This is a genomic window from Paenibacillus sp. LjRoot56 (assembly GCF_964253335.1).
Lineage (GTDB): Bacteria > Bacillota > Bacilli > Paenibacillales > NBRC-103111 > Paenibacillus_E > Paenibacillus_E allorhizoplanae.
On record NZ_CAXURV020000001.1, the window covers coordinates 740,001 to 796,476 of the forward strand.

The 56,476-nt window shown below is 44.4% G+C and carries 68 protein-coding genes, 2 tRNA genes, 2 rRNA genes and 1 other annotated feature (2 of these 73 only partly in view); of the genes, 71 read left to right on the forward strand and 1 reads right to left on the reverse strand.

Annotation, left to right across the window (positions count from 1 at the left end; all coding sequences use genetic code 11):
• From ACSQ8O_RS03280 to pssA, 11 genes are all read left to right on the forward strand, one after another.
• Window positions 1-11 (forward strand) — tRNA-Ile (locus ACSQ8O_RS03280) (it extends 66 nt beyond the left edge of the window).
• 93 nt (window positions 12-104) lie between these two features.
• A tRNA-Ala gene (locus ACSQ8O_RS03285) sits at window positions 105-180 on the forward strand.
• 212 nt (window positions 181-392) lie between these two features.
• Window positions 393-3,309: ribosomal RNA gene (locus tag ACSQ8O_RS03290) — 23S ribosomal RNA — on the forward strand.
• Between the two features lie 71 nt (window positions 3,310-3,380).
• Window positions 3,381-3,497, forward strand: a 5S ribosomal RNA gene (gene rrf, locus ACSQ8O_RS03295).
• Window positions 3,498-3,780: 283 nt separating this feature from the next.
• A complete protein-coding gene (locus ACSQ8O_RS03300; protein ID WP_056618373.1) occupies window positions 3,781-4,242 on the forward strand; it encodes a CtsR family transcriptional regulator in 462 nt (153 codons plus the stop codon).
• Window positions 4,243-4,255: 13 nt separating this feature from the next.
• Window positions 4,256-4,762, forward strand: coding sequence for a UvrB/UvrC motif-containing protein (locus ACSQ8O_RS03305; RefSeq protein ID WP_056618372.1), 507 nt, complete (start codon window positions 4,256-4,258; stop codon window positions 4,760-4,762).
• Window positions 4,763-4,785: 23 nt separating this feature from the next.
• On the forward strand, window positions 4,786-5,847 hold the full coding sequence (locus tag ACSQ8O_RS03310) for a protein arginine kinase (protein WP_082595604.1): 1,062 nt from the start codon (window positions 4,786-4,788) through the stop codon (window positions 5,845-5,847).
• A 70-nt stretch (window positions 5,848-5,917) separates the two neighbouring features.
• Entirely contained in the window at window positions 5,918-8,362 is a 2,445-nt protein-coding gene (gene clpC, locus ACSQ8O_RS03315; RefSeq protein ID WP_056618369.1) for an ATP-dependent protease ATP-binding subunit ClpC, read from the forward strand.
• 217 nt (window positions 8,363-8,579) lie between these two features.
• Window positions 8,580-9,947, forward strand: coding sequence for a DNA repair protein RadA (gene radA / locus ACSQ8O_RS03320; protein WP_056618365.1), 1,368 nt, complete (start codon window positions 8,580-8,582; stop codon window positions 9,945-9,947).
• A gap of 39 nt (window positions 9,948-9,986) precedes the next feature.
• Window positions 9,987-11,066 carry a DNA integrity scanning diadenylate cyclase DisA gene (gene disA, locus ACSQ8O_RS03325; protein ID WP_082595602.1) on the forward strand — a complete coding sequence of 360 codons (1,080 nt, stop codon included), beginning with the start codon at window positions 9,987-9,989 and terminating at the stop codon, window positions 11,064-11,066.
• Window positions 11,067-11,151: 85 nt separating this feature from the next.
• A complete protein-coding gene (pssA, locus tag ACSQ8O_RS03330) occupies window positions 11,152-11,910 on the forward strand; it encodes a CDP-diacylglycerol--serine O-phosphatidyltransferase (protein WP_056618353.1) in 759 nt (252 codons plus the stop codon).
• A gap of 80 nt (window positions 11,911-11,990) precedes the next feature.
• Here the strand turns inward: pssA and ACSQ8O_RS03335 are convergent, their stop codons facing one another.
• Window positions 11,991-12,386, reverse strand: coding sequence for a hypothetical protein (locus tag ACSQ8O_RS03335; protein ID WP_056618352.1), 396 nt, complete (start codon window positions 12,384-12,386; stop codon window positions 11,991-11,993).
• A 153-nt stretch (window positions 12,387-12,539) separates the two neighbouring features.
• On the opposite strand from ACSQ8O_RS03335, the gene ACSQ8O_RS03340 reads away from it, so the two are divergent.
• From ACSQ8O_RS03340 to ACSQ8O_RS03635, 60 genes are all read left to right on the forward strand, one after another.
• Window positions 12,540-13,607: a PIN/TRAM domain-containing protein gene (locus tag ACSQ8O_RS03340; RefSeq protein WP_056618349.1), complete on the forward strand. Its 1,068-nt coding sequence runs from the start codon at window positions 12,540-12,542 to the stop codon at window positions 13,605-13,607.
• A gap of 100 nt (window positions 13,608-13,707) precedes the next feature.
• Entirely contained in the window at window positions 13,708-14,415 is a 708-nt protein-coding gene (gene ispD / locus ACSQ8O_RS03345; protein ID WP_436240458.1) for a 2-C-methyl-D-erythritol 4-phosphate cytidylyltransferase, read from the forward strand.
• A complete protein-coding gene (gene ispF, locus ACSQ8O_RS03350; protein WP_436240459.1) occupies window positions 14,412-14,897 on the forward strand; it encodes a 2-C-methyl-D-erythritol 2,4-cyclodiphosphate synthase in 486 nt (161 codons plus the stop codon). The genes ispD and ispF overlap by 4 nt, the downstream gene beginning before the upstream one ends.
• 39 nt (window positions 14,898-14,936) lie before the next feature.
• Window positions 14,937-16,394 carry a glutamate--tRNA ligase gene (gene gltX, locus ACSQ8O_RS03355; RefSeq protein WP_436240460.1) on the forward strand — a complete coding sequence of 486 codons (1,458 nt, stop codon included), beginning with the start codon at window positions 14,937-14,939 and terminating at the stop codon, window positions 16,392-16,394.
• A 343-nt stretch (window positions 16,395-16,737) separates the two neighbouring features.
• The gene (gene cysE / locus ACSQ8O_RS03360; protein ID WP_056618342.1) at window positions 16,738-17,394 is read left to right on the forward strand and encodes a serine O-acetyltransferase; all 657 of its coding nucleotides are present in this window, start codon (window positions 16,738-16,740) and stop codon (window positions 17,392-17,394) included.
• Window positions 17,391-18,791 (forward strand): cysteine--tRNA ligase, encoded by a 1,401-nt coding sequence (gene cysS / locus ACSQ8O_RS03365; protein ID WP_436240461.1) that lies wholly within the window; start codon window positions 17,391-17,393, stop codon window positions 18,789-18,791. Before cysE ends, cysS begins: the two co-directional genes overlap by 4 nt.
• Entirely contained in the window at window positions 18,788-19,219 is a 432-nt protein-coding gene (locus ACSQ8O_RS03370; RefSeq protein ID WP_436240462.1) for a Mini-ribonuclease 3, read from the forward strand. Before cysS ends, ACSQ8O_RS03370 begins: the two co-directional genes overlap by 4 nt.
• Before the next feature lie 35 nt (window positions 19,220-19,254).
• Window positions 19,255-19,995, forward strand: a complete 741-nt coding sequence (rlmB, locus tag ACSQ8O_RS03375; RefSeq protein ID WP_436240463.1) for a 23S rRNA (guanosine(2251)-2'-O)-methyltransferase RlmB — start codon at window positions 19,255-19,257, stop codon at window positions 19,993-19,995.
• Between the two features lie 5 nt (window positions 19,996-20,000).
• Window positions 20,001-20,513, forward strand: a complete 513-nt coding sequence (locus ACSQ8O_RS03380; RefSeq protein WP_436240464.1) for an NYN domain-containing protein — start codon at window positions 20,001-20,003, stop codon at window positions 20,511-20,513.
• Window positions 20,514-20,632: 119 nt separating this feature from the next.
• Window positions 20,633-21,277, forward strand: a complete 645-nt coding sequence (gene sigH / locus ACSQ8O_RS03385; RefSeq protein ID WP_028557511.1) for an RNA polymerase sporulation sigma factor SigH — start codon at window positions 20,633-20,635, stop codon at window positions 21,275-21,277.
• 223 nt (window positions 21,278-21,500) lie between these two features.
• Window positions 21,501-21,650 (forward strand): 50S ribosomal protein L33, encoded by a 150-nt coding sequence (gene rpmG / locus ACSQ8O_RS03390; RefSeq protein WP_079418041.1) that lies wholly within the window; start codon window positions 21,501-21,503, stop codon window positions 21,648-21,650.
• Between the two features lie 19 nt (window positions 21,651-21,669).
• Complete coding sequence (gene secE / locus ACSQ8O_RS03395) at window positions 21,670-21,882, forward strand: preprotein translocase subunit SecE (protein ID WP_047683213.1); 213 nt, start codon at window positions 21,670-21,672, stop codon at window positions 21,880-21,882.
• A 24-nt stretch (window positions 21,883-21,906) separates the two neighbouring features.
• Window positions 21,907-22,440 (forward strand): transcription termination/antitermination protein NusG, encoded by a 534-nt coding sequence (gene nusG / locus ACSQ8O_RS03400; protein ID WP_028557509.1) that lies wholly within the window; start codon window positions 21,907-21,909, stop codon window positions 22,438-22,440.
• Between the two features lie 135 nt (window positions 22,441-22,575).
• Window positions 22,576-23,001 (forward strand): 50S ribosomal protein L11, encoded by a 426-nt coding sequence (gene rplK, locus ACSQ8O_RS03405; protein ID WP_028557508.1) that lies wholly within the window; start codon window positions 22,576-22,578, stop codon window positions 22,999-23,001.
• 116 nt (window positions 23,002-23,117) lie between these two features.
• On the forward strand, window positions 23,118-23,810 hold the full coding sequence (gene rplA, locus ACSQ8O_RS03410) for a 50S ribosomal protein L1 (protein WP_028557507.1): 693 nt from the start codon (window positions 23,118-23,120) through the stop codon (window positions 23,808-23,810).
• Window positions 23,811-23,864: 54 nt separating this feature from the next.
• Window positions 23,865-24,018, forward strand: a sequence feature (ribosomal protein L10 leader region).
• A 68-nt stretch (window positions 24,019-24,086) separates the two neighbouring features.
• On the forward strand, window positions 24,087-24,596 hold the full coding sequence (rplJ, locus tag ACSQ8O_RS03415) for a 50S ribosomal protein L10 (RefSeq protein WP_236292821.1): 510 nt from the start codon (window positions 24,087-24,089) through the stop codon (window positions 24,594-24,596).
• A gap of 64 nt (window positions 24,597-24,660) precedes the next feature.
• Entirely contained in the window at window positions 24,661-25,026 is a 366-nt protein-coding gene (gene rplL / locus ACSQ8O_RS03420; protein WP_057313458.1) for a 50S ribosomal protein L7/L12, read from the forward strand.
• A gap of 188 nt (window positions 25,027-25,214) precedes the next feature.
• Window positions 25,215-25,811 carry a class I SAM-dependent methyltransferase gene (locus ACSQ8O_RS03425; RefSeq protein WP_436240465.1) on the forward strand — a complete coding sequence of 199 codons (597 nt, stop codon included), beginning with the start codon at window positions 25,215-25,217 and terminating at the stop codon, window positions 25,809-25,811.
• Between the two features lie 356 nt (window positions 25,812-26,167).
• Window positions 26,168-29,707, forward strand: a complete 3,540-nt coding sequence (rpoB, locus tag ACSQ8O_RS03430) for a DNA-directed RNA polymerase subunit beta (protein ID WP_436240466.1) — start codon at window positions 26,168-26,170, stop codon at window positions 29,705-29,707.
• Between the two features lie 69 nt (window positions 29,708-29,776).
• Entirely contained in the window at window positions 29,777-33,397 is a 3,621-nt protein-coding gene (gene rpoC / locus ACSQ8O_RS03435) for a DNA-directed RNA polymerase subunit beta' (RefSeq protein WP_056618310.1), read from the forward strand.
• Window positions 33,398-33,579: 182 nt separating this feature from the next.
• Window positions 33,580-33,831 carry a ribosomal L7Ae/L30e/S12e/Gadd45 family protein gene (locus ACSQ8O_RS03440; protein ID WP_056618306.1) on the forward strand — a complete coding sequence of 84 codons (252 nt, stop codon included), beginning with the start codon at window positions 33,580-33,582 and terminating at the stop codon, window positions 33,829-33,831.
• Window positions 33,832-33,993: 162 nt separating this feature from the next.
• Window positions 33,994-34,413 carry a 30S ribosomal protein S12 gene (gene rpsL, locus ACSQ8O_RS03445; protein WP_028557500.1) on the forward strand — a complete coding sequence of 140 codons (420 nt, stop codon included), beginning with the start codon at window positions 33,994-33,996 and terminating at the stop codon, window positions 34,411-34,413.
• Window positions 34,414-34,457: 44 nt separating this feature from the next.
• Window positions 34,458-34,928 (forward strand): 30S ribosomal protein S7, encoded by a 471-nt coding sequence (gene rpsG / locus ACSQ8O_RS03450; protein ID WP_028557499.1) that lies wholly within the window; start codon window positions 34,458-34,460, stop codon window positions 34,926-34,928.
• A gap of 39 nt (window positions 34,929-34,967) precedes the next feature.
• Window positions 34,968-37,043, forward strand: a complete 2,076-nt coding sequence (fusA, locus tag ACSQ8O_RS03455; protein ID WP_056618302.1) for an elongation factor G — start codon at window positions 34,968-34,970, stop codon at window positions 37,041-37,043.
• Between the two features lie 39 nt (window positions 37,044-37,082).
• Entirely contained in the window at window positions 37,083-38,273 is a 1,191-nt protein-coding gene (gene tuf, locus ACSQ8O_RS03460) for an elongation factor Tu (protein WP_028557497.1), read from the forward strand.
• Window positions 38,274-38,685: 412 nt separating this feature from the next.
• On the forward strand, window positions 38,686-38,994 hold the full coding sequence (rpsJ, locus tag ACSQ8O_RS03465) for a 30S ribosomal protein S10 (RefSeq protein ID WP_028557496.1): 309 nt from the start codon (window positions 38,686-38,688) through the stop codon (window positions 38,992-38,994).
• 43 nt (window positions 38,995-39,037) lie between these two features.
• The gene (gene rplC, locus ACSQ8O_RS03470; RefSeq protein ID WP_056618299.1) at window positions 39,038-39,661 is read left to right on the forward strand and encodes a 50S ribosomal protein L3; all 624 of its coding nucleotides are present in this window, start codon (window positions 39,038-39,040) and stop codon (window positions 39,659-39,661) included.
• 16 nt (window positions 39,662-39,677) lie between these two features.
• Window positions 39,678-40,304: a 50S ribosomal protein L4 gene (rplD, locus tag ACSQ8O_RS03475; protein ID WP_056618294.1), complete on the forward strand. Its 627-nt coding sequence runs from the start codon at window positions 39,678-39,680 to the stop codon at window positions 40,302-40,304.
• Entirely contained in the window at window positions 40,301-40,591 is a 291-nt protein-coding gene (gene rplW, locus ACSQ8O_RS03480; RefSeq protein ID WP_056618288.1) for a 50S ribosomal protein L23, read from the forward strand. Before rplD ends, rplW begins: the two co-directional genes overlap by 4 nt.
• 29 nt (window positions 40,592-40,620) lie before the next feature.
• The gene (rplB, locus tag ACSQ8O_RS03485; RefSeq protein WP_056618285.1) at window positions 40,621-41,451 is read left to right on the forward strand and encodes a 50S ribosomal protein L2; all 831 of its coding nucleotides are present in this window, start codon (window positions 40,621-40,623) and stop codon (window positions 41,449-41,451) included.
• A gap of 48 nt (window positions 41,452-41,499) precedes the next feature.
• Window positions 41,500-41,778 (forward strand): 30S ribosomal protein S19, encoded by a 279-nt coding sequence (gene rpsS / locus ACSQ8O_RS03490; protein ID WP_028557491.1) that lies wholly within the window; start codon window positions 41,500-41,502, stop codon window positions 41,776-41,778.
• 29 nt (window positions 41,779-41,807) lie between these two features.
• A complete protein-coding gene (gene rplV / locus ACSQ8O_RS03495) occupies window positions 41,808-42,140 on the forward strand; it encodes a 50S ribosomal protein L22 (RefSeq protein ID WP_028557490.1) in 333 nt (110 codons plus the stop codon).
• Window positions 42,141-42,153: 13 nt separating this feature from the next.
• A complete protein-coding gene (gene rpsC, locus ACSQ8O_RS03500; RefSeq protein ID WP_028557489.1) occupies window positions 42,154-42,816 on the forward strand; it encodes a 30S ribosomal protein S3 in 663 nt (220 codons plus the stop codon).
• 3 nt (window positions 42,817-42,819) lie between these two features.
• Window positions 42,820-43,254: a 50S ribosomal protein L16 gene (gene rplP, locus ACSQ8O_RS03505; RefSeq protein ID WP_028557488.1), complete on the forward strand. Its 435-nt coding sequence runs from the start codon at window positions 42,820-42,822 to the stop codon at window positions 43,252-43,254.
• Window positions 43,244-43,441, forward strand: a complete 198-nt coding sequence (rpmC, locus tag ACSQ8O_RS03510) for a 50S ribosomal protein L29 (RefSeq protein ID WP_028557487.1) — start codon at window positions 43,244-43,246, stop codon at window positions 43,439-43,441. Before rplP ends, rpmC begins: the two co-directional genes overlap by 11 nt.
• Before the next feature lie 27 nt (window positions 43,442-43,468).
• A complete protein-coding gene (rpsQ, locus tag ACSQ8O_RS03515; protein WP_028557486.1) occupies window positions 43,469-43,732 on the forward strand; it encodes a 30S ribosomal protein S17 in 264 nt (87 codons plus the stop codon).
• Between the two features lie 35 nt (window positions 43,733-43,767).
• Window positions 43,768-44,136, forward strand: a complete 369-nt coding sequence (gene rplN, locus ACSQ8O_RS03520) for a 50S ribosomal protein L14 (protein WP_028557485.1) — start codon at window positions 43,768-43,770, stop codon at window positions 44,134-44,136.
• Window positions 44,137-44,191: 55 nt separating this feature from the next.
• Entirely contained in the window at window positions 44,192-44,545 is a 354-nt protein-coding gene (gene rplX / locus ACSQ8O_RS03525; RefSeq protein ID WP_081787661.1) for a 50S ribosomal protein L24, read from the forward strand.
• Window positions 44,546-44,578: 33 nt separating this feature from the next.
• A complete protein-coding gene (gene rplE / locus ACSQ8O_RS03530) occupies window positions 44,579-45,121 on the forward strand; it encodes a 50S ribosomal protein L5 (RefSeq protein ID WP_056618284.1) in 543 nt (180 codons plus the stop codon).
• Window positions 45,122-45,157: 36 nt separating this feature from the next.
• Window positions 45,158-45,343, forward strand: coding sequence for a type Z 30S ribosomal protein S14 (locus ACSQ8O_RS03535; RefSeq protein WP_028557482.1), 186 nt, complete (start codon window positions 45,158-45,160; stop codon window positions 45,341-45,343).
• 33 nt (window positions 45,344-45,376) lie between these two features.
• A complete protein-coding gene (gene rpsH / locus ACSQ8O_RS03540; protein WP_028557481.1) occupies window positions 45,377-45,775 on the forward strand; it encodes a 30S ribosomal protein S8 in 399 nt (132 codons plus the stop codon).
• Window positions 45,776-45,804: 29 nt separating this feature from the next.
• Window positions 45,805-46,347 carry a 50S ribosomal protein L6 gene (gene rplF / locus ACSQ8O_RS03545; RefSeq protein ID WP_028557480.1) on the forward strand — a complete coding sequence of 181 codons (543 nt, stop codon included), beginning with the start codon at window positions 45,805-45,807 and terminating at the stop codon, window positions 46,345-46,347.
• A 101-nt stretch (window positions 46,348-46,448) separates the two neighbouring features.
• Window positions 46,449-46,817, forward strand: a complete 369-nt coding sequence (rplR, locus tag ACSQ8O_RS03550) for a 50S ribosomal protein L18 (protein WP_056618280.1) — start codon at window positions 46,449-46,451, stop codon at window positions 46,815-46,817.
• 27 nt (window positions 46,818-46,844) lie between these two features.
• On the forward strand, window positions 46,845-47,342 hold the full coding sequence (rpsE, locus tag ACSQ8O_RS03555) for a 30S ribosomal protein S5 (RefSeq protein ID WP_056618277.1): 498 nt from the start codon (window positions 46,845-46,847) through the stop codon (window positions 47,340-47,342).
• Window positions 47,343-47,353: 11 nt separating this feature from the next.
• Window positions 47,354-47,542, forward strand: coding sequence for a 50S ribosomal protein L30 (gene rpmD / locus ACSQ8O_RS03560; protein WP_056618272.1), 189 nt, complete (start codon window positions 47,354-47,356; stop codon window positions 47,540-47,542).
• A 36-nt stretch (window positions 47,543-47,578) separates the two neighbouring features.
• Window positions 47,579-48,019 (forward strand): 50S ribosomal protein L15, encoded by a 441-nt coding sequence (gene rplO, locus ACSQ8O_RS03565; protein WP_056618269.1) that lies wholly within the window; start codon window positions 47,579-47,581, stop codon window positions 48,017-48,019.
• A complete protein-coding gene (gene secY, locus ACSQ8O_RS03570) occupies window positions 48,019-49,323 on the forward strand; it encodes a preprotein translocase subunit SecY (protein WP_436240467.1) in 1,305 nt (434 codons plus the stop codon). Before rplO ends, secY begins: the two co-directional genes overlap by 1 nt.
• An 87-nt stretch (window positions 49,324-49,410) precedes the next feature.
• Window positions 49,411-50,061 (forward strand): adenylate kinase, encoded by a 651-nt coding sequence (locus tag ACSQ8O_RS03575; RefSeq protein ID WP_056618263.1) that lies wholly within the window; start codon window positions 49,411-49,413, stop codon window positions 50,059-50,061.
• Entirely contained in the window at window positions 50,061-50,813 is a 753-nt protein-coding gene (map, locus tag ACSQ8O_RS03580; RefSeq protein WP_056618260.1) for a type I methionyl aminopeptidase, read from the forward strand. Before ACSQ8O_RS03575 ends, map begins: the two co-directional genes overlap by 1 nt.
• 9 nt (window positions 50,814-50,822) lie before the next feature.
• Entirely contained in the window at window positions 50,823-51,128 is a 306-nt protein-coding gene (locus ACSQ8O_RS03585; protein ID WP_436240468.1) for a KOW motif-containing protein, read from the forward strand.
• A 2-nt stretch (window positions 51,129-51,130) separates the two neighbouring features.
• Complete coding sequence (gene infA, locus ACSQ8O_RS03590; RefSeq protein WP_009676800.1) at window positions 51,131-51,349, forward strand: translation initiation factor IF-1; 219 nt, start codon at window positions 51,131-51,133, stop codon at window positions 51,347-51,349.
• A 103-nt stretch (window positions 51,350-51,452) separates the two neighbouring features.
• Complete coding sequence (rpmJ, locus tag ACSQ8O_RS03595) at window positions 51,453-51,566, forward strand: 50S ribosomal protein L36 (protein ID WP_003333770.1); 114 nt, start codon at window positions 51,453-51,455, stop codon at window positions 51,564-51,566.
• 19 nt (window positions 51,567-51,585) lie between these two features.
• Complete coding sequence (rpsM, locus tag ACSQ8O_RS03600) at window positions 51,586-51,954, forward strand: 30S ribosomal protein S13 (protein WP_028557471.1); 369 nt, start codon at window positions 51,586-51,588, stop codon at window positions 51,952-51,954.
• Between the two features lie 18 nt (window positions 51,955-51,972).
• Window positions 51,973-52,368 (forward strand): 30S ribosomal protein S11, encoded by a 396-nt coding sequence (gene rpsK / locus ACSQ8O_RS03605; protein WP_028557470.1) that lies wholly within the window; start codon window positions 51,973-51,975, stop codon window positions 52,366-52,368.
• Between the two features lie 125 nt (window positions 52,369-52,493).
• Entirely contained in the window at window positions 52,494-53,438 is a 945-nt protein-coding gene (locus tag ACSQ8O_RS03610) for a DNA-directed RNA polymerase subunit alpha (RefSeq protein ID WP_056618255.1), read from the forward strand.
• A gap of 24 nt (window positions 53,439-53,462) precedes the next feature.
• Window positions 53,463-53,828 carry a 50S ribosomal protein L17 gene (gene rplQ, locus ACSQ8O_RS03615; RefSeq protein WP_056618253.1) on the forward strand — a complete coding sequence of 122 codons (366 nt, stop codon included), beginning with the start codon at window positions 53,463-53,465 and terminating at the stop codon, window positions 53,826-53,828.
• A 140-nt stretch (window positions 53,829-53,968) separates the two neighbouring features.
• Complete coding sequence (truA, locus tag ACSQ8O_RS03620; protein WP_436240469.1) at window positions 53,969-54,730, forward strand: tRNA pseudouridine(38-40) synthase TruA; 762 nt, start codon at window positions 53,969-53,971, stop codon at window positions 54,728-54,730.
• Window positions 54,731-54,904: 174 nt separating this feature from the next.
• Window positions 54,905-55,342, forward strand: coding sequence for a 50S ribosomal protein L13 (gene rplM / locus ACSQ8O_RS03625; protein WP_029196440.1), 438 nt, complete (start codon window positions 54,905-54,907; stop codon window positions 55,340-55,342).
• Between the two features lie 18 nt (window positions 55,343-55,360).
• Window positions 55,361-55,753, forward strand: coding sequence for a 30S ribosomal protein S9 (gene rpsI / locus ACSQ8O_RS03630; RefSeq protein ID WP_028557465.1), 393 nt, complete (start codon window positions 55,361-55,363; stop codon window positions 55,751-55,753).
• Window positions 55,754-55,967: 214 nt separating this feature from the next.
• Window positions 55,968-56,476: the 5' portion of a phosphoadenylyl-sulfate reductase gene (locus ACSQ8O_RS03635; RefSeq protein WP_436240470.1), read on the forward strand. 184 nt of this gene lie beyond the right edge of the window; only the first 509 of its 693 coding nucleotides appear in the window; the start codon lies at window positions 55,968-55,970; its stop codon lies off the right edge, out of view.

The window sequence follows — 56,476 nt, forward strand, 5'->3', positions numbered from 1 at the left end:
AGGGCCCACCATTTAACTTCATATTGAAGTATCCAGAATCGGGGTCCCCGGAAAGTAATCGGAATTCACCTCGAAGCTTCACTTCACTTTTTGGGGTAAAGTTTGGGGCCATAGCTCAGCTGGGAGAGCGCCTGCCTTGCAAGCAGGAGGTCAGCGGTTCGATCCCGCTTGGCTCCACCAAAACAACATTTTAAGACAGGAATTTCCAAGAAATTTCGACTTGAAATGCAGCAATGAGATGTGATAAGATAACTTTCGCCGCTGAAATAGGGCAAAGGATATTGAATCAACAAGTTGTTCCTTGAAAACTAGATAACGAAACAAAAACGTAAAGTAAGAACTTAGGTTGTGTGACCTTAGGGTTTACACAAAAATCTTTAAAGTTTTTTCTAGGTTAAGCTAGAAAGAGCACACGGAGGATGCCTAGGCACTAGGAGCCGAAGAAGGACGTGGCGAACGACGAAATGCCTCGGGGAGCCGTAAGCAGGCTTTGATCCGGGGATGTCCGAATGGGGGAACCCAGCTGTGGTAATGCGCAGTTACTCTAAAGTGAATACATAGCTTTAGTAGAGGCAGACCCAGGGAACTGAAACATCTAAGTACCTGGAGGAAAAGAAAACAAAAGTGATTCCGTCAGTAGCGGCGAGCGAAAGCGGAATAGCCCAAACCAAGGAGCTTGCTCCTTGGGGTTGTAGGACCTCGATATGGGGTTAGTTTGGTAGGCGAAGTGATCTGGAAAGGTCCGGCATAGAAGGTAAAAGCCCTGTAGCCCAAACCGAACGAAACTCCTAGAGGTATCCTGAGTACGGCGGGTCACGTGAAACCCCGTCGGAATCCGGCAGGACCATCTGCCAAGGCTAAATACTCCCTAGTGACCGATAGTGAAGCAGTACCGTGAGGGAAAGGTGAAAAGCACCGCGGAAGCGGAGTGAAAAAGAACCTGAAACCGTGTGCTTACAAAAAGTCAGAGCCCTCTATATGGGTGATGGCGTGCCTTTTGTAGAATGAACCGGCGAGTTACGTTCCCGTGCGAGGTTAAGTTGAAAAGACGGAGCCGCAGCGAAAGCGAGTCTGAATAGGGCGCTTTAGTACGTGGACGTAGACCCGAAACCGTGTGATCTACCCCTGTCCAGGGTGAAGGTGAGGTAACACTCACTGGAGGCCCGAACCCACGAATGTTGAAAAATTCGGGGATGAGGTGGGGGTAGCGGAGAAATTCCAATCGAACTCGGAGATAGCTGGTTCTCCCCGAAATAGCTTTAGGGCTAGCCTCGGATGTTGAGTTGTGGAGGTAAAGCACTGATTGGGTGCGGGGCCCGCCAAGGGTTACCAAGTCCAGTCAAACTCTGAATGCCACAAACTTAAATCCGGGAGTCAGACAGTGAGTGCTAAGATCCATTGTCAAAAGGGAAACAGCCCAGACCATCAGCTAAGGTCCCCAAGTGTGTGTTAAGTGGGAAAGGATGTGGAGTTGCACAGACAACCAGGATGTTGGCTTAGAAGCAGCCACCATTGAAAGAGTGCGTAATAGCTCACTGGTCGAGTGACTCTGCGCCGAAAATGTAACGGGGCTAAACACGCCACCGAAGCTATGGCTTGCACGTATGTGCATGGGTAGGGGAGCGTTGTATGTACGTTGAATTCTGACCGTAAGGACAGGTGGAGCGCATACAAGTGAGAATGCCGGTATAAGTAACGAAAAGATCAGTGAGAATCTGATCCGCCGAAAACCTAAGGGTTCCTGAGGAAGGCTCGTCCGCTCAGGGTAAGTCGGGACCTAAGGCGAGGCCGAAAGGCGTAGTCGATGGACAACAGGTGGAAATTCCTGTACCACCGTAGCCGTTATGAGCAATGGAGTGACGCAGAAGGATAGTGACGCGAGCTGATGGATGCTCGTCCAAGCAGTGAGGCTGGTGTGTAGGCAAATCCGCACATCGTAAGGCTGGGCTGTGATGGGGAGGGAAATTTAAGTACCGAAGGTCATGAGTTCACACTGCCAAGAAAAGCTTCTAGCCAGGCGAAGGTGCCCGTACCGCAAACCGACACAGGTGGGTGAGAAGAGAATTCTAAGGCGCGCGGAAGAACTCTCGTTAAGGAACTCGGCAAAATGACCCCGTAACTTCGGGAGAAGGGGTGCCTCGGTAGGGTGAATAGCCCGAGGGGGCCGCAGTGAAAAGGCCCAAGCGACTGTTTAGCAAAAACACAGGTCTGTGCGAAGCCGCAAGGCGAAGTATACGGGCTGACGCCTGCCCGGTGCTGGAAGGTTAAGAGGAGTGGTTAGGGGGCAACCCCGAAGCTATGAATTGAAGCCCCAGTAAACGGCGGCCGTAACTATAACGGTCCTAAGGTAGCGAAATTCCTTGTCAGGTAAATTCTGACCCGCACGAATGGCGTAACGACTTGGGCGCTGTCTCAACGAGAGATCCGGTGAAATTTTAATACCTGTGAAGATGCAGGTTACCCGCGACAAGACGGAAAGACCCCATGGAGCTTTACTGCAGCTTGATATTGGACTTTGGTACGATCTGTACAGGATAGGTGGGAGCCTTTGAAGCCTGAGCGCCAGCTTGGGTGGAGGCATCGTTGGGATACCACCCTGATCGTATCGGAGTTCTAACCTAGTACCGTGATCCGGTATGGGGACAGTGTCAGGTGGGCAGTTTGACTGGGGCGGTCGCCTCCTAAAATGTAACGGAGGCGTTTAAAGGTTCCCTCAGAATGGTTGGAAATCATTCGCAGAGTGCAAAGGCATAAGGGAGCTTGACTGCGAGACCTACAAGTCGAGCAGGGACGAAAGTCGGACTTAGTGATCCGGTGGTACCGAATGGAAGGGCCATCGCTCAACGGATAAAAGCTACCCTGGGGATAACAGGCTTATCTCCCCCAAGAGTCCACATCGACGGGGAGGTTTGGCACCTCGATGTCGGCTCATCGCATCCTGGGGCTGAAGTAGGTCCCAAGGGTTGGGCTGTTCGCCCATTAAAGCGGTACGCGAGCTGGGTTCAGAACGTCGTGAGACAGTTCGGTCCCTATCTGTCGCGGGCGTAGGAAATTTGAGAGGAGCTGTCCTTAGTACGAGAGGACCGGGATGGACGTACCGCTGGTGTACCAGTTGTCTCGCCAGAGGCATCGCTGGGTAGCTATGTACGGAGGGGATAAGCGCTGAAAGCATCTAAGCGCGAAGCCCCCCTCAAGATGAGATTTCCCAGTATGTAAGACCCCTTGTAGACGACGAGGTTGATAGGTTCGAGGTGGAAGTGCGGCAACGTATGCAGCTGACGAATACTAATCGGTCGAGGGCTTAACCAAAATTCCTAAGTAAGTACTTTACGTTGAAGTTTCGTATCTAGTTTTCAAGGCGCAAACAAACGCTTTGACTGTTTGGTGATGATGGCGGAAGGGATCCACGCGTTCCCATCTCGAACACGACCGTTAAGCCTTCCAGCGTCGATGGTACTTGAACCGCAGGGTTCTGGGAGAGTAGAACGTTGCCAAGCAGAAGATGAAACCTTTTTGAGAGAAATCTCAGGAAGGTTTTTTTGTGTTTATATGTGCTCCTAATTCTGTTAAAAGAAAGGAAATAGCCGCTTTTCTTATTTATACATCGAATAAATCCCTAGGTAAGGTCAACAATAGTAAGGTTCACATATGGCTATCGGATTTGTAGGGAGAGACTTTTTAGAGCAGTACTTGTCAAAAAGAAAGGAAATGATTATAATTTAGTTAAGGTCAAAGAAAGTCAAAGTCAATTTACTTCTAGAAATCTGGGAGGCCGAATTGATGCGCAATGTATCAGAAATTATTGAACAGTATTTGAAGCATGTCTTGCAACAAAGTACGGAAGGGGCTATCGAGATTCAACGGAACGATTTGGCGGACCAGTTTCAATGCGTGCCCTCTCAAATCAATTATGTCATTAGTACAAGGTTCACCTTGGAAAAAGGCTATGTGGTGGAGAGCAAACGCGGTGGTGGCGGTTATATTCGGATTCAGAAGATCGAGCTCAAGAGTCATGGATCTATTCTAGATCACATTTTCCGTACGATTCATACCCACATTGATCAAGTCACCTCAGAGGGGCTCATTTATCAATTGCAAGAGGGGCATTATATTTCCACCAGAGAAGCTAACCTGATTCGGGCAGCGATATCCAGAGATGTATTGACCTTTAAACTCCCGCTGCGCGATGAAATTCGGGCTAAGATTCTCAAAGCAATGCTGATATCCTTGCTTAGCAGATAAGGAGGCAGATGGAATGGTTTGTCAGGAATGCGGGAAACGACCGGCGACTCTTCACTTCACGAAGATTGTGAATGGAGACAAGAACGAGTTCCACATTTGTGAGAATTGTGCCCGCGAGAAGGGCGAGATGATTCCAGGAACGTCGAACGGCTTTTCGATTCACAATTTACTTTCAGGTTTACTTGATTTTGAACCATTGTCCGCGGCGAAGTCTCAGGCTATCCGCTGTGATAACTGCGGTCTTACGTACTCGCAATTCAGTAAATTAGGTCGGTTTGGTTGTGGGTCCTGTTATCAAAGCTTTTCGGTCAAACTTGATCCTCTTTTCAAGCGAGTTCATGGGAATATCGTGCATGTAGGGAAAGTTCCCAAGCGAAGTGGCGGTATTATTCAAAGCAAACGTGAAATCGATCTTTTGAAGAAAGATATGATGACCTGTATCGAGAGCGAAGAGTTCGAGCAGGCTGCCCAGATACGTGACCAAATTCGTGAGATTGAGAAGAAAATTGCGGGTATGTAAGTTTGTAAGGGAGTGTGAATCCAGTGACATTACAGCGGTTTACAGGAGATGCTTTGAGTGAATGGATGAAAGGTGAGGGACCAGAGTCGGATATTGTCATAAGCAGTCGGATCCGTATTGCTCGTAACCTGAGAGATTATCCATATCCTATGCTCGCGACCAATCAACAATCACAGGAAGTGCTGGAACAGTTATCTGGTGTTCTTGAGAATGAAGAGTTGGAGACGATAAGCAACTTCTCGCTCATTCCACTCGCGGAGCTGAATGAGCTCGAGCGAATGGTGCTAGTGGAGAAACATTTAATAAGTCCTAATCTAGCTAACGAATCCAGGAATGGGGCCGTTATTTTAAGCGATAATGAATCAATCAGTATCATGATCAATGAAGAGGATCATCTTCGCATACAATGTTTATGTCCTGGTTTCCAGATTAAAGAGGTTTGGGATCTGGCCAACCAGATTGATGATATTTTTGAAACACAGATGGATTACGGATACGATGAAAAAAGAGGCTACCTCACGAGCTGCCCGACTAATGTGGGCACAGGGATTCGTGCTTCGGTTATGATGCACCTTCCTGCGCTAGTGCTTAGTCAGCAAATTAATCGTATTTTATCCGCAGTTACACAAGTTGGGTTGACGGTTAGAGGATTATATGGGGAAGGTAGCGAAGCTTTAGGTAATCTATTCCAAATCTCTAATCAAATTACGTTAGGTCAATCGGAAGAAGAGATCATTGATAATTTATATAGTGTGGCCAGGCAAATTATAGAGCATGAACGCGCCGCCAGACATAAGCTATTACAAGAGTCTAGAATGCGGATTATTGATCGTGTGAATCGGTCCCTTGGTATTCTATCCTATGCGGGGATTATGGACTCTAAGGAAGCGGCACAGCGGTTGTCAGATGTAAGACTGGGTATTGACGTGGGTATCATCAACAATGTATCCTCTCATGTTCTCAATGAACTACTGGTCATGACGCAACCTGGTTTTCTTCAGCAATATGCGGGCGAGAAGCTAAATGCGGAAGAGCGAGATATGAGACGGGCGGAACTGATTCGCGAGAAGTTTGGCAGGGTATAAGAAAAAAGAAGTGAGATAAGATTCATCCTTTAGGAATTCCATAGATATACTACTTTTGGAGGTGTTCGCTATGATGTTTGGCAGATTTACGGAACGTGCGCAGAAGGTGCTTTCTCTTGCTCAAGAGGAGGCTGTTCGATTAGGACATAACAATATTGGAACAGAGCACATTTTACTAGGACTTATTCGTGAAGGTGAAGGCATTGCTGCTAAAGCACTCGTTGCGCTCGGCCTAGGTCTTGAGAAAATTCAAGATGAAGTCGAATCTCTAATTGGCAGAGGACAAGAACAGCCGACCAACATTGCATACACACCTAGAGCTAAGAAAGTGATCGAGCTTTCGATGGATGAAGCGAGAAAATTAGGTCACACGTATGTGGGGACTGAACATATTTTGCTCGGACTTATCCGTGAGGGTGAGGGCGTAGCAGCAAGAGTTCTTAATAATCTTGGTGTTTCCTTGAATAAGGCACGTCAACAAGTTCTTCAGCTGCTAGGCAGCAGCGAAACAGTGTCACCTAGTCATGGTACCAATCCAAATGTGAACACGCCTACATTGGATGGTCTGGCAAGAGATCTGACTGCGTATGCCAAAGAAGGACATTTGGACCCAGTTATCGGCCGTAGCAAAGAGATTGAGCGTGTAATTCAAGTATTGAGTCGCAGAACCAAAAACAACCCTGTACTCATCGGCGAACCTGGGGTTGGTAAAACAGCGATTGCGGAAGGCCTTGCACAGAAAATCATTAACAATGAAATTCCGGAAACGTTAAAAGATAAACGCGTTATGACGCTGGATATGGGTTCTGTTGTTGCAGGAACGAAGTATCGCGGTGAATTCGAAGATCGTCTCAAAAAAATCATGGACGAAATTCGTCAAGCGGGCAATATCGTCTTGTTCATTGATGAGCTTCACACCTTGATTGGCGCTGGCGGAGCAGAAGGGGCAATTGATGCTTCTAACATCCTGAAACCGGCACTTGCTAGGGGAGAGCTTCAATGTATTGGTGCTACAACGCTAGATGAGTACCGCAAATACATTGAGAAAGATGCTGCACTTGAGCGTCGTTTCCAACCGATTACGGTAGATCAACCATCACCTGAAGAAGCTGTTCAGATTCTGTATGGCTTGCGTGATCGCTATGAAGCGCATCACCGTGTGAAAATCACCGATGCTGCGATTCAAGAAGCTGTTAAGCTGTCGGATCGTTACATCACGGATCGTTTCTTACCGGATAAAGCGATCGATTTGATCGATGAAGCGAGTTCCAAAGTAAGATTGCGTTCTTACACGACACCACCTTCCTTGAAGCAGCTTGAAAGCAAGCTAGAAAACATCCGTAAAGAGAAAGATGCAGCGGTTCAGAGCCAAGAGTTCGAGAAAGCTGCAGGCCTTCGTGATACGGAGCAAAAGCTTCGCGAAGAGCTAGACTCGACGAAGAATGAGTGGAAAGAGAAACAAGGTCGTCTGGATACAGAAGTAACACCAGATGATATCGCACAAATCGTAGCGAGTTGGACGGGAATCCCGGTCAGCAAGCTTGCTGAGGAAGAAACCGACCGTTTGCTCAAAATGGAAGATATCCTTCATGAGCGCGTCATTGGACAAGAAGAAGCAGTTAAAGCTGTGAGTCGTGCGATCCGCCGCGCAAGAGCAGGTCTGAAAGATCCGAAGCGTCCGATGGGTTCCTTCATTTTCTTAGGACCAACGGGTGTTGGTAAAACCGAGCTTGCACGTGCGCTAGCAGAATCCCTCTTCGGAGATGACAACGCCGTTGTTCGTATCGATATGTCCGAGTACATGGAGAAGCATTCGACTTCCCGTTTGGTAGGGGCGCCTCCAGGTTATGTGGGTTATGAAGAAGGCGGTCAGCTAACTGAGAAAGTTCGCCGCAAACCATACTCCGTTGTCCTGCTCGATGAAATCGAGAAAGCACATCCTGAGGTGTTCAACATCCTGTTGCAAGTGTTAGAGGATGGTCGTTTAACGGATTCCAAAGGGCGTACCGTTGATTTCCGTAATACGCTAATCATTATGACTTCCAACGTCGGCGCGGACATGATTAAGAAAAACTCCTCGCTTGGCTTCACAGCTGCACTTGATGCTGGAAGAGACTATACGAATATGAAAGACAAGGTTATGGGTGAGTTGAAGAAAAGCTTCCGTCCTGAGTTCCTTAACCGGATTGATGAAATCATCGTGTTCCACTCTTTGGATGAAGCACACATTGCTCAAATCGTTAGCTTAATGGCTGATGATCTGCGCAAGCGTCTGAAAGAGCAAGAGGTTGATTTCTTGTTAACGGATAAAGCGAAGATGTTCCTGGCCAAGGAAGGATTTGATCCAACCTACGGTGCGCGTCCATTACGCAGAGCGATCCAGAAGCATATCGAAGATCGCCTATCGGAAGAATTGCTGAGAGGTAATATTTCCAAAGGTGATTCACTCACGATTGATGAGAATGAAGGGGAGCTGGTTGTCCTTAAGGGCGAAGGCGTCTCATTAACGAAATAAGAGAAAGTGAAGAAGCATTTCACTTCATCCGATGAGGGTGGGGTGAGATGCTTTTTATTTAAGCCAGCAATATTTCTAGATAAACGCTCCTGTCCTAACTGGACGGTGTAGTCGTTTATTTTGTTTCAGCACTTTCATGAGAAACATAAAAATGGTAAACTTTATTGGTAAGGATAGCCAAAAAGGATATCCCCCATGTTAAGGAGCAACTTCTTCTATGAGTAAACAAAAAACCAAATTTAGCTGTCAAGAATGCGGCTATGATTCACCGAAATGGATGGGTAAATGTCCAGGTTGTCAGTCATGGAATACGATGGTGGAAGAAATTGAAACAGTCGTTCGTACGCAGGGTATGACATCTTCGATCCCCAAAACGAAAGAAAAAGCGATCCCCATCATACATATAGAAAGCAGCTCTGAACCGAGAGTTGTCACAAGCAATAAAGAATTAAATCGGGTCCTAGGTGGAGGTATCGTCCCTGGATCACTTATCCTCGTTGGTGGAGATCCCGGTATCGGGAAATCAACCTTGCTTCTGCAAACGTCCTTCGAACTCACACAAGCCCAGCAAAAAGTCCTTTATATATCAGGAGAAGAGTCCATTAAGCAGACCAAGCTTCGCGCCGATCGTTTAAATGCGTCATCTCCGCTGCTATACGTATTATGTGAGACGAACCTCGAACTTATCGAGGAAGCTATACAAGAAACGAATCCTGACTTTCTCGTCATTGACTCGATCCAAACGGTATTTCACCCGGCGATCACTTCGGCGCCTGGAACCGTATCGCAGGTTCGAGAATGCACAGGCCATTTTATGAGAATAGCTAAGGGTAAGGGAATTGCAACGGTCCTTGTCGGGCACGTGACGAAGGAAGGGGCAATAGCGGGGCCTAGAATGCTAGAGCATATGGTCGATTGTGTTCTCTACTTTGAAGGGGAGCGGCACCATTCCTATCGTGTGTTAAGAGCGGTAAAGAACCGTTTTGGCTCAACAAATGAAATTGGTATCTTTGAAATGCAAGAGGTTGGTCTCGTAGAAGTTAACAACCCATCGGAGTTATTTCTATCGGAAAGGCCACTTGGTGTGGCTGGTTCTGCTGTTGTTGCAAGTATGGAGGGGACTCGTCCCGTTTTAGTGGAGATTCAAGCACTCGTCTCCTCGACGAATTTTCCATCTCCGAGAAGGATGGCGACGGGGGTTGATCACAATCGTCTCTCCTTAATTATCGCAGTGTTAGAGAAACGTATGGGCATGTTCTTGCAAAATCAAGATGCTTATCTCAACGTGGCAGGTGGAATCAAGCTGGATGAACCAGCCGTGGATTTGGCGATCGCCATTAGTATCGCATCCAGTTTCCGAGATCAACCGACGCAACCATTTGATGTTGTGTTCGGTGAAATCGGTTTAACAGGAGAAGTCCGCGGCGTATCTCGGATTGATCAACGTGTGAAGGAAGCAGAGAAGCTTGGTTTCCGTAGAGTGATTATGCCTGAGAAAAGTTTGAAGGGGTGGACACATCCGAAAGGCATGGAGATTATTGGGGTAAACACGGTGGCTGAGGCATTGAAAGCAGCGCTGGGTTAGCGTGAGTTCTGCAAGCTATAAGCCTTCAGGAGGAAAATGATGAGTAAAGAAGAGATGAAACGAGATGTGATGAGCCAATTGCTCCAACTGGTAGCACCTGGTACACCATTTCGTGATGGTTTGGAGAATGTCTTACGCGCCAAAACAGGTGGGCTGATCGTTGTAGGTTTCAGTTCTGAGGTAACTGAAATTGTAGATGGAGGGTTCTCCATCAATTGCGATTTCTCGCCTAACTATTTGTATGAGCTTGCCAAAATGGATGGTGCGATTATCCTCAGCGAGGACATTAAGCGCATCCTTTATGCGAACACCCAGTTGATCCCGGATTCCTCTATATCTTCGTCAGAAACGGGGATTAGACACCGGACAGCTGAGCGTGTGGCGAAGCAAACGAATAAATTAGTTGTGTCCATTTCACAGCGGCGGAATGTCATTACACTTTATCAAGGTAATTTAAGGTATGCGTTGAAGGATATCGGTGTCATCCTCACCAAAGCGAATCAAGCAATCCAAACGTTGGAGCGGTACAAGGTTGTTTTGGATCAGTCTTTAACGAATCTGAGTGCCTCGGAGTTTGAGGAACTAGTAACCCTGCATGATATTACCAATGTCATTGCCAGATTTGAGATGGTTTTACGCATTAAAGCGGAAATTAATCGATATATTAATGAACTTGGCAATGAGGGACGCTTAATTAGCATGCAATTAGAAGAACTTGTTGGCAATGCGGAACTTGAGGCGCGTTTGCTCGTAAAAGATTATGTAAGAGAATTATCCGAAGAAAGAGTCAAGGAGATGCAGGCTGGTTTGAAGCGTCTGTCATCTGATGAGCTGCTAGAGCCCCAGCAAATTATTCGCTTGCTAGGGTATTCTCATACCAATTCGATTGCTGAAGAGCCAGTTTCCCCACGTGGCTTCCGCATTTTAGGCAAAATCCCGCGGTTACCATCCATCATTATTGGTAATCTAGTGGAGAAGTTTGGCTACTTGCCACACATGATGATGGCGACGATCGAGGAATTGGATGAAGTTGACGGAATCGGAGAAGTGAGAGCCCGCGCCATTAAGGAAGGTCTCAAAAGAATTCAGGAACAAGTGTTCATTGACAGACATATTTAAAGTGGATACAATCATAAAGTATCATTGTTAAGGTTTCATGTAGTCAAGTTTAGGGTATAGTAAATCCAGAGGTGGACAAAAACATATGTTAACAAAGTCAATTCCCAGTCTCTTTACAGTAGGGAACTTATTCCTAGGCGTACTATCGATTATCCTAGCCTTCAGTGGAGAACATGGCATCGCTGCCGTTCTTGTCATTGTCGCTATGCTATTGGATGGACTCGATGGACGTGTTGCGAGAGCGTTGAACGCTCAAAGTGAGTTCGGTAAAGAATTAGACTCCTTATCCGATGTGATCTCTTTCGGTGTCGCTCCTGCTTTCATCATGTATGTAGTTGCATTTAATGATCCTACCGTCATTAGCCCAGCTTTTGCTTGGATTGTCACAGCGATCTTCCCGATCTGTGGAGCGCTGCGGTTAGCTAGATTCAATGTTGTTGCCGGTACGCCTGGCTATTTCATCGGTTTACCGATTCCAGCAGCAGGCGGTGTTCTTTGTACGTTAGCTCTTTTCGTGAACGATATTAACGTCTATGTGCTTCTTGTAAGTACAGTTCTATTGTCATACTTAATGGTCAGCACAGTGAAATATCCGAACTTCAAAAAGGCGGGTATTCCTAAAGCAGCGATTTGGATTACGCCAATTATCGTTGCAGCAGCGATTTTGATTGCAATTAAATGGCCTGAGTCCATTTCCAAAATGATTTTCGTGCCGCTTTTGATGTACGCTCTTTACGGCCTAAAAAAAAACGTTGATGGATACTTCATCCGTCTCCGTAATCTTCGCAGAAAGAACAAAAGACGTGGCGTGGATGACACGAATTCAGTGAAATCTGACGTGTAAGCGCATTGTTCGGAAATAAAAAGCATTTATTTTCTCCTGATTTTCAGGAAGAAAATAAATGCTTTTTTTTGTTTTCATCATCATGACATGTTGAATAGGCCCAGTGTTGTACATTTCTTTGATTCATTCTCAACGACTTGCTCCAAATTAATATCAAGAATGTTACTTAGCGCAGACATGTAGAAGAGATTCCTACCTAGTTCGCTACTAACGACCTCAATGCATTGTTCACATAAGTGACCAGATACATGGGTGCCGAGAACATCCTTAGCCTCATCCAGGGTCATCTCTGGATGATACTCTTGCTTAGCTGCATGAACCTGAATACATCCACATTCAGTAATGGATTTCACCACGGAACGGTTGGCAGCTGCGCCTGACTGTTGAAATTTGGATAAGACATCAAGCAGACTACGGTGACGGAGTAACAATTCAGACACTTGATCTTGAAACTGCTTTAAAGTCAAGGAGCTCATTCCATCCACCTCGGGTAGGTTGGTAACTTCCATTTCATTATAATGGATGCCCTCTAATATTTCAATTTTCCCACTAAAGAAGTGATTAACGTTGCATAAATTGGAACATAATTGTAATAAGGCTCAAAAAAAGTTGATGCAGGAGGTGAATCTGTGATGAAGAAATGGGTACAAATCATTTTAGCTATCATGGGTGGCAGTTTAGGTTATAGGTGGAGCGATTCGTTCCTACAAACGACGGATGTGACAAGTCAAGCAGGACAAGTATTTTGGATTAATAGCTTATGTGCAGTAGGGATGTTTTTGATTTCAGCGTGGGTAGCTAACATTGGCATGAACTTGCTGATGAGAGGCGAGCGCAATGTCACGGATATTCCCGTGTCGGATTTGCTATCTGGTACATTAGGACTCGTGATTGGGCTATTGGTTTCAGTCATGTTATTTCCTGTGCTTGAGCAAGCTAAATGGGCAGGGCCATTCTTGCCTTTCCTTGTATCGGCTGTATTGGGCGTTATGGGCTTCCGTATCGGTTACAGCAAGCGGGAAGAACTTGTGCAGGTCATTGCGAAGAGCAGATCTGGAGGTCCTGAGAAGCAGACCCATCGTCCGTACGAGGAACATAAGATTTTGGATACGAGTGTCATCATCGATGGCCGGATCGCAGATATTTGCAAAACTGGATTTATCGAAGGAACCTTGGTTATTCCAGAGTTCGTATTGGAAGAGCTGCAGCATATTGCAGACTCATCAGATTTACTGAAGCGAAACCGTGGGCGTCGCGGACTGGACATTTTGAACAAAATCCAAAAAGAACTTGAAGTCAAGGTCCTCATTTACGAAGGGGATTTCGAAGAAATCGCCGAAGTGGACAGCAAGCTGGTGCGCTTAGCCAAGGTGCTTCAAGGGAAAGTAATTACGAACGATTTTAACCTGAACAAAGTATGTGAACTTCAAGGTGTATCGGTGCTCAATATCAACGATCTTGCGAATGCGGTGAAGCCAGTTGTCCTACCGGGAGAAGAAATTATTGTTCAAGTCATTAAAGACGGCAAGGAACATGGACAAGGTGTAGCTTATCTCGATGATGGTACGATGATCGTTGTTGAAGGCGGACGTGATTTCATCGGTATGACGCTGGAAGTGATGGTAACGAGTGTGCTTCAGACTTCGGCGGGTCGAATGATTTTTGCGAAACCAAAACTATTGGAAAAAGCACAGTAAAACCAGTATGATAAGGAGATGTAACATAGCTCTTTCAAGTTGACTTGGGCTTATGATTACGAAGAAAGCTTTCGTTTGGAAGCGCCAAGTTGGAGGACTAATGGGGAAGCTAGGAGTTATCATCGTAGCAGCGGGCAAAGGTTCGCGCATGGGTACAGCAGAAAGCAAACAATACCTGCAACTGGGAAAGAAGCCAATTCTGGTACATACCTTGCAATTATTTCAAAACATACATGAAGTGGATGAAATTATTCTCGTTGTGGGTGCAGATGATGTGGCTCGCTGTAGCGGCTATGTCACGAGTTATGCACTTACGAAGGTAACATGTGTGCTGGCGGGTGGCGCAGAGCGGCAAGATTCCGTTAGACAAGGTCTCCATGCCTTGCAAGAGGGTACGCAATGGGTGCTTGTGCATGACGGTGTTCGCCCTTTCGTAAAAAAAGAACATATGTTCGATTGCCTGAAAAAGGCACAAGAAATAGGGGCAGCTGTCTTAGCCGTTCCCGTCAAGGATACAATTAAAGTTGTGGATGCAGCAGATAAGCGCATTCAATCAACACCGGATAGACGAAGCTTGTGGGCCATCCAAACGCCGCAGGCTTTTCGTCTTTCTCTCCTACAGGAGGCGCACGAGAAGGCCCAACAGGATAAGTTCATGGGGACAGATGACGCGAGTTTAGTGGAGCGTTTGGGCGCAGCGGTGCATGTAGTAGAAGGGGACTATTATAATATCAAAATAACGACCCCAGAAGATTTACCTTGGGCAGAATGGATTTTACATAACGTAAGGGGAGAGGAACGCACATGATTCGTGTAGGAAATGGATTCGATGTTCATCAACTGGTAGAAGGACGTAAGTGCATCATTGGAGGTGTAACGATTCCTTATGAGAAAGGGTTGCTGGGACACTCCGATGCGGACGTGCTGTTGCACGCGATTAGTGATGCGATCTTAGGCGCACTCGGTCTTGGCGATATCGGAAAGCATTTCCCGGATACAGCTGCCGAGTACAAAGATGCGGATAGTTTAGTCTTGTTGAAGCGGGTATGGCAACTGGCAAAAGAGAAGGGCTATAAGCTGGGGAACGCGGATTCCACCATCATTGCACAGAAGCCTAAGATGCTGCCTTACATCCCGCAAATGGCTGAAATTATCGCAGCGGCGCTAGAAGCCGAGATCGACCAAGTCAATGTCAAAGCGACGACGACAGAATGGCTTGGATTTACGGGCCGTGGTGAGGGAATTGCCGCACAATCGGTTGTTTGTTTAATTCGCGATGTGATAAAATAGCAGGTATTCATGCATGGAAGAAGAAAAGGGGATACAACGATGAGTCAGCCTTTACGCGTGCGTTATGCACCTAGTCCGACTGGACATTTACATATTGGAGGTGCCCGTACGGCACTTTTTGATTATCTATTAGCTCGTAAGAACGGCGGCGCATTTGTTGTGCGTTTTGAAGATACGGATCAAACGCGTCATAAGGAGTCAGGTATCGAAGACCAGTTGAATGGTCTGAGATGGCTTGGCCTAGAATGGGATGAAAGTGTGGATATCGGAGGCCCTTATGGTCCTTACCGTCAGATGGAGAGACTTGATATCTACAAGACCTACCTTGATAAACTGTTACAGAGCGGTCACGCCTACGGTTGCTATTGCTCAGAAGCAGATCTAGAGCAAGAGCGCGCTGAGCAAGAGGCAAGCGGAGAAATGGGCGGCTACTCCGGCAAATGCCGTAATTTGACGCCTGAGCAAATCGCGGCGTATCAAGCGGAAGGCCGTGTGCCTTCAACGCGTTTCCGTGTGCCAGCAGATCGTATCATTTCCATCGAAGACAAAGTTCGCGAACATGTGGAATTCGATTCCAATGGGATTGGCGATTTCATTATTGCGCGCCCAGATGGGATCCCGACCTACAACTTTGCCGTTATTGTGGATGATCACTTGATGAAAATCAACTTGGTTATTCGTGGGGAAGAACATCTATCCAATACGCCAAGACAAGTTCTGATGTACGAAGCGTTGGATATGCCGATTCCTGACTTCGCGCATTTAGCTTTGATTTTGAATCCGGATCGTAAAAAGATGAGCAAACGAGATGAGTCCATCATCCAGTTTATCGAGCAGTACAAAGAGCTTGGTTATTTGCCAGAAGCGGTGCTTAACTTTATCGCATTGCTAGGTTGGTCACCAGGCGGGGAAGAAGAGATGTTCACGAAGGAAGAATTAATCGAACTGTTTGATCTGGATCGTGTATCCAAGAGCCCGGCTGTGTTTGATATGGATAAATTAAATTGGATGAACAATGCGTATCTAAAAAAAGCTCCGCTATCCCGCATTGTTGACCTATGCGTACCGCATTTGCGCAAAGTCGGCTACCTGCAACAAGGTGACTTGGATGCTGCTACTGGGGCATGGGTAGAGGCACTCGTTAGCCTTAATCAAGAAAGAATGCGCTACGCGGCTGAAATCGTGGAATTGTCTGCGATCTTCTTCAAAGAGGAGCTGGTCATCGATGATGAAGCGGCTGCTGTATTGAAAGAAGAGCATGTCCCTGTTGTGCTGACTAGTTTCTTAGCTCAAGTCGAGCAAGCAGAAGCTTTCACAGTTGAAGCCATGCCGGCGTTGCTTAAAGCAGTACAGAAGGAAACAGGCTTCAAAGGGAAGCAGCTGTTCATGTCTGTTCGCTCCGCGTTGACGGGTCAAGTCCATGGACCGGATCTGAATGTGTCCCTTTTCCTACTTGGGAAAGAAAAAGTCGTTTCACGTCTTCAGAGCTTATTGTAAAGCGAGGTTCTTTTCGCTATACTTAACGTAAATAGAATACGAAATGCCATGATCAGGAGAGTATGGTTAAGTGAGGATTTGTCAGAGAGGATAATCAAGGCCGTAAGGCTTTGGCTGTGAGTTATCCAATCCTTGTAATCAGAAATGCACCTGGGAGCAGCCGCGCCGAATACTCACCGAGTAGGGTAGGCGCAGCCGGAACACCCACGTTACGGGTTTGAGTTGGGAGACTTCCGAGTCACCAAGCAGAGTGGAACCGCGATAACCACGCCTCTGCAGCCTTAGGGCTGCAGGGGCTTTTTTTATTTTATTCCAACATCATTCTAGGCAAGAAGGTGAGCATATGTGGTCAACGATCAAATCTGATATATCCGCCGTATTCGATAATGACCCCGCAGCGCGCAGTTGGTTTGAGGTTGTTTTTACGTATTCGGGACTTCATGCGATTTGGTCGCATCGGATTGGACATTGGTTTTATACAAGAAGGATGTTTACCCTGGCACGTATCGTTTCTCAAATAAGCCGATTCATGACAGGCATTGAAATCCATCCAGGAGCAACAATTGGCAGAAGGTTGTTTATTGACCATGGGATGGGTGTTGTCATCGGGGAAACCTGCGAGATCGGGGATGATGTGATCTTGTACCAAGGTGTAACTTTAGGTGGAACGGGGAAAGAGAAAGGTAAGAGACATCCAACAATTGGCAATAATGTAGTTATTGGTTCTGGTGCCAAAATTCTCGGTTCCTTCCTCGTAGGTGAAAACTCACGTATTGGCTCTAATGCAGTAGTGATTCAGGAGGTTCCATCCAATAGCACGGTCGTCACGATACCTGCTAAACTTGTGAAGCGAGACGGTGTCCGTGTGAATAGATTAGATCATGGTAATTTGCCCGATCCGATCGTCGATATTTTCCAAGAATTACAGAATCAAATTAATGAGTTGAAATTCCAATTGGAAGAAGAACGGAAGCAGAATGGAGAATTGAGGAGAACATGACACTCAAAGTATATAATACCTTAACGCGCAAGAAGGAAGAGTTTGTTCCGATTGAACCTGGCAAAGTGAAGATGTACGTATGTGGTCCAACCGTATACAACTATATTCATATTGGCAACGGACGGCCTGTAATATTTTTCGACGTGGTTCGCCGTTATTTGGAATCGCAGCAGTATGAAGTCAACTATATTACGAACTTTACCGATGTGGATGATAAAATGATTCGCAAAGCCGAAGAGATGGCAGTTTCTGTACCAGAACTTGCTGAAACGTTCATCGCGGCATTCTTAGAAGATATCCAATCTCTGGGTGTTCATGATGCCACGCAGAATCCGCGTGTAACGGAGAACATTCAAGAAATCATCGAATTCATTGCTGCGCTTGTAGAGAAGGATTTCGCTTATGAAGCTCGCGGCGATGTCTATTATCGGACTTCTAAATTCACGGATTACGGCAAGCTCTCTAAACAAAATCTGGAAGAGCTTCAGCACGGAATTCGTATTGAGGTGGATGAACGCAAAGAAAATCCACAGGACTTTGTCCTATGGAAAGCGGCGAAACCAGGTGAGATTTATTGGGATAGCCCTTGGGGCCAAGGTCGCCCAGGCTGGCATATTGAGTGCTCCGCGATGGTGCGCAAATATTTGGGTGAAACGATTGATATTCACGGAGGCGGGCAAGATTTAACGTTCCCTCACCATGAATGTGAGATTGCTCAAACCGAGGCGGTAACCGGTCATCCAATGGCCAATTATTGGTTGCACAATGCTTTTCTAAATATCGATAATGAGAAAATGTCGAAATCACTCGGAAATGGTATTTTAATTCGCGATCTAGTTAAACAGATTAAACCGCAAGTATTCCGTTTCTTCATGTTATCGGCTCATTATCGAAATCCACTTAATTTCAGTGATGAGAGTTTGAAGCAAGCGGCGAATGCGTTGGAACGGATTCAGAACGCTTATGATAATATGAAGCACCGACTAGCTACAGCATCTGCTACTGGCGAAGTTGAAGCGGGAATTACAGATAAACTGCAGGCAATTTCGAAACAATTCGTGGATAAAATGAATGATGATTTCAATACGCCGGATGCAATTACCGCGGTGTTCGATCTTGTTGCGGAAGCGAATTTGTACTTGCAACAGGAGCGGGTACATGCGAATGCAGTAAAATTGTACATGGAACAGCTAGAAGCATTCGATGCAACGCTGGGCATTCTTTCACAACAAGCAGATGAATTGCTGGATGAAGAGATCGAGCAGTTGATCGTTGAACGTACGGAGTCACGGAAATCGAAGAATTGGGCACGCGCGGATGAAATCCGTGATTTGCTGACGGAGAAAGGGATATTCCTTGAAGATACACCACAGGGTATCCGCTGGCGCCGCAAATGACCGAAATGAATCTGAATGCTAACTTATTTTCGTTCCCGCCATCGAAAAGTCCGCATTTATTAAATCCGCTAGTGCTTGCGTATATTGGGGATGCGGTATATGAAGTCTACATCCGACAATACGTTATCTCGGGGGCGAATCATCGCCCTAATCATTTGCATAAGGCTTCAACAGGTTTTGTGTCTGCCAAAGCGCAGTCCAGATTATTGACGGCCTTGATGCCCACACTGACGGAAGAAGAAGTAGACATCGTGAAGCGGGGGCGTAATGCCAAGTCAGGAACAACAGCCAAAAACGCGGATGTGCTGGAATACCGGCACAGCACCGCGTTTGAGTGCTTAATCGGATATTTATATTACAAACAATCCTTTGAGCGATTGAAAGAGATATTAGACTTCGCAATCTCGTTTAATGATAAACAGAAATAGACAAGCGTTCGCACGTACTTTTAGGAGGAATTAGGATGGATGAAGATATTATCGGCGGGAAGCACTCCGTATTGGAGGCGCTTCGTGCCGGACGGACGATTAATAAAATATGGATTGCCGAAGGTGCTCAGAAGCAATTCGCAGGACCGATTGTGGCAGAAGCCAAGAATCTAGGCATTATTGTCCAGTTTACGGACAAGCGTAAGCTGGATCAAATGGCGGAGGGGCTCCAGCATCAAGGCGTCGTTGCACAAGTTGCAGCGTATGCCTATGTAGAAGTGGAGGATATCTTAGCCAAAGCGAAAGCGCTGGGGCAAGAGCCGTTCATTTTGATACTCGATGAAATTGAAGATCCGCATAATCTAGGTTCTATTCTGCGTACAGCCGATTGTACGGGGGTTCACGGAGTGATTATACCGAAGCGCCGGTCCGTAGGGTTAACGGCAACAGTTTCCAAAACATCTGCGGGCGCAGTTGAGTATGTGCCAGTGGCACGTGTGACGAATATTTCGCAAACGATTGAGCAATTAAAGGAACAAGGTGTTTGGGTTGCAGGTACGGATGTCACGGCTGCTCAAGACGTCTATAAAGCCAACTTTTCGATTCCGATTGCCTTAGTTATTGGAAACGAAGGTAAAGGTGTGGGTCGACTCATTAAAGAAAGATGCGACTTCTTAGTCAAGCTGCCAATGGCGGGACATGTTAATTCATTGAATGCCTCTGTTGCCGCGGGTGTATTGATGTATGAAGTGGTAAGACAGCGCAATAAGAGCTAAATGGGATGGAACAGATCCTAATTGTAGATGGCTACAACATTATCGGTGCTTGGCCTGAGTTGAGTAAATTAAAGGATACCGATCTTGAAGGTGCACGTGACGGTTTGATCCATATGCTTGCAGAATTTCAATCCTTTTCAGGTATGAAGGTCTATTTAGTTTTTGATGCCTACATGGTACCTGGACTGGGCAAGAAATACGTGCAGAATAAACTAGCTGTGCTCTATACCAAAGAGAAGGAAACCGCAGATGAGCGAATCGAGCGATTGGTTACAAATCTGATGGGAAGGCGCAAGGAAATATTCGTGGCGACATCAGATATGATTGAGCAGCATGTCATATTTGGTAAGGGAGCGCTCCGCATGCCCGCGAAAGAATTGCTAGTGAAAATTAAACAGAATCGTAAAGAGGTTCGTGAACGCATAGTATCTGAGACGACAACTAAACGAAATCCATTCGGAGGCAAGCTGAGTGACGAGATGAAAGCGAAGTTAGAACGATGGCGAAGAGGGGAGTAAATCCTCCAAATGCTAGAAATGGTGGGGTTCCCCGTTGACGGTGTGAGATTTCATCATGTATACTTAACCTAACTTTTATAGTGAAATCTGGGTAGTCTTGCAGGCCGGAGGGATTGTTGGTGAGTGTCGACCTCAAAGAACTGAGAATGTATGATTATGACCTCAAGCCAGATGAAGACATTGTCGAAGCCGTCCGTGAAGGCAGTAGCGAAGCTTTGGAATATCTTATCAACAAGTATAAGAATTTTGTTCGTGCCAAAGCACGTTCTTATTTTTTGATAGGTGCAGACCGAGAAGATATTGTGCAGGAAGGTATGATAGGTTTATATAAATCTATCCGCGACTTCCGAGGAGACAAGCTTGCTTCATTCAAAGCCTTTGCTGAACTGTGTATCACGCGGCAGATCATCACGGCGATTAAGACAGCAACTCGTCAAAAGCATATACCTCTTAATTCCTACGTGTCCTTGGATAAGCCCATCTATGATGAAGATTCTGATCGTACACTGCTCGATGTTATTAGCGGCTCCCGGGTAACAGATCCCGAGGAATTGGTTATTAATCAAGAAGAGTTTACGGGACTTGAAGATAAAATGGGAGAGATTTTAAGTGACTTAGAGCGTAGAGTGCTTATGCTCTATCTCGATGGCAGATCCTATCAAGAAATTGCTGTGGATCTCGATCGCCATGTGAAGTCAATTGACAATGCTCTCCAACGTGTTAAGCGTAAGCTTGAGCGGTATTTGGAAGTCAGAGATTTATAGAAATGCCCGTGCCGCATGAGCTGTACGGGTGTTTTTCTTTCTTAGTATGTTTAGTAACCCTCGGGAGAGCCTATACTGGTGATACTCTTGCATTTGTGAGACTTCTACCTTGACACTCGGGGGGCAGTTGTGATAAAGTGTTTCAGGTAGCCCTAAAAGTCGCTTTCTTTTTGATGCGCTTAGAAGGGCTTTAATTAGAAAGTGTCTGTAGGAGGTGTACATCATGCGGGTCATCATCACATTAGCGTGCACAAATTGCAAACAAAGAAACTATGCATCCACTAAAAATAAGCGCAACAATCCCGACCGTATTGAGTTGAAGAAATATTGCAAATTTTGCAATGAACATACTGCTCATCGCGAGACTAGGTAGTTCTTTGGAGGTGTAGTTTGTGGCGTTCTTGGCTAGAATGAGACAAAGCTTCGGATCCACTTTTTCCTTCTTCACCGACAGTTGGTCAGAACTCAAAAAGGTCAAGTGGCCAAGTCGCAAAGAGATGACTACTTATACGCTTGTCGTTATAGGTACAGTAACTTTTGTTGCTATTTATTTTTTTGTGCTGGATCTAGGAATTTCTGAGTTGCTGCGCCTTGTTTTTAAATAAACAGGACTATAGGTGAATTTATTCATGGAAAAAAGATGGTACGTCGTACATACCTATTCAGGGTATGAGAACAAAGTGAAAGCCAACTTAGAGAAGCGCGTTGAGTCTATGGAAATGACGGACAAGATCTTCCGTGTGCTTGTGCCTATGGAAGAAGAACTGGTAAACAAAGACGGCAAGAAAAAAGTCGTTATGCGTAAAGTTTATCCAGGGTATGTTCTCGTGGAAATGATTCAAACCGACGACTCATGGTACGTAGTACGTAATACGCCAGGAGTAACTGGATTCGTAGGTTCTACAGGATCTGGCTCTAAACCAACTGCATTATTACCTGAGGAAGTTGAATCGATTCTGAAGCATATGGGAATGGAAGAACCGAAGGAAGTAATTGACTTCGAACTGAAAGAAACCGTACGCGTCAAGGTGGGTCCATTTGCAAACTTTGTTGGCTCTGTCGAAGAGATTATTGCCGATAAGGGTAAACTGAAGGTACATGTCAACATGTTCGGAAGAGAAACACCGCTTGAGCTCGATTTCGACCAAGTGGAAAAACTCTAAGGGCATGACAACCAAAAGGGTCTACCAGGTCTATTCCTTGGGATAGACCTACGTTAGTGGGATCGCATTAGTTTCCTGAATAGCGAGGCTTTGATTCGTCGAAGACTCCTATATTACTGCAAGGAGGTGTCTATCATGGCAAAAAAGGTTATTAAAATCGTGAAGCTACAAGTTCAAGCTGCGAAAGCAAATCCAGCACCACCGATCGGTCCAGCATTGGGTCAAGCAGGTGTGAACATCATGGCTTTCTGTAAAGAGTTTAACGCTCGTACTGCTGATCAAGTTGGTCTAATCATTCCAGTTGAAATCACAGTTTTCGAAGACCGTTCCTTTACATTCATCACTAAAACGCCTCCGGCTGCAGTTCTTCTTCGCGTCGTTGCTGGTATCGAAAAAGGATCAGGTGAACCGAACAAGAAGAAAGTTGCAACTGTGAAACGCGCTAAAGTTCGCGAAATCGCTGAACAAAAAATGCCTGACCTAAATGCTGCATCCGTTGAGGCTGCAATGCGTATGGTTGAGGGTACTGCTCGCAGCATGGGAATCGTCATCGAAGATTAATTCCGCAAGGAATGCGACTGTGTAAGCTCGAAGCCTACAGAAGTGTTTTCTACGAAAACATGGAGGTCGCTCGGTGGGAGGATTATCCGCTAATACCACTAAGGAGGATAAATATTATGCCTAAACACGGTAAAAAATACCGCGAAGTAGCTCAGCTTGTAAATGCTGAAACTTTGTATGATCCGTCAGAAGCAATCGAGCTTGTTAAGAAAACAGCTCCTGCTAAATTCGATGAAACTGTAGATGTTGCAGTTCGTCTGGGTGTAGACCCAAGAAAACAAGATCAGGCTGTTCGTGGTGTTGTTGTACTTCCACACGGTACTGGTAAAACAAAACGCGTTCTCGTATTTGCAAAAGGCGAGAAAGCAAAAGAGGCTGAAGCAGCTGGTGCAGATTTTGTTGGTGATGCAGACATGATCAACAAAATTCAACAAGGTTGGTTCGAGTTCGATGTTTGCGTAGCTACTCCGGACATGATGAGCGAAGTTGGTAAACTGGGTCGTATCCTCGGGGGTAAAGGTTTAATGCCAAACCCTAAAGCAGGAACAGTTACTTTCGACGTTACTAAAGCTGTTCAAGAGATCAAAGCTGGTAAAATCGAATACCGTCTTGATAAAGCAGGTCAAATTCATGCTCCACTTGGTAAAGTATCTTTCGATGCAGACAAGTTGAACGAAAACTTCAAAGCATTGGTTGATGCACTTGTTCGTGCGAAACCAGCAGCGGCTAAAGGTGTTTACCTTAAGAACATTGCTGTATCTTCCACAATGGGTCCAAGCGTACGTGTGAACCTGTCATCCTTCAGATAAGTAAAAGCTACCAGTTGACTTCGGTTGCTGGGCGTGATACTCTATCAAAGGTCCTAAAAATGAATATGCAAACCGTAGACAGTAGGTGCTGTAAAGCTTAATTTCCTACCGAGGTGTTATGATATATATAACGATTTCTTTGTACATCAGGGAAAAAGTGAACACATCATGCCTTCGTAGCGTCTACGAAGGCATTTCTTATTCATAGATAAGAAATGCTAATGCTCCTACTGTTTGCGATCTTGAAAGATAAATGCATAAGAAGTGAGGTGTACTATGGCAAACGCGAAAATTCTTGCAGAGAAGGAACTAGCAGTAGCTGAAGTAACTGAAAAGTTCAAAGCTAGTTCTTGTACAGTCGTGGCAGATTACCGTGGTTTGAACGTAGCTCAAGTAACTCAGCTGCGCAAAAGCTTACGTGAAGCTGGTATCGAATTTACAGTTCTTAAGAACTCCCTGGCGAGACGCGCAACGGCTAACGCTGAACTGACTGAGTTGGATGAGTTCCTAACAGGACCAACAGCTATTGCTTTCAGCAAAGACGATGTAATCTCCCCAGCTAAAATCTTGACTGAATTTGCGAAAAAGAACGATAAATTGAGCGTGAAAGCTGGCGTGGTCGAAGGCCGCGTAGTTGGATCCGCTGAAATCAAAGCACTTGCAGAACTTCCATCCAGAGATGGTCTTCTCTCCATGTTGCTTAGCGTTCTTCAAGCTCCAGTTCGTAACTTTGCTCTTGCTGTTAAAGCAGTTGCAGAGAAAAAAGAAGCTGAAGGTCAAGCTTAATTTTAACGCACTCCCTGTTTTACAAACAAAAAACTAATTTATTAATGATAATGGAGGTTTAACCATGAGCACAAATGCAACGATCCTAGAAGCAATCAAAGGCATGACAATCTTGGAATTGAACGACCTGGTTAAAGCAATTGAAGAAGAGTTTGGCGTAACTGCAGCAGCTCCAGTAGCAGCAGGCGGCGGCGCAGCAGTAGCAGTTGAAGAAGCTCAAACTGAGTTTGACGTTATCTTGACAAGCGCTGGCGCATCCAAAATCAACGTAATCAAAGTAGTTCGCGAAATCACAGGTCTTGGCCTGAAAGAAGCGAAAGACCTTGTTGACGGAGCTCCAAAAGCAGTTAAAGAAAAAGTTAGCCAAGAAGAAGCAGACGCTGTTAAAGCTAAGCTTACTGAAGCTGGCGCTTCCGTAGAAGTTAAGTAATTTCTTTTTCTTAGGAAACCTCTTGAAGCTTGACTTCAAGAGGTTTTTTTCAACATTTAAGTACGGTAGTTCACAGGATATGAACGGCATTGCTGTTTATTGTGCCTAAGTTTTTACCCTTAGGAAAGCCTTAGGAACGCACGTGGTTATTGGATTTTCCTATAGGTAGAAAAGGAGGGAATTCAAACGTGTCAGAGCATTACTACACACAAAAGCCGACCGTAAAAAGCGATGTCCATACAACGCAGGAAATGCTTCGTGGTAAGACATATACGTTTTTAACAGATGCGGGTGTGTTTTCTAAAAAAGGTGTCGATTATGGAAGTAAGCATTTAATAGAAACGATGGAACTATCGGAAGATGCTAGTGTTCTCGATGTGGGCTGTGGCTACGGGCCGATGGGGCTGAGTGCAGCAGTGATGTGTCCGAAAGGACATGTGACAATGCTCGACATCAATGAAAGAGCAGTTGAACTTTCGGCAGAAAATGCGCGGCGAAATGGTATTACCAATGTCACTATTCTGCAAAGTGATCTGTTGGAAAAGGTGAAGGATAAGAAGTTTGACGCTGTTCTGACCAATCCGCCGATCCGTGCGGGGAAAGAAACGGTCCATAAGATTTTCGTGGATGCATACGATTGCTTGAAAGTTGGGGGCTCTCTATGGGTTGTAATTCAGAAGAAGCAAGGGTCGCCATCGGCAGTGAAGAAGCTGGAAACCATGTATAGTGAAGTGGTAGAGGTTTCGAAGGACAAAGGCTACCGCATTCTTAAAGCGACTAAGTAAATCTCTTGTGAATATACGTGGGAATTTGTTTGACTTGACATTTCAAATGTGATATTATTAAAAAATGTCAGTATTAAGATGGGACACATGTCTTTAGTTAGTAAAAATGTCAAGTCTTTTTTTCAGCCTTTATGCATGGAATTTGAACCCATAACGTATAATGTTTGAATTTTGGGAAATTCTAACAGGATGGGAAGAAAATCTTGAAAAAGTTATTGAATACAGAAAAAAACCTTCATCCATACAGTCGCTTAATTCGGACGGGCTCCACTAACGGAGGCGTCCTGAGTGTACGTCGGTCGAAGTTTTTCTTCTTTCTTTTTATTTATTGAGTAGAGTTGAGGGGTGAATGAAAGTTGGCGGGACATCTTGTTCAATTTGGACGACGTAAACGCAGGACTTATGCACGAATTAATGAGGTTCTGGGCATTCCAAACCTGATTGAAATCCAGCAAAAATCCTATGAGTGGTTTTTGGAAGAGGGACTTCGTGAGATGTTTCAGGATATCTCCCCGATTCAGGATTTTACAGGGAACCTAGTACTGGAGTTCATTGACTATAGCTTAGGCGATCCTAAGTATTCCGTTGATGAGTCCAAAGAACGCGACGTAACGTATGCGGCGCCGTTAAGAGTCAAAGTCCGTTTGATTAATAAGGAAACCGGTGAGGTCAAGGAACAAGAAGTGTTCATGGGGGATTTCCCTATTATGACTGATACGGGAACGTTCATTATTAACGGTGCGGAGCGTGTAATCGTCTCCCAGCTCGTTCGTTCTCCCAGTGTTTATTATAGCACGAAAGTGGATAAAAACGGCAAAAAAACTTACACAGCTACAGTGATTCCTAACCGTGGAGCATGGCTGGAACTTGAGACAGATGCGAAAGATATCATCTATGTTCGTATTGATCGCACGCGTAAAATTCCAGTTACCGTATTGCTTCGTTCATTAGGATTTGGTACGGATGCTGAGATTCTAGATTTGCTTGGCGACAACGAATATATTCGTAACACGCTAGATAAAGATAACACGGATTCTACGGAAAAAGCGTTAATCGAAATCTATGAGCGTCTTCGTCCAGGTGAGCCGCCTACGCTTGATAATGCAAGAAGCTTGATCGTTGCTCGTTTCTTTGATCCGAAGTGTTACGATTTGGCTAACGTAGGTCGCTACAAAATCAACAAAAAATTACACATCAAAAACCGCTTGTTCAATCAACGTTTGGCTGAAACATTGGTAGATTCCGAAACGGGAGAAATAATTGCTGAAGCTGGTCAATTATTGGATCGTCGTGTATTAGATGAGATCCTACCTTTTATTGAAAAAGGTGCAGGATATAAAGAGTTTACAATTCCTAAAGGTGTAACTGGCGCGGATACAATTCCTGTTCAGTGCATTAATGTTTACTCACCAACAGAAGAAGGCAAGGTAGTTAAGGTTATCTCTAACGGTGTTATTGATAAAGCTGTCAAAAACATCACGCCTGCCGATATCATCTCTTCCATTAACTACTTTATTAACTTACTTCATGGTATTGGAAATACGGATGATATTGACCATCTCGGTAACCGTCGACTTCGTTCTGTAGGTGAATTGCTTCAAAATCAATTCCGTATCGGTCTTTCCCGTATGGAACGTGTTGTTCGTGAGCGTATGTCGATTCAAGACGCTAACGTGATCACGCCGCAAGCGTTGATCAACATTCGTCCTGTTATCGCATCGATCAAAGAGTTCTTTGGTAGTTCCCAACTTTCTCAGTTTATGGACCAAACGAATCCACTTGCTGAATTGACGCATAAGAGACGTCTGTCTGCACTCGGACCCGGCGGTTTGACGAGAGAGCGTGCAGGGATGGAAGTTCGTGACGTGCATCACTCTCACTATGGCCGTATGTGTCCAATTGAGACGCCTGAGGGACCGAACATTGGTTTGATCAACTCCTTGTCTACGTTTGCCCGCATTAACGAGTATGGTTTCATTGAAGCTCCGTACCGTTGGGTAGATCCGAAGACTGGTTTGGTTACTGATCAAATCGCTTACCTGACTGCGGATGAAGAAGATAACTACGTTATCGCGCAAGCGAATGCGAAATTGACGGAAGAAAACAAGTTCGTCGAAGATGCGATTATCGTTCGTTACAAAGATGACAACTTAACACTTCCGGTTGAACGTGTCGACTACATGGACGTTTCTCCGAAACAGGTTGTTTCTGTCGCAACAGCGTTAATCCCGTTCCTTGAAAACGATGACTCCAACCGTGCGTTAATGGGTTCCAACATGCAGCGTCAAGCAGTTCCACTTCTAATCCCTAAAGCTCCGCTTGTAGGTACAGGAATGGAACACAAGGTTGCTAAGGACTCAGGAGTATGTATTGTCTCCAAATTTGATGGAATTATTGAGAAAGCTGCTGCGAATGAAATTTGGTTGCGTCGCCAAGAAATGGTTGATGGCAAGCTTGTTAGTGGCAACATCGTGAAATATAAGCTTCACAAATTTATGCGTTCTAACCAAGGTACTTGCATTAATCAACGTCCGATTGTTAAAAAAGGTCAATTGATTAAAGCCGGCGATATCCTTGCTGATGGACCATCTACTGAACAAGGTGAATTGGCGCTTGGACGTAACGTAGTCGTAGCTTTCATGACTTGGGAAGGTTACAACTATGAGGATGCGATTTTGCTTAGCCAGAAGCTTGTTAAAGAAGATGTGTATACCTCCATTCATATTGAGGAATACGAGTCTGAAGCTCGTGATACGAAGCTTGGACCTGAAGAAATTACTCGCGACATCCCGAACGTAGGGGAAGACGCACTTAAGAATCTTGATGAGCGCGGAATCATTCGTGTTGGTGCTGAAATCGGCGCTGGCGACATCCTTGTTGGTAAAGTGACACCGAAAGGTGTAACGGAGCTAACAGCGGAAGAAAGATTGCTACACGCGATCTTCGGTGAGAAGGCTCGTGAGGTTCGTGACACGTCCTTACGCGTACCGCATGGTACAGATGGTATTGTCGTTGATGTGAAAGTATTTACGCGTGAGAATGGCGATGAGCTGCCTCCAGGTGTAAACCAACTCGTTCGTGTCTATATCGCTCAAAAGCGGAAAATTTCCGAAGGCGACAAAATGGCGGGACGTCATGGTAACAAAGGGGTAGTAGCACGTATTCTCCCTGAAGAGGATATGCCTTTCCTTCCAGATGGTACTCCGGTTGAAGTCGTTCTGAATCCACTAGGGGTTCCTTCACGGATGAACATCGGTCAAGTACTTGAAGTTCACTTAGGTATGGCTTCCAAGTATTTGGGTATTCATGCTGCAACACCGGTATTCGATGGAGCGCGTGAGTATGACGTATTTGATGCTATGGAAGAAGCAGGTATGCAACGTAGCGGTAAAACGATTCTGTACGATGGTCGTACAGGGGAGTCCTTCGAACGTGAAGTAACCGTTGGCGTGATGTACATGATCAAACTGGCACACATGGTTGACGATAAAATCCATGCTCGTTCCACGGGACCTTACTCCCTTGTTACTCAGCAGCCGCTGGGTGGTAAAGCGCAGTTCGGTGGACAACGTTTCGGGGAGATGGAGGTATGGGCACTCGAGGCTTATGGAGCTGCTTATACATTGCAAGAAATTCTTACCGTTAAGTCAGATGACGTTGTGGGCCGTGTGAAAACGTACGAATCCATTGTCAAAGGCGAGAACGTTCCAGAACCAGGCGTTCCGGAATCCTTCAAAGTTTTGATCAAAGAGCTTCAAAGTTTAGGTATGGATGTTAAGATCCTGTCTGGCGACGAAGAAGAGATCGAAATGCGCGAAGCTGATGACGACGACGAAGTGACGAGCGATAAATTAAACCTAAACATTGAGGGCTCCGAGCTTGGGGTCAACGAATAGTAACACTGCATTAGAACGAGAACGATTCACTGTAAAGTGGGTTTAAATTTCTTAAAGGAGGGTTGCTCCTTGATGGACGTTAACAACTTCGAGTTTATGAAAATCGGCTTGGCATCACCCGATAAAATTCGCTCTTGGTCCCGTGGGGAAGTAAAGAAGCCGGAAACGATTAACTACAGAACCTTAAAACCTGAGAAAGAAGGTCTTTTCTGTGAAAAGATCTTCGGACCTACGAAAGATTGGGAATGTCATTGCGGTAAATACAAACGTGTTCGTTATAAAGGCGTTGTTTGTGACCGTTGTGGCGTTGAAGTAACCCGTCAAAAAGTACGTCGTGAACGCATGGGGCACATTGAACTTGCTGCTCCTGTGTCACACATTTGGTACTTCAAAGGGATTCCTAGCCGTATGGGTCTTGCACTAGATATGTCTCCAAGATCTTTGGAAGAAATCATCTACTTCGCATCCTACGTAGTGACGGATCCAGGTGATACGCCACTTGAGAAAAAGCAACTGTTGTCTGAGAAAGAATACCGTAGCTATCGTGAGAAATACGGCTATGCTTTCCAAGCAGGCATGGGTGCGGAAGCTGTCAAAAAGCTGCTTATCGATATTGATATCGAACGCGAAGTAGACACACTCAAAGAAGAACTCAAAACAGCACAAGGTCAACGTCGTAATCGTGCGATTAAGCGTCTGGAAGTTATGGAAGCATTCCGTAACTCGAAGAACTTGCCTGGTTGGATGGTACTGGATGTACTACCAGTTATCCCTCCTGAGCTTCGCCCGATGGTACAGCTTGACGGTGGTCGTTTTGCGACATCTGATTTGAATGATCTCTATCGCCGTGTTATCAACCGTAACAACCGTCTAAAGAGATTGCTCGACCTAGGCGCACCGGATATCATTGTTCAAAATGAGAAACGGATGCTTCAAGAAGCGGTTGATGCATTGATCGATAACGGCCGTCGCGGCCGTCCAGTAACAGGTCCGGGTAACCGTCCTTTGAAATCCCTCAGCCATATGCTGAAAGGTAAACAAGGTCGTTTCCGTCAAAACTTGCTCGGTAAACGTGTTGACTACTCTGGTCGTTCCGTTATCGTAGTAGGACCTAACCTGAAGATGTACCAATGTGGTCTTCCGAAGGAAATGGCGCTTGAATTGTTTAAGCCTTTCGTTATGAAAGAGCTTGTGAATAAAGGTTTGGCTCATAACATCAAGAGTGCGAAGCGTAAAGTTGAGCGCGTAAGTCCAGATGTTTGGGACGTTCTTGAAGAAGTTATTAAGGAGCATCCGGTTCTTCTGAACCGTGCACCTACGTTGCATAGATTGGGTATTCAAGCTTTTGAACCGATTCTGGTTGAAGGCCGCGCTATTAAATTGCATCCGCTCGTATGTACAGCTTACAACGCTGACTTCGACGGTGACCAAATGGCCGTTCACGTTCCATTGTCCTCAGAAGCACAAGCTGAAGCTCGCTTGCTCATGTTGGCATCGGGTAACATTTTGAATCCGAAAGACGGTAAACCGGTTGTTACACCTTCACAGGATATGGTTCTGGGAAGTTTCTACTTAACGACGGATAACAAATTTGCTAAAGGTGCTGGTTCTATCATTAGAACCGTTCATGAAGCAGTTTCTTCCTACCAATCGGGCAAAATGGCACTACACGCACGTGTAGCTATCCCTGCTAAAGCATTGAACAAAACAAGTTTCACAGAGAAGCAACAAAACGCTATGTTGATCACAACGATCGGTAAAATCATTATGAACGAAATCTATCCAGCTGATTTCCCATTCATCAATGAGCCGACCAAAACGAACCTCTTGAATGGTATTCCAGATGCACATTTCGTATTTGAAAAAGGTGCAGATCTGAAAGCAATCATGTTGGAACGTGATGAGAACAAAGCGGTAGGTAAAGAATATTTAGGATCGATTATTGCTGAGTGTTTCCGTAAGTACCACACAACGCAAACATCGATGATTCTTGATAAAATTAAAGAGCTTGGATTCACGTATTCAACAAAAGCCGGTATTACTGTAGCTGTCTCTGACGTTGTAGTTCCAACCGAAAAAGTAGCAATCCTTAAGGAATGTGAAGAGAAAGTACGTGTAGTTACGAACCAATACCGTCGTGGTTTGATTACGGATGAAGAGCGTTACGACCGCGTTATTGCGATCTGGAGTAAGGCTAAGGATGAAATCACTGAGATTTTGATGAAATCCCTAGATAAATACAACTCTATTTCCATGATGGTTGAATCCAAGGCACGGGGTAACAAATCACAGATTACACAACTTGGCGGTATGCGTGGTTTGATGGCGAATCCATCCGGTAAAATTATGGAGTTGCCGATTAAATCGAACTTCCGTGAAGGTCTGACAATCTTAGAATACTTTATTTCCACACACGGAGCACGTAAAGGTCTTGCCGATACAGCACTTCGTACAGCGGATTCAGGTTACTTGACTCGTCGTCTAGTTGACGTAGCACAAGATGTTATCGTTCGTGAAGATGATTGTGGAACTGATAAAGGCTTTATGGTTAGCAAAATTCAAGACGGTAAAGAGGTTATTGAGGATCTTTACGATCGTATTGAAGGACGCTACGCATATGAAACGCTTCGTCATCCACAAACAGGTGAAGTGATCGTACAACGTAATGAGCTTATTGAATCTGGTATTGCAGATCGTATTATTGAAGCAGGTATCGAGAAACTTCAAATTCGTTCTGTACTTAGCTGCCGCACCAATCATGGTGTTTGTAAGAAATGTTATGGTCGTAACTTGGCTACTGGTCAATTCGTTGAGGTTGGTGAGGCAGTTGGTATTATTGCCGCGCAATCCATTGGTGAGCCAGGAACACAGTTGACGATGCGTACGTTCCATACCGGTGGTGTTGCCGGAGACGATATTACACAAGGTTTGCCGCGTATTCAAGAGCTCTTCGAAGCACGTAATCCGAAAGGTCAAGCGATCATTTCCGAAATCGACGGTGTCGTTAAGGAAATTCGTGAAGCTAAGGATCGTCGTGAAATCGAAGTTCAAGGTGAAGCGGAATCCAAAGTATATGCAGTTCCTTACGGATCTCGTGTACGTGTTTCGTTGAATCAACAAGTTGAAGCTGGTGACGAGCTAACGGACGGATCTATCGATCCGAAAGAAATGCTTCGCATCAAAGGTATTCGCGGCGTTCAGAACTATATTCTTCAAGAAGTACAACGTGTATATCGTAACCAAGGGGTAGAAATTAACGATAAACATATTGAAGTTATGGTTCGTCAAATGCTACGTAAAATCCGCATCGTAGACGCGGGTGATACAACGCTTCTACCTGGTTCCTTTGTTGATATTCATGAGTATGAAGCAGCTAATAAAGTTGCTTTGTTCGCTGGCACAGAGCCTGCGGTTGCTCGTCCGATCTTGCTCGGTATCACCAAAGCTTCCCTTGAAACGGATTCCTTCTTATCAGCGGCGTCTTTCCAAGAGACTACACGTGTCTTGACAGATGCAGCGATTAAGGGGAAAGTCGACCAATTGTTAGGTTTGAAAGAGAATGTTATCATCGGTAAACTGATCCCTGCGGGAACAGGTATGCCAAGATACCGTAATATTCGAATCACGAACCCGAACGAGGTTGTCGTTTTGGATGAAGATTTGGAAAAAGAAACAGTTGCTGTTGAGTAATTAAATATAGAGAAAGAGGTAGCCACTTGATTAGGGGTGCGCTATCTCTTTTTATTTAAACGAAAAGGTCATCTTCTTACTAGAATTACTTAAAATAACCCTTGACACTACCCAATCAAAATGATAATATATCGAAGTGTGCCTAAGTCGATATTCTTTCCTTTCTTTGAAGGGGGTGCCTAATGTCTTATGAAATAGTCAAACAGGCGAAGAATAGATGTGTAGGCACGAAGAAGGTTACAAAAACAGTCGAGCAAGGTAAGGCGATAGAAGTTTTTGTTTCTAAAGATGCAGATCCGCGATTGACGATAAATCTGGTAGCTCTCTGTACGCAGATGGGTGTGCCTGTAACCTACGTAGATTCTATGAAGATGCTAGGTAAAGCATGTGGAATTGAAGTTGGAGCTGCGGTAGCAGCTGTTGTAAATGAATAAGTGCTAAAGGCGTTTTTGTTAGTGGAAGAAGTTTGTGTAAGTTTTCGTGACTTTGACAGCTCTCCATAACAAAGACTTTCTCTTTGCTCATTTATGACTCGCCTGGATCTGTGGGCTTGCAAGAAGCACATCATGTTATGAATGTAGGGAGGAGGTGGCGATATGCCAACAATTAACCAACTAGTACGTAAAGGTCGTCAAGCGAAGGTGGATAAGTCCAAATCACCAGCTTTACAAAAAGGTTTTAACGCTTTGAAAAGAGAAGCAACGGATTTGAGCGCTCCTCAAAAACGTGGTGTCTGCACGCGTGTAGGTACTATGACTCCTAAGAAGCCTAACTCCGCACTTCGTAAATACGCACGTGTTCGTTTAACGAACCGCGTAGAGGTGACAGCTTATATCCCAGGTATCGGTCACAACCTGCAAGAACACAGTGTTGTATTGATCCGTGGTGGTAGAATTAAAGATCTTCCAGGGGTACGTTATCACATCGTTCGTGGAGCTCTAGATACTTCCGGTGTTAACAACCGTAAGCAATCCCGTTCCAAATACGGTACGAAACGTCCGAAAGTTAAAAAATAAGAGATAATAATCAGGGATGATTCTTATAAGAAAGGGGGATAACTATGCCTCGTAAAGGTCCAGTTACTCGCAGAGACGTATTGCCAGATCCTATTTATAATAGCAAACTAGTTACTCGTCTTATCAACCGTATTATGGTTGATGGAAAAAGAGGGGTAGCACAAACGATTCTATACAACGCTTTTAACCTCGTGAAAGATCGTACAGGTAAAGAGCCGATGGAAGTGTTTGAAGCTGCTATCAAAAACATTATGCCAGTACTAGAAGTTAAAGCTCGCCGTGTTGGTGGAGCAAACTATCAAGTGCCTATCGAAGTTAGACCTGACCGTCGTTCCACATTAGGTTTGCGTTGGTTGGTTAACTATTCCCGTCTTCGCGGTGAGAAGACGATGGAAGAAAGATTGGCTTACGAAATTATCGATGCTAGCAATAGCACAGGTTCTTCCGTTAAGAAACGTGAAGATACACACAAAATGGCTGAAGCTAACAAAGCTTTCGCTCACTACCGTTGGTAGAATTCAAATACAATTAACAGAAAGGAGACATAACGACCTATGGCTAGAGAGTTCTCCTTAAAAAACACACGTAATATCGGGATCATGGCTCATATCGATGCTGGTAAAACGACTACAACAGAGCGTATCTTGTACTACACTGGTAAAGTTCACAAAATCGGAGAAGTGCACGAAGGTGCAGCTACGATGGACTGGATGGAGCAGGAGCAAGAGCGCGGAATCACGATTACTTCCGCCGCTACAACTGCGCAATGGGAAGGTCACCGCATCAATATTATTGATACCCCAGGGCACGTTGACTTTACCGTTGAGGTAGAGCGTTCCCTTCGTGTGTTAGATGGAGCAGTTGGTGTATTTAGCGCGAAAGAGGGCGTTGAACCTCAATCCGAAACAGTTTGGAGACAAGCTGATAAATACAACGTTCCACGTATTGCTTACGTAAACAAAATGGACATCATCGGTGCAGACTTCCTGCAAGTTGTTGAGTCCATGCGTCAAAAACTTGGTGCAAATGCTGTAGCTATTCAACTTCCAATCGGTGCTGAGAGTGATTTCAAAGGAATCATCGATTTGGTTGATGAAGTTGCGTATATGTACAAAGACGATCTTGGTAAGGACATCGAGAAAATCGAAATTCCTGCTGAGTTCAAAGATCAAGTTGCAGAACTTCGTTTGGAACTAATCGAGAAAGTTGCTGAGCTTGATGAAGAGCTTACAATGAAATATCTCGAAGGCGAAGAAATCACTGTTGACGAGATCAAAGCAGCTCTACGTAAAGGTGTCTGTGAAGTGAAAATCTTCCCAGTTATCGTAGGGTCTTCTTACAGAAACAAAGGTGTTCAATTGATGTTGGATGCGGTAATTAACTACCTGCCATCACCACTTGATGTACCTGATATCAAAGGTGTACTTGACGATGGTACTGAAGTGGTTCGTAAGTCTGCTGATGATCAACCGTTCTCAGCGCTTGCATTCAAAATCATGACAGATCCTTTCGTTGGTCGTCTTACGTTCTTCCGTGTTTACTCTGGTACCTTGAACTCCGGTTCCTATGTCTCTAACGCGACAAAAGGCAAACGTGAGCGAGTTGGTCGTATCCTGCAAATGCATGCGAACAGCCGTCAAGAGATCAGCATTGTATACGCTGGTGACATCGCCGCTGCCGTTGGATTGAAAGATACAACGACTGGTGATACACTTTGTGATGAGAAAAACCCAGTTATTCTTGAAAAAATGGTCTTCCCTGAACCGGTTATCCAGCTTGCTGTTGAACCGAAGACGAAAGCCGATCAAGATAAAATGGGTATCGCATTGCAAAAGCTTGCTGAAGAGGATCCTACTTTCCGTGCTTCCACAGACGAAGAAACAGGACAAACGATCATCGCAGGTATGGGTGAGCTTCACCTTGAGATCCTAGTTGACCGTATGCTTCGCGAGTTCAAAGTAGAAACCAATGTAGGTAAACCACAAGTTGCTTATCGTGAAACATTCCGCGCGGCAGCTAAAGTTGAAGGTAAATTCGTTCGTCAATCCGGTGGTCGTGGTCAATACGGACATTGTTGGGTTGAGTTCGAACCTCAAGAAGCTGGCACAGGTTTCATTTTCGAAAGCAAAGTAGTGGGCGGATCTATTCCAAGAGAGTACATCGCACCTATTCAAGCTGGTATCGAAGAATCCATGAAAAACGGTGTAATCGCAGGATTCCCGCTTGTGGATATCAAAGCTACAGTTGTTGATGGATCATACCATGATGTTGACTCCAATGAAATGGCGTTCAAAATCGCTGGTTCCATGGCACTTAAAGCTGCAAAAGAAAAATGTAAACCGGTTCTTCTTGAGCCAATCATGAAGGTTGAAGTTACTGTACCAGAAGAGTACATGGGCGATGTTATGGGTGACCTTAACTCCCGTCGTGGACGTATCGAAGGTATGGATAACCGTCATGGCGCGCAAATCATCCGTGCTAAGGTGCCTTTGTCCGAAATGTTTGGATATTCCACAACACTTCGTTCAAGAACACAAGGCCGTGGTGTTTACTCCATGGAACTTTCACATTATGAAGAAGTACCTAAGTCCATTGCAGAAGAAATTATTGCAAAAGGCAAAGGCGCTTAATATAAAACTAATAGTCACTCTAAGGAGGAATCGTTTAAAATGGCAAAGGCTAAATTTGAACGTAACAAACCGCATGTTAACATCGGTACTATCGGTCACGTCGACCATGGTAAAACTACTTTGACAGCTGCAATCACAACTGTACTGTCCAAAAGATACGGTGGAGCTGCAGTAGCATTCGACCAAATCGATAAAGCACCAGAAGAGCGCGAGCGCGGTATCACAATCTCCACAGCTCACGTTGAGTACGAAACTCCTAACCGTCACTACGCACACGTAGACTGCCCAGGACATGCTGACTATGTTAAAAACATGATCACTGGTGCTGCTCAAATGGACGGCGCTATCCTAGTTGTTTCCGCAGCTGATGGCCCTATGCCACAAACACGTGAGCACATTCTTCTTTCCCGTCAAGTAGGCGTACCATACATCGTGGTATTCCTTAACAAATGTGACATGGTTGAAGACGAAGAGTTGCTTGAATTGGTTGAGATGGAAGTTCGCGACCTTCTTAACGAATATGAGTTCCCAGGCGATGATACTCCAATCATCCGTGGAGCAGCTCGTGAAGCTCTTCAAAACCCAGATGGTCCTTGGGCTGACAAAATCATCGAGTTGTTCGAGCAAGTTGATACTTACATCCCAACTCCTGAGCGTCAAACAGACAAACCTTTCCTTATGCCAGTTGAGGATGTATTCTCAATCACTGGTCGTGGAACAGTTGCAACTGGTCGTGTTGAGCGTGGTACTGTTAAAGTACAAGAAGAAGTTGAAATCGTTGGTATCGCTGAAGAAACTCGTAAATGCATCGTAACTGGTGTAGAGATGTTCCGTAAATTGCTTGATTCCGCTCAAGCTGGTGACAACATTGGAGCATTGCTTCGTGGTGTTGATCGTAAAGATATCGAGCGTGGACAAGTTCTTGCGAAACCAGGTTCAGTTAAACCACACACAAACTTTACAGCACAAATCTACGTTCTAACTAAAGAAGAGGGTGGCCGTCATAAGCCTTTCTTCACTGGTTACCGTCCACAGTTCTACTTCCGTACAACTGACGTAACGGGTATCATCTCCCTTCCAGAAGGTACTGAGATGGTTATGCCAGGTGATAACATCACAGTTACTGTAGAACTAATCAACCCAATCGCAATCGAAGAAGGAACACGCTTCGCGATTCGCGAAGGCGGACGTACAGTTGGTGCGGGCGCGGTTGCTACAATTCAAAAATAATCTCTCTTTGAGAGATCGAAACATCCATCGATTTATCGGTGGATGTTTTTTCGTTTATAGGATAACCGCGGCTAAGATAATGAAGCTCTACTGCTAAGATCGATTGGAAACAAAATGCAGTGGTTTTAATAATAATCTTTTATTATAATGTAGAAACGGATTCAGAAAACGACAGCGGATTGTTACTTATATAGAAGAGAAAATCACGTGTAAATAAATATGTGTATATGCCTAAAATTTCACTTGCTTTTCGTTTTATAATTTTATATAATATTAAACGTTGGTCTGTGACGTTGCGATGATGCGAAAGGTTGCCGACACACCAGGCCCCTTTGCCATGGGGATGGCTGTTGGAGAATTTTCGCGGAGTATGTCCGATAATAAATTGGGCGATAGAAGGAGGGACTTTTAAATGGCAAAGCAAAAAATTCGTATCCGTTTGAAGGCTTATGATCACAGAATTATTGATCAATCAGCTGAGAAAATCGTGGAAACTGCCAAGCGTTCCGGTGCAGGTGTATCCGGTCCGATTCCGCTTCCGACAGAGAAGCAAATCATCACGATTCTTCGTGCGGTGCACAAGTACAAGGATTCGCGTGAGCAATTCGAAATGCGTACGCATAAGCGTCTAATCGATATTGTGAATCCAACACCACAAACAGTTGATGCTCTAATGCGTCTAGACTTGCCGTCTGGCGTTGACATCGAGATCAAACTGTAAAACAACTATAGAGTTAACAATGGAAGGAAATGAGGTGTCAACGATGAAAGGTATCTTAGGGAAAAAACTTGGGATGACACAGTTGTTTACTCCGGAGGGTAATGTTGTTCCGGTAACTGTCATTCAAGCAGGACCATGTGTGGTGCTGCAAAAGAAAGATGTGGATAACGATGGTTATGAGTCGATCCAAATCGGTTTTGATGATGTAAAAGCTAGCCGTATCATTAAACCAGAGCTTGGCCATGCGAAAAAAGCAGGGGCAACGCCTAAGCGCTACGTTAAAGAAATTCGTGGCATTCAGTTGGGTGACTATGAAGTAGGTCAAGAACTGAAGGCGGATCTGTTCGCAGAGGGCGAATTCGTTGATGTAACGGGTACTTCCAAAGGTAAAGGTTTCCAAGGTAACATTAAAAGACATAACCAATCCACTGGGCCAATGGCACACGGATCACGTTATCACCGCGGACCAGGTTCGATGGGTTCCATTCAAGCAAACCGCGTTCCTAAAGGTAAGAAATTGCCAGGACATATGGGTAACGAAACGGTAACATTGCAAAATCTTCAAATCATTAAAGTAGATGCTGAGCGTAATGTATTGCTAGTTAAAGGTTCCATTCCGGGTCCTAAAAACAGCTACGTTAGCGTGAAGTCTGCTGTGAAAAAGTAAGAAAGGAGGAAGACAGATGCCAAAAGTAGCTTTATATAATGTAACAGGTGCTCAGGTAGGAGAAATTGAACTGTCTGACGTTGTTTTCGGAATTGAGCCTCACGTTCATGCGATTCACGAAGCTGTTCTTTTACAACAAGCAGCTGTGCGTCAAGGAACTCACAAAACAAAAGGTCGTTCAGAAGTTCGCGGCGGTGGTCGTAAACCTTGGAAACAAAAAGGTACAGGTCGTGCGCGTCAAGGTAGTATTCGTGCTCCACAGTGGAAAGGCGGCGGTACCGTATTCGGACCAACTCCTCGTAGCTATGGTTTCAAATTGCCAAGAAAAGTTCGTCGCTTAGCGATCAAATCCGCTTTGTCCTCGAAACTTATCGATAACAACTTGATCGTTCTGGATCAACTTCAATTGAATGCTCCGAAAACGAAAGAATTCGTTGCTATTTTGAACAACCTGAAAGTAGATACAAAAGTACTAGTTGTAGGCGTACCTAACGACTCCAATGTAGCGTTATCTGCTCGTAATATCCCAGGTGTGAAATTTGTTGCTGCTGATGGAGTTAACGTTCTTGATGTCATGCTTTATGACAAATTGATCTTAACGCAAGAGGCTGTACAGAAAGTTGAGGAGGTGCTTGCACAATGAAAAATCCACGCGACATTATCAAGCGCCCGATCATCACTGAGCGTACAAGCGACCTAATGGCTAACAAAAAGTATGTTTTCGAAGTGGATCTTCGCGCTAACAAAACAGAAATTAAACAAGCTATCGAAGCAATCTTCAAAGTGAAAGTTACAAATGTAAACACACTCAGAATGCCAGCTAAGCCTAAACGTTATGGCAAACACTCTGGTTACACTTCCATCTGGAAGAAAGCTATCGTGTCCCTAAGCGCTGAGAGCAAAGAATTGGAATTCTTCGAAACGGTATAACCCATTTCTTGAAGTAAGGAGGAAACAGAGTGCCAATTAAAAAATACAAACCAACCTCACCAGCTCGTCGTGCGATGTCGGTTTCTACATTTGAAGAAATCACAACATCAACACCCGAGAAATCATTGCTTGCTCCTTTGTTCAAGCATGCTGGGCGTAACAACCAAGGTAAAATTACGGTTCGTCACCACGGTGGTGGACACAAGCGTAAATACCGTATTATCGATTTCAAACGTACTAAAGATGGAATACCAGGACGCGTTGCTACAGTTGAGTACGATCCTAACCGTTCCGCGAACATCGCATTGATTCATTATGCTGATGGCGAGAAAAAATACATCATCGCTCCTAAAGGTCTTAAAGTGGATGATCGTATCGTTTCTGGACCACAAGCAGATATCAAAGTAGGTAACGCTCTTCCATTGGAAAACATTCCAGTTGGTACAGTTATCCACAACATTGAGTTGAAACCTGGTAAAGGTGCACAACTTGTGCGCGCAGCTGGTACTGAAGCTCAATTGCTTGGTAAAGAAGAATCATACGTTACAATTCGCCTTTCATCCGGTGAAGTTCGTAAAGTACTAAAAGTTTGCCGCGCAACAATCGGTTCTGTTGGTAACGAAGATCACGAACTAGTGAAAATCGGTAAAGCAGGACGTAATCGTTGGAAAGGCAATCGTCCTCAAGTTCGTGGGGTTGTTATGAACCCGAATGATCACCCACACGGTGGTGGTGAAGGACGCGCACCAATCGGACGTAAATCACCTATGTCTCCATGGGGTAAACCGACGCTTGGTTTCAAAACTCGTAAAAAAGGTAAAGCATCCGATAAATACATTGTACGTCGCCGTACGAAGTAATCTAGGATATAGACATTCTCTTGAGGTTCAAGGAAGGGAGGAACACCCATGGGTCGCAGCTTAAAGAAGGGTCCATTTATCGATGGTCACTTACTGAAAAAAGTAGAAGACTTAAACACTTCTGGCAAGAAATTAGTTGTCAAAACGTGGTCCCGTCGTTCTACAATTTACCCGCAATTCGTTGGTCACACTTTCGGAGTATATGACGGAAGAAAACACGTGCCAGTATATGTAACGGAAGATATGGTTGGGCATAAGCTTGGTGAATTTGCTCCAACACGTACGTATAAAGGTCACGATGACGATAAGAAAACCGGAAAACGTTAATTCATTTTTAACCGAGAGGAGGTACTACCATGCAAGCTAAAGCAATATTGAACCACGCTCGGATTGCTCCTCGTAAAGCAAAGCTAGTTGTTGACTTGATTCGGGGAAAAGCGGTAGGTGAAGCGATCGCAATTTTGCGTCATACACCAAAAGCAGCTTCTCCAATTCTGGAGAAACTATTGAATTCCGCAATTGCCAATGCAGAGCATAACTATTCATTAGATCCAAATAAACTTGTTGTTTCCGAGACTTTCGTAAATCAAGGGCCAACAATGAAAAGATTCCAACAACGTGCAATGGGTCGCGCTAGCGCGATCAAAAAACGTACCAGCCACATTACAATCGTGGTATCTGAAAAATAAGGAGGGGTAACGTGTGGGTCAGAAAGTACACCCGATAGGTTTTAGAATTGGTGTCATTCGTGATTGGGAGTCCAAATGGTTCGCAGAAAAAGATTTCGGAACTCTGCTGCTTGAAGACGTCAAAATCCGCGAATACTTAAAGAATAAACTTAAAGATTCTGCAGTTTCCCATATCGATATCGAGCGCGCGGCTAACCGCGTTAACGTAACGATTCATACTGCTAAACCAGGAATGGTTATTGGTAAAGGCGGAGCTGAAGTTGAAGTTATTCGTAACTACATCGCAGCTATGTCGAACAAAAAAGTTCATATCAACATTTCTGAAATCAAACACCCTGATCTTGATGCTATTCTAGTAGCTGAAGCAGTTGCACTTCAATTGGAGCGTCGCGTATCTTTCCGTCGTGCTATGAAGCAAGCAATGCAAAGAACTATGAGATCCGGAGCAAAAGGTATCAAAGTTGCAACTAGCGGACGTCTTGGCGGTGCTGAGATTGCTCGTACGGAAGGATATAGCGAAGGAACTGTTCCACTTCATACACTTCGTGCGGATATCGACTATGGTACGGCTGAAGCAGCCACTACTTATGGACGTATTGGTGTAAAAGTATGGATTTATCGTGGAGAAGTGCTTCCGACAGCTAAGAAAAAGGCTCAGCCGGAAGGAGGAAATTAAATCATGTTAGTACCTAAACGTGTAAAACACCGTAAAGAACACCGCGGTAACATGAAAGGTCGCGCTAAAGGCGGTACGGAAGTTGCTTTTGGCGAATATGGTCTGCAAGCGGTAGAACCGGCTTGGGTTTCCAACCGTCAAATCGAAGCAGCACGTATTGCCATGACACGTTACATCAAACGTGGCGGTAAAGTATGGATTAAAATTTTCCCAGCTAAACCAGTTACACAAAAGCCGCTTGAAGTTCGTATGGGTAGTGGTAAAGGTAGCGTGGAAAAATGGGTTGCCGTAGTAAAACCGGGCAAAATTTTGTTTGAACTAGCTGGTGTAAGCGAAGAGGTTGCTCGCGAAGCAATGCGTCTTGCAGCTCACAAGCTTCCAATCAAAACGAAGTTCGTGAAAAGAGAAGAAGTAGGCGGTGAAGCAAATGAAGGGTAGTGAATTCCGGAACTTAACCACTGCTGAAATCGAGCAAAAAGTTAATGGTTTTAAAGAAGAACTCTTTAACCTCCGTTTTCAACTAGCTACTGGTCAATTGGACAACCCGACTCAGATTCGTGATTTGCGTAAAGAGATCGCTCGTGCCAAGACTATTTTGCGTGAAAGAGAACTGGGTATTGGGTAACCAAATCTAGAAGGGAGTGTTCCTTAGATGACTGAACGTAACGATCGTAAAGTTCTGATCGGTAAAGTTGTCAGCGATAAAATGGATAAAACCATTGTTGTTGCTGTTGAAACTTACAAAAAACATGAACTCTACCACAAAAGAATTAAATCTACAAAAAAATTCAAAGCACATGATGAAAACAACCAAGCTAAGATTGGTGACACTGTGAAAATCAGTGAAACTAGACCATTGTCCAAAGATAAAAGTTGGAGACTGGTTGAAATTCTTGAAGTGGCAGTTGTTATCTAATATTCTAGATATGAACCCCGAAAGGAGGGAATACGATGATTCAACCATTTACTCGTTTGGCTGTCGCTGACAACTCAGGTGCGAAACAATTAATGTGTATCCGCGTTTTGGGTGGTACTGGTCGTCGCGTTGGTCACATTGGTGATTTGATCGTATGTTCAGTAAAAGAAGCAACACCAGGTGGCGTTGTCAAAAAAGGTGACGTTGTTAAAGCAGTTATCGTTCGTACGAAGAGCGGTGCTCGCCGTAAAGACGGTTCATATATCTCATTTGATGAGAATGCAGCTGTTATCGTGAAAGAAGATAAGAGCCCACGTGGTACTCGTATCTTCGGACCAGTTGCTCGCGAACTTCGCGATAGAGACTTCATGAAGATCGTATCCTTGGCTCCAGAAGTTATCTAAGACGTGTTACGATGTTGTTTTCCATTGTGGAGAACCCCAGGAGGTGTAGAAGCTAATGCCAAGACTTAAAAAGAGACTAGAATCTCATAACAATAAATTGCACGTGAAAAAAGACGATACTGTTTTCGTTATCACTGGCAAAGACAAAGGTAAGAAAGGCCGCGTTATCGCTGCTTACCCTCGTCAAAATCGTGTTCTTGTTGAAGGTGTAAACATGGTTAAGAAACATGCGAAACCATCCCAACTTAACCCACAAGGCGGTATCTTGAATCAAGAAGCTGCGATCCACGTTTCTAACGTGATGCTAATTGATCCTAAGAGCGGCAAACCTACTCGCGTAGGATACAAAGTATTAGATAACGGAACGAAAGTTCGTATCGCGAAAAAATCCGGCGAAGTTATCGACTAATACACACATGTATGGAAAGGAGGAAACTAAGTTATGGCAGTAAGATTGAAAGATCGTTACTTGAACGAGATTACACCAGCATTAATTCAAAAGTTCAATTACACGACAGTTATGCAAGTGCCGAAAATTGAGAAAGTTGTAATCAACATGGGTGTTGGTGAAGCTGTTTCAAACTCCAAAGTACTTGATACTGCAGTAGAAGATCTTCAAAAGATCTCTGGTCAAAAACCAGTTGTAACAAAATCCAAAAAAGCGATCGCGGGTTTCAAACTTCGTGAAAACATGCCGATTGGTGCGAAAGTAACTCTTCGCGGTGAGCGCATGTACCACTTCTTGGACAAATTATTTAACGTATCACTTCCACGTGTACGTGACTTCCGCGGTATTTCCAACAAAGCATTTGATGGTCGCGGTAACTACACGCTAGGTTTGAAAGAACAACTCATTTTCCCTGAAATTGAGTATGATAAAATCGATAAAGTTCGTGGTATGGATATTGTTATCGTAACGACGGCTAAGTCCGACGAGGAAGCTCGCGAGCTTTTAACACAACTCGGAGCGCCTTTCGTAAAATAGGTTACCAGTTGTACCTATCAGGAGGTGTTATATTAAGTGGCAAAAACTTCGATGAAAGTCAAACAGCAACGTACCCCGAAGTTTAAAGTGCAAGCATACACACGTTGTGAGCGCTGCGGACGTCCGCATTCAGTGCTTCGCAAGTTCAAAATTTGTCGGATTTGTTTCCGCGAATTAGCACACTTGGGTCAGATTCCAGGCGTGAAAAAAGCAAGCTGGTAATCACCCTATTTTCGGGAAGGAGGTTTACACAAAATGGTCATGTCAGATCCAATTGCAGATATGCTAACACGCATTCGTAATGCGAACATCGTACGTCATGAGACAGTTGAAATCCCAGCTTCAAAAGTGAAGAGGGAAATCGCTGAAATCCTTAAAAAAGAAGGATTTATCCGTGATGCTGAGTACGTTCAAGATAGCAAACAAGGTATCATTCGTTTGTTCCTGAAATATGGTTCAAACAATGAGCGTGTTATCTCTGGTTTGAAAAGAATTTCGAAACCAGGTCTACGCGTTTATACAAAATCACAAGAAGTCCCTCGTGTTCTGGGCGGATTAGGGATTGCCATCATCTCCACGTCTCAAGGAGTTATGACGGATAAAGATGCTCGTCAATCCAAAGCTGGCGGAGAGGTTATCTGCTACGTTTGGTAATACAATTGTAATTGAATGGAGGTGCAAACATGTCTCGTATTGGTCGTAAGCCAATCACCATTCCAAGTGGTGTAAATGTAACACTAGACAATACTCAAATCACGGTTAGTGGACCTAAAGGTTCCTTGTCCCGTGTACTTCATACTGATATGAAAGTTAATGTTCTAGAAAACGAGATTTCCGTTGAGCGTCCTTCCGATAACAAACTCCACCGTTCCCTGCATGGTACAACACGTAGTGTTGTTGCCAACATGGTAAGTGGTGTTACGGAAGGTTTCACGAAATCTTTGGATCTAGTAGGCGTTGGTTACCGTGCAAACAAAAGCGGTGACAAATTGGTTCTTAACGTTGGGTACTCCCATCCAGTTGAAATCAACCCTGAAAACGGCATTGAGTTCGATGTTCCAACGAACACGAAAATCATCGTTAAAGGTATTGATAAAGAGCTAGTTGGCGCAATGGCAGCAAAAGTTCGTTCCGTACGTGAACCAGAGCCGTATAAAGGTAAAGGTATCAAGTATGAAGGCGAACGTATTCTTCGTAAAGAAGGTAAAGCTGGTAAGAAGAAATAAGATCGAAAGATCGCGGGTAATAGCTAAGAGTTTTCTGATGAAAACTTGCTACGTAAGCATAAGCCTCGCATCATAAGATGATGAAAGGAGTGTAAGTATAGATGATTACTAAAAGCGATAAAAATAAAGCTCGTCTGAAAAGACACCTTCGTGTTCGTAAGAAAATTGAAGGAACAACTCTTCGCCCACGTTTGAACATCTTCCGTTCATCCAAACATATGTATGCTCAATTAATCGATGATACAACTGGTGTAACAATCGTTGCAGCTTCGACTCAAGATAAAGAGCTTAAAAGTGAAATTGGTAACGGTGGTAACGTTGAAGCTGCTCGTAAAGTTGGCGCATTAATCGCAGCACGTGCGAAAGAAAAAGGTTTAGACAAAGTGGTTTTTGACCGCGGTGGATACCTTTATCATGGACGTGTTCAAGCATTGGCTGACGCAGCTCGTGAAGCTGGTCTTGAATTCTAGAAATACATTAATAAGGAGGTAAAAGACTTGCGTGTAGATCCTAATACTTTAGAGCTAACAGAAAAAGTCGTAAATATTAATCGCGTAGCTAAAGTAGTAAAAGGCGGACGTCGTTTCAGCTTCAGCGCACTTGTTGTCGTTGGCGATGGCAATGGCTGGGTTGGTGCAGGAATCGGTAAAGCTTCCGAAGTTCCAGATGCAATCCGTAAAGGTATTGAAGATGCGAAAAAGAACTTGATTCATGTTCCTATCGTAGGCACTTCGATTCCTCACCTTGTTACTGGTAAATTTGGCGCGGGACGCGTTCTATTGAAACCAGCATCCCAAGGTACAGGAGTTATCGCAGGCGGACCAGTTCGTGCAGTACTTGAACTTGCTGGTGTTGGCGATATCTTGACAAAATCCCTAGGTTCATCGAACTCCATGAACATGGTTAACGCTACGCTTGAAGGCTTAAGCCGCTTGAAAAAAGCGGAAGAAGTTGCAAAGCTTCGTGGTAAAACTGTTCAAGAGCTATTAGGTTAGGAGGGGTATACATGGCTAAACAATTACAAGTTACCCTAAAACGCAGCTTGATCGGCCGCCCTGAAACGCAACGCATTACAGTGAAAACTCTTGGTCTTCGTAAGATTAACCAAACTGTTCTTCACCAAGATAATGCTGCAATCAGAGGTATGGTTAACCAAGTAAGCCATTTGGTAGAAGTTAAAGAAATCGAAGCATAGAAATACGAATTTAAGATCTAGAGGAGGTGTGCAACGATGAAGTTACATGAGCTAAGTTCTGCTACTGGCGCTCGTAAATCACCTAAGCGTGTTGGACGTGGAACAAGTAGTGGTATGGGTAAAACATCAACTCGCGGACACAAAGGTCAAAACGCACGTTCCGGTGGAGGCGTTCGTCCTGGATTTGAGGGTGGACAAAACCCATTGTATCGTCGTTTACCTAAGCGTGGATTTACGAACCGTTTCCGTACGGAGTACGCGATCGTTAATCTTGAAGACTTGAACAATTTCGCAGCTGGTACTGAAGTTACTCCAGAAGTTTTAATGGAGACTGGTATTGTTAAAGCTCCTAAAGACGGCATTAAGATTTTAGGAAACGGTGAAATCACAGTAAAATTAACCGTTAAAGCGAATAAGTTCTCTCAATCAGCGATTGAGAAAATCCAAGCTGCCGGCGGTCAAACCGAGGTGATTTAATGTTCAATACCATAGCCAACATCTTCAAAGTAGAAGATTTACGCAGAAGAATTCTCTTCACGCTTATCTTGCTAATCGTCTACCGTTTGGGTGCCTTTATTCCGGTTCCAAACATTAATACAGATGTTCTGAAACTTCAAGATCAAGCGAATCAGAGCGATGTCTTTGGTTTGCTTAACACGTTCTCCGGCGGTGCGCTCTTCCAATTCTCCATCTTCGCGATGGGAATTATGCCTTATATCACGGCTTCGATCATTGTTCAGCTTTTGTCCATGGATGTTATCCCGCGCTTTGCGCAGTGGGCAAAAGAAGGAGATGTCGGAAGAAAGAAAATGACGCAGGTGACTCGTTACGGTACGATTGTTCTAGGGTTGATTCAAGCTTTCGGTCTTTCAATTGGCTTTAACCGCTTATACAGTGGTTTGGTCATTGATGCTGGGTTTACAACTTTCGCATTAATCGCTATCGTGTTGACAGCTGGTACAGCTTTCTTGATGTGGCTAGGTGAGCAAATCACGGAATACGGGATTGGTAACGGTATTTCCATTATCATCTTTGCTGGTATCGTTTCTGCGATTCCAACAAGCATTCAACAAATCTACAAATCACTCTTTGCAACCGATGGAGCCCTGTTCCTGAACATTGTGAAACTGATCATTATTGCTGTAGTTGTTATCCTGATTATTGCTGGCGTTATATTCGTACAACAAGGTGTTCGTAAGATACCTGTACAATATGCTAAGCGAGTAGTTGGTCGTAAAATGTATGGTGGGCAAACAACACACATTCCACTTAAAGTGAATGCTGCTGGTGTTATCCCTGTAATCTTCGCATTATCACTTTTGATGTTTCCTCCAACCATTGCAAGCTACTGGAGAGGGAATGTAGTCGCAGAATGGATTATTAACAACTTGAGTATTAACCAAACTGCACCATTAGCGATTGTACTGTATGTACTGCTGATTATCGGCTTCACCTACTTCTACACCTTCGTACAAATTAATCCAGTTCAAATGGCTGATCAGATGAAGAAGAACGGCGGATACATACCAGGTATCAGACCAGGTAAAACAACGTCGACTTATCTGACACGCGTAATGACTAGAATTACTCTTTCTGGAGCTTTGTTCCTTTCAGCAATTTCCATTCTTCCAATGCTATTTGGAGGACTTGCTGGATTGCCTAGTTCGGTTAAAATAGGTGGTACATCTTTGCTTATCGTAGTAGGCGTTGGTCTTGAGACAATGAAGCAAATCGAGAGCCAATTGATTAAGCGTCATTACAAAGGGTTCATCAATAAATAGCTAATAGGTACTGATGGGGCAAGTTTCTGCGACATCGGCACCTATTGTGCTGTTCGTAATGCCGAGTGCGATGGGGAGGTTTTAATTGTGAACGTAATATTTATGGGGCCTCCTGGTGCAGGCAAAGGTACGCAAGCAGAGAAAATCGTTTCTGAGTTTCAAATTCCTCATATTTCAACTGGCGATGCATTTCGCGCAGCAATGAGCCAAGGTACTCCAATGGGTATTGAAGCTAAAGGATATGTAGATAAGGGGCTTCTTGTTCCTGATGAAATAACGAACGGTATTGTGAGAGAGCGTCTTGCCCAACCGGATTGCGATAAAGGATTTTTGCTAGATGGGTTCCCTAGAACGGTAGCTCAAGCTGATGCATTGTCTGAAATCGTTGATTCACTTGGTAAGAAGATTGAGGTCGTAATCAATCTAGCTGTTGATCGCAGTTATCTGTTAGCACGACTAACTGGCCGAAGAATTTGTAAATCCTGTGGTTCTACGTATCATGTCATCTTCAACCCACCTCAGCAAGAAGGCGTATGCGATAAATGTTCCGGTGAGTTGTACCAACGATCTGATGATACGGAAGAGAAAGTCGGAACACGTTTGGATGAATACATTAACAAAACGGCTCCGCTTCTGGATTACTACCAAAAGAGGGAATTATTGCGTGAGGTTAACGGGGAACAAGACATTCATGCGGTAACCGAACAAATTAGCTCACTGCTACGAGGTCTAGCGTAATGATCATTTGTAAGTCCGAGGTTGAACTAGACCTAATGCGAGAAGCTGGTCGTATCGTAGCCGAAACGCACCGCTTATTGGCAAGGGCGATTCGTCCGAACATTACAACGAAAGAACTTGATCAGATCGCAGAGGGATTCATTCGCAGTCAGGGAGCAATTCCATCTTTCAAAGGTTACAATGGTTTTCCTGGGAGCATTTGTGCTTCAGTCAACGAAGAATTAGTTCATGGTATTCCTGGTCCAAGAAAGCTAGTTGAGGGCGACATTATCAGCATTGATATTGGTGCTCAATATAAAGGTTATCATGGAGATTCTGCTTGGACATATCCTGTCGGTGAAATTTCTGAAACAGCTCAGCGCTTGTTGACTGTGACAGAAGAGTCACTCTATCGAGGCATTGCAGAAGCTAAACCGGATGCTAGACTCTACACGTTGTCGCATGCAATCCAAACTTGTATTGAAGACGCAGGCTTCTCCGTGGTTATAGAGTATGTCGGTCATGGTATTGGAACGGATCTTCACGAAGAACCTCAAATTCCGAACTATGGTATACCTGACAAAGGTCCTCGACTCAAACCAGGCATGGTCCTAGCCATTGAACCCATGGTGGTTGTTGGCGAAAGATTTGTCCAAACACTCGAAGACGATTGGACTGTAGTCACTTCAGATCGTACCCTATGTGCTCATTTCGAACATACGGTTGCTATTACGGCAGCTGGTTATGAAATACTAACTTTGCCTAGATCGTAGGTGAACTGAGTGGATAGTAAGATTCCGCAAGTGGGTCAAATCGTAAAGGTGCTTCGCGGTAGAGATCCCGGAGAATATGCGGTCGTGATTGGGATTGAAGATCATCGTTTTGTCTGGCTTGCCGACGGCGATAATCGTAAATTCGATCAACCGAAGAAGAAGAACCTGAATCATCTTCATTTACAAGAAACGATTAGCAGTGAAGTAGCGTCAAGCATTAGGGAAACAGGTCGTGTGACTAATGGGAAATTGCGCTTTGCAATCGCCAAATTCGTTGAACTTATGCAAGTTGAAGCACAAGAGAAAGGAGAATGACTGTGGCCAAAGAAGATGTAATTGAAGTAGAAGGTACAGTGATTGAACCTCTTCCGAATGCAATGTTTAAAGTTGAATTGGAAAATGGTCATAAAATCCTAGCCCATGTTTCAGGAAAGATCAGAATGCATTTTATTCGCATTTTGCCTGGAGATAAGGTTACCGTAGAATTATCGCCTTATGATTTGACGAGAGGCCGTATAACCTACCGTTTCAAATAAATGTTCGGCTTAGAAGTAATACTCTCTCAAGGCGTATGCTTACGAAGCAAGTTTTCTAACGAAAACGCAACATGGTTGCTTACGATAAAAAGGAGGGCTTAAAATGAAAGTAAGACCGTCAGTAAAACCGATTTGTGAAAAATGTAAAGTCATTCGCCGTAAAGGCAATGTAATGGTAATTTGTGAAAATCCTAAGCACAAACAAAAACAAGGTTAAAAGGAGGTGCATTCTGTAGATGGCACGTTTAGCTGGAGTTGACTTACCTCGTGACAAACGAGTTGTAATCGCGTTGACTTACATTTTCGGTATCGGCACTACAACTGCTCAGAAAATCATTGCTTCCACAGGTATCGATGCGAGTACTCGCGTTCGTGACTTGACTGAAGATGAAGTGAGCAAAATCCGTGATGTAATTGACAAAACCCTTAAAGTAGAAGGCGATCTTCGCCGTGAAATTTCCCTAAACATCAAACGTCTAATCGAAATCGGATCCTACCGTGGTCTTCGTCACCGCCGTGGTCTTCCTGTTCGTGGTCAACGTACTAAAACTAATGCTCGTACACGTAAAGGTCCTCGTCGTACAGTAGCTAATAAGAAGAAATAATAAAGGGGGTTAGAGCTAATGGCAAAACCTAAAAAAGTCGTCCGTACGAAACGTCGTGACCGGAAAAATATTGAGAGCGGTGTAGCACACATCCGTTCAACATTTAACAACACGATCGTAACGATCACGGATCCGCATGGTAACGCAATTTCTTGGGCAAGTTCAGGAAACCTTGGATTCAAAGGTTCCCGTAAAAGCACTCCTTTCGCAGCACAAATGGCAGCTGAAAAAGCAGCTAAAGCAGCAATGGAGCACGGCTTGAAAACTGTTGAAGTTATGGTTAAAGGTCCAGGCGCTGGCCGCGAAGCAGCAATCCGCTCTTTGCAAGCAGCAGGTCTTGAAGTAAACCTGATTAAAGACGTGACGCCGGTTCCTCATAATGGCTGCCGTCCTCCAAAACGTCGTCGCGTATAATTCAGGATCACTTTGTAGTATAATTATTCCAAAATCGTGAATAATGGTTTGAAGGATAGGCATACTATGAAATTTTCAACGAAGTATCCAGAGGGAACCGACGTATTGAATGGAGGGTACATTTCATGATCGAAATTGAAAAGCCAAAAATAGAAACTGTAGCATTAAGTGAAGATGGCGCTTATGGTAGATTTATCATTGAACCGTTGGAGCGTGGCTACGGTACAACCTTAGGAAACTCACTACGTCGTATCTTACTGTCCTCCTTACCGGGGGCAGCAGTAACCTCTGTCCAAATCGATGGCGTTTTGCACGAATTTTCAACAATTCCTGGCGTGCTTGAGGATGTTACGGAAATTATCCTCAATCTCAAAGGTTTATCGTTGAAGATTCACTCCGATGAGGAGAAAGTGCTAGAAATTGATGCTGAAGGAGAAGGTAACATTACAGCGGCTGATATCCGCGGTGATAGTGATGTTGAAATCCTTAACCCGGACTTACACATCGCTACCTTGTCTCCAGATGCACGTCTTCATATGAGGATTCATGCGGGCAGAGGGCGCGGTTACGTCCAATCAGACAAAAATAAGCATGAAGAGCAACCAATTGGTGTAATTCCAATTGATTCGATCTACACGCCTATTACTCGGGTAAACTACGCTATTGAGAATACTCGCGTCGGCCAAGTGACTAACTATGATAAGTTGACCCTCGAAGTGTGGACCGATGGAAGTATTCGTCCAGAAGAAGCAGTAAGCTTGGGCGCTAAAATCTTAACTGAACATTTGCTCTTGTTCGTTGGTTTGACGGATGAAGCAAAAGACGCTGAGATCATGGTTGAAAAAGAAGAAGATAAGAAAGAAAAAGTTCTTGAGATGACGATCGAAGAACTAGACCTTTCCGTTCGCTCTTACAACTGTCTCAAACGTGCAGGGATTAATACCGTACAAGAGCTGATTACCAAAACAGAAGAAGACATGATGAAAGTTCGGAACTTAGGACGCAAATCCCTTGAAGAAGTTCAAGAGAAGCTCGAAGAGCTGGGTCTGGGTCTACGTACCGAGGAATAATCTTGTCAGAAGGAGGTTAACTCAATGAACTACAGAAAATTGAACCGCGATTCCAGTAATCGTAAAGCATTATTTCGTGATCTGGTAACGGATCTGTTCATACATGAGCGCATTCAAACAACAGAAGCAAAAGCTAAAGAAATTCGTTCAATCGCTGAGAAGTTAATTACTCTTGCGAAACGCGGAGATCTTCACGCACGCCGTCAGGTTGCTGCTTTTGTTCGTAGAGAAGCTGCAAACGAAAATCAAGATGCGATTCAAAAACTATTCTCTGAATTGGCACCACGTTATTCCGAGCGTCCAGGCGGATACACTCGTATCCTTAAACTGGGACCACGCCGCGGTGACGCAGCACCAATGGTTTACCTAGAGCTAGTAGATCGCGCATAGAAGACGGATGGGAAAGGGTGGACGGAATCACTAGATTCTGGTGAAGCCCTTTTTTTGCAGTCTTGGATCGCATTCTAGTGTATTGAGCTGCTTAAGCAACTCAAGCTAGGTAGAAAGGATGACTCATGGAGGAACAAGCCTTGAGAAATCTACGTTTTACCATAAGCTATGATGGTACATCTTATTCTGGCTTTCAGATACAGCCTAGATCTGATACGGTGCAATATCGTTTAGAGCAGGCCGTGTTCTTGCTGACAGGTGAGACAGTGAAAGTCATATCATCAGGGCGGACAGATGCCGGTGTTCATGCCAAAGCGCAAGTTATTAATTTTACAACGAGTTCTAAGATTCCAGTAGAACGTTGGTGTTTAGCTCTAAATGCTAGATTACCCAGGGACATCGTCGCACATTCTGCAGAAGAAGTCCTCCCTACATTTCACTCTCGCAAAGCCGCGAAACGTAAAACATATTGTTATACGATTCGTTCGGCGCGCTTCCCTGATGTCTTTCACCGCAACTTCGAGTATCATCACCCCACGCATTTAAATGTGGAAGCCATGAGAGAGGCGCTCCCTTGTTTGCTAGGTGAGCATGATTTTACTTCGTTTTGCACAGTGAGAACGGATAAGGAAATCAAAGTGAGAACCTTATATGAGGTACGTATGGAGACGGAATCAGATGAGTTGTTGGCAACAGGTAAAGTAGAACGTATCCGGTTAATCATAACGGGGAATGGTTTTCTTTATAACATGGTGAGGATCATCGTAGGGACGTTGATACAGATCGGTGAGGGTAAGAGACCATCTAGCGATATGCAACGTGTTCTCGAGGCCAGAGATCGCTCTCAAGCGGGTCCTACAGCTGAAGCCATGGGATTAACCTTGTGGAAAGTCGACTATTAAAAAGTTATCATCACTACTTGATTATTAAGATGTTATCGTGTAAAATATAACTTGGCGTTTCGTGATCGGCTACCCCACAGCCCCTGATCACAAATGACCGTAACTATCCATCGCTTATGAATAATTAACAACTATAACTTATGTATTTCAGATATATTTTTAGGAGGATTAAGCATGCGCACCACATATATGGCTAAGCCAAATGAAGTAGAGCGTAAATGGTACATTGTTGACGCTGCAGGCCAAACACTTGGCCGTCTTGCAAGTGAAGTTGCTAGCATTATCCGCGGTAAGCACAAACCGGAGTTCACTCCACACGTAGATACTGGTGATTTCGTTGTTGTTATCAATGCTTCCCAAATTAAGCTTACTGGTAAGAAAATGCAAAACAAAATGTACTACCGTCACTCTTTGTACCAAGGTGGTTTGAAAGTGACTTCCGCTCAAGATTTGCTTAACAGCAAGCCTGATCGTATGATCGAATTCGCAGTTCATGGTATGCTTCCTAAGAACCGTCTAGGCGACAGCTTGAAAACTAAGCTTAAAGTCTACGGTGGAGCAGAGCATCCACACCAAGCACAACTACCAGAAGTCTGGAATCTTCGCGGTTAATATAAGGAGGAACGTTTCGTGGCACAAGTTCAATATTATGGAACGGGTCGTCGTAAACATTCGGTAGCGCGTGTTCGCTTAATACCGGGTGAAGGACGCATCATCATCAATAAACGTGATCTAGATGAGTATTTCGGTCTAGAAACATTGAAGCTAATCGTTAAACAACCACTTGCTCTTACTGAAACTATCGGTCAATACGATGTTCTAGTTCTTGCAAATGGCGGCGGAATCAGCGGACAAGCTGGCGCAATTCGTCACGGTATCTCCCGTGCATTGTTGAAAGCTGATCCGGAATACCGTGGATCCTTGAAAAAAGCTGGATTCTTAACACGTGATTCCCGTATGAAAGAGCGTAAAAAATACGGATTGAAAGCAGCACGTCGTGCTCCTCAATTCTCCAAACGTTAAGATATTGTGCCTTTGGCACACAAGAAGAACCTTTTCGGCTTATGGCTGGAGAGGTTTTTCTTTTTTATGTTCATCTTGATCCAACTTTATCCCATTAGAATAAGTTAATACCAAAATGATAAAAAGTAATTGACACCTTGTAGAAGTCAGATATAATGATATTATAAATCATACAATATCAGTCGGGATTGTCGACTATTGGAGGAATCGGAAGATGAATCTATTTGAGAAAGAAGCATTTGTAACGAAAGCTGCGGAAGAATTCGAAAATCAATCGCCTGAAGCCATATTGAAATTAGCTGTAGATACATTTCAAAGATTGACACTTGCTTGTAGTTTTGGAGCGGAAGATGTGGTGTTGGTCGACATGCTGCAAAAGATTAACCCAAACGTAGATATCTTCTACTTGGATACGAATGTGCACTTTGATGAGACTTATGAAACGAAAGATCGTCTTGAGAAGCACTATGGTACTAAATTCGTTCAAGTATTGCCTAAGTTAACTCTTGATGAGCAAGCGGAGAAATTTGGGGATGAGCTATGGAAAAGTGACGCGAACCAATGCTGCAACATACGTAAAGTTGATCCACTTACAGATATCCTTAAAAACTATGATGCGTGGATTACTGGTATTCGCCGCGATCAAGCACCTACTCGAGCAAATGCTAAAAAAGTTGAATACGATGTGAAATTTGGTCTAATTAAATTCAACCCACTAGCTGG

Excerpts from the sequence above, each read along its gene's own strand:
- ACSQ8O_RS03300 (WP_056618373.1), top strand. The coding sequence starts at position 3,781 with ATGCGCAATGTATCAGAAATTATTGAACAGTATTTGAAGCATGTCTTG.
- ACSQ8O_RS03305 (WP_056618372.1), top strand. The coding sequence starts at position 4,256 with ATGGTTTGTCAGGAATGCGGGAAACGACCGGCGACTCTTCACTTCACG.
- clpC (WP_056618369.1), top strand. The coding sequence starts at position 5,918 with ATGATGTTTGGCAGATTTACGGAACGTGCGCAGAAGGTGCTTTCTCTT.
- radA (WP_056618365.1), top strand. The coding sequence starts at position 8,580 with ATGAGTAAACAAAAAACCAAATTTAGCTGTCAAGAATGCGGCTATGAT.
- disA (WP_082595602.1), top strand. The coding sequence starts at position 9,987 with ATGAGTAAAGAAGAGATGAAACGAGATGTGATGAGCCAATTGCTCCAA.
- pssA (WP_056618353.1), top strand. The coding sequence starts at position 11,152 with ATGTTAACAAAGTCAATTCCCAGTCTCTTTACAGTAGGGAACTTATTC.
- ACSQ8O_RS03335 (WP_056618352.1), bottom strand. The coding sequence starts at position 12,386 with ATGAGCTCCTTGACTTTAAAGCAGTTTCAAGATCAAGTGTCTGAATTG.
- ispD (WP_436240458.1), top strand. The coding sequence starts at position 13,708 with ATGGGGAAGCTAGGAGTTATCATCGTAGCAGCGGGCAAAGGTTCGCGC.
- ispF (WP_436240459.1), top strand. The coding sequence starts at position 14,412 with ATGATTCGTGTAGGAAATGGATTCGATGTTCATCAACTGGTAGAAGGA.
- gltX (WP_436240460.1), top strand. The coding sequence starts at position 14,937 with ATGAGTCAGCCTTTACGCGTGCGTTATGCACCTAGTCCGACTGGACAT.
- cysE (WP_056618342.1), top strand. The coding sequence starts at position 16,738 with ATGTGGTCAACGATCAAATCTGATATATCCGCCGTATTCGATAATGAC.
- cysS (WP_436240461.1), top strand. The coding sequence starts at position 17,391 with ATGACACTCAAAGTATATAATACCTTAACGCGCAAGAAGGAAGAGTTT.
- ACSQ8O_RS03370 (WP_436240462.1), top strand. The coding sequence starts at position 18,788 with ATGACCGAAATGAATCTGAATGCTAACTTATTTTCGTTCCCGCCATCG.
- rlmB (WP_436240463.1), top strand. The coding sequence starts at position 19,255 with ATGGATGAAGATATTATCGGCGGGAAGCACTCCGTATTGGAGGCGCTT.
- ACSQ8O_RS03380 (WP_436240464.1), top strand. The coding sequence starts at position 20,001 with ATGGAACAGATCCTAATTGTAGATGGCTACAACATTATCGGTGCTTGG.
- rpmG (WP_079418041.1), top strand. The coding sequence starts at position 21,501 with ATGCGGGTCATCATCACATTAGCGTGCACAAATTGCAAACAAAGAAAC.
- nusG (WP_028557509.1), top strand. The coding sequence starts at position 21,907 with ATGGAAAAAAGATGGTACGTCGTACATACCTATTCAGGGTATGAGAAC.
- rplK (WP_028557508.1), top strand. The coding sequence starts at position 22,576 with ATGGCAAAAAAGGTTATTAAAATCGTGAAGCTACAAGTTCAAGCTGCG.
- rplA (WP_028557507.1), top strand. The coding sequence starts at position 23,118 with ATGCCTAAACACGGTAAAAAATACCGCGAAGTAGCTCAGCTTGTAAAT.
- rplJ (WP_236292821.1), top strand. The coding sequence starts at position 24,087 with ATGGCAAACGCGAAAATTCTTGCAGAGAAGGAACTAGCAGTAGCTGAA.
- rplL (WP_057313458.1), top strand. The coding sequence starts at position 24,661 with ATGAGCACAAATGCAACGATCCTAGAAGCAATCAAAGGCATGACAATC.
- ACSQ8O_RS03440 (WP_056618306.1), top strand. The coding sequence starts at position 33,580 with ATGTCTTATGAAATAGTCAAACAGGCGAAGAATAGATGTGTAGGCACG.
- rpsL (WP_028557500.1), top strand. The coding sequence starts at position 33,994 with ATGCCAACAATTAACCAACTAGTACGTAAAGGTCGTCAAGCGAAGGTG.
- rpsG (WP_028557499.1), top strand. The coding sequence starts at position 34,458 with ATGCCTCGTAAAGGTCCAGTTACTCGCAGAGACGTATTGCCAGATCCT.
- fusA (WP_056618302.1), top strand. The coding sequence starts at position 34,968 with ATGGCTAGAGAGTTCTCCTTAAAAAACACACGTAATATCGGGATCATG.
- tuf (WP_028557497.1), top strand. The coding sequence starts at position 37,083 with ATGGCAAAGGCTAAATTTGAACGTAACAAACCGCATGTTAACATCGGT.
- rpsJ (WP_028557496.1), top strand. The coding sequence starts at position 38,686 with ATGGCAAAGCAAAAAATTCGTATCCGTTTGAAGGCTTATGATCACAGA.
- rplC (WP_056618299.1), top strand. The coding sequence starts at position 39,038 with ATGAAAGGTATCTTAGGGAAAAAACTTGGGATGACACAGTTGTTTACT.
- rplD (WP_056618294.1), top strand. The coding sequence starts at position 39,678 with ATGCCAAAAGTAGCTTTATATAATGTAACAGGTGCTCAGGTAGGAGAA.
- rplW (WP_056618288.1), top strand. The coding sequence starts at position 40,301 with ATGAAAAATCCACGCGACATTATCAAGCGCCCGATCATCACTGAGCGT.
- rpsS (WP_028557491.1), top strand. The coding sequence starts at position 41,500 with ATGGGTCGCAGCTTAAAGAAGGGTCCATTTATCGATGGTCACTTACTG.
- rplV (WP_028557490.1), top strand. The coding sequence starts at position 41,808 with ATGCAAGCTAAAGCAATATTGAACCACGCTCGGATTGCTCCTCGTAAA.
- rplP (WP_028557488.1), top strand. The coding sequence starts at position 42,820 with ATGTTAGTACCTAAACGTGTAAAACACCGTAAAGAACACCGCGGTAAC.
- rpmC (WP_028557487.1), top strand. The coding sequence starts at position 43,244 with ATGAAGGGTAGTGAATTCCGGAACTTAACCACTGCTGAAATCGAGCAA.
- rpsQ (WP_028557486.1), top strand. The coding sequence starts at position 43,469 with ATGACTGAACGTAACGATCGTAAAGTTCTGATCGGTAAAGTTGTCAGC.
- rplN (WP_028557485.1), top strand. The coding sequence starts at position 43,768 with ATGATTCAACCATTTACTCGTTTGGCTGTCGCTGACAACTCAGGTGCG.
- rplX (WP_081787661.1), top strand. The coding sequence starts at position 44,192 with ATGCCAAGACTTAAAAAGAGACTAGAATCTCATAACAATAAATTGCAC.
- rplE (WP_056618284.1), top strand. The coding sequence starts at position 44,579 with ATGGCAGTAAGATTGAAAGATCGTTACTTGAACGAGATTACACCAGCA.
- rpsH (WP_028557481.1), top strand. The coding sequence starts at position 45,377 with ATGGTCATGTCAGATCCAATTGCAGATATGCTAACACGCATTCGTAAT.
- rplF (WP_028557480.1), top strand. The coding sequence starts at position 45,805 with ATGTCTCGTATTGGTCGTAAGCCAATCACCATTCCAAGTGGTGTAAAT.
- rplR (WP_056618280.1), top strand. The coding sequence starts at position 46,449 with ATGATTACTAAAAGCGATAAAAATAAAGCTCGTCTGAAAAGACACCTT.
- rpmD (WP_056618272.1), top strand. The coding sequence starts at position 47,354 with ATGGCTAAACAATTACAAGTTACCCTAAAACGCAGCTTGATCGGCCGC.
- rplO (WP_056618269.1), top strand. The coding sequence starts at position 47,579 with ATGAAGTTACATGAGCTAAGTTCTGCTACTGGCGCTCGTAAATCACCT.
- secY (WP_436240467.1), top strand. The coding sequence starts at position 48,019 with ATGTTCAATACCATAGCCAACATCTTCAAAGTAGAAGATTTACGCAGA.
- map (WP_056618260.1), top strand. The coding sequence starts at position 50,061 with ATGATCATTTGTAAGTCCGAGGTTGAACTAGACCTAATGCGAGAAGCT.
- rpmJ (WP_003333770.1), top strand. The coding sequence starts at position 51,453 with ATGAAAGTAAGACCGTCAGTAAAACCGATTTGTGAAAAATGTAAAGTC.
- rpsM (WP_028557471.1), top strand. The coding sequence starts at position 51,586 with ATGGCACGTTTAGCTGGAGTTGACTTACCTCGTGACAAACGAGTTGTA.
- rpsK (WP_028557470.1), top strand. The coding sequence starts at position 51,973 with ATGGCAAAACCTAAAAAAGTCGTCCGTACGAAACGTCGTGACCGGAAA.
- ACSQ8O_RS03610 (WP_056618255.1), top strand. The coding sequence starts at position 52,494 with ATGATCGAAATTGAAAAGCCAAAAATAGAAACTGTAGCATTAAGTGAA.
- rplQ (WP_056618253.1), top strand. The coding sequence starts at position 53,463 with ATGAACTACAGAAAATTGAACCGCGATTCCAGTAATCGTAAAGCATTA.
- rplM (WP_029196440.1), top strand. The coding sequence starts at position 54,905 with ATGCGCACCACATATATGGCTAAGCCAAATGAAGTAGAGCGTAAATGG.